Raw genomic sequence first — 57,671 nt, 5'->3', positions numbered from 1 at the left:
ATTCGTCGTTTTAATCCTGAAGTTGGTGTTAGATTGGTTTCTTTTGCTGTTCATTGGATTAAATCTGAAATACATGAATATGTATTACGTAATTGGCGTATTGTAAAAGTAGCAACAACGAAATCACAGAGAAAATTATTTTTTAATTTAAGAAAAACCAAACAACGTTTGGGATGGTTTAATGAGAACGAATTAAGAATAGTAGCTCAGGAATTAGGGGTGTGTAGTGAAGATGTACGCGAAATGGAATGTCGTATGTCAGCTCAAGATATATCATTTAATCCATTTCCGGATGATGAATCTAGCGATCGAAAATTAACCACTGTTATGACTCATTTAAGAGACAATACTTCTGATTTTGCTAATGGAGTAGAAGAAGACAATTGGGAAATGCACGCAACAAACAAATTGACTAATGCATTGCGTATATTAGATAAACGTAGTCGTCACATTATACGTGCAAGATGGTTAAATGAAAATAATAAAATAACTTTACAAGAAATTGCTAATGGATACGGAATTTCAGCAGAAAGAGTACGTCAATTAGAGAAAAATGCAATGAAAAAATTAAGAACAGCAATAGAAGCATGATTCCTTAAATTTAGTTTTTTAAATAAAAAAATATTTCTAACATGTTTAGTTTATATATTTTAATAAATCTTTGTTTTTTTTTGTAAATATTTTTTTAAATTTATTTAAAAGATAAAATTATGTATTTTTTATTATCGGTGAGTATTAAAAATTTTTGTATTTTATTAAATTTTACTATTAACTAGATTTTGGTTTATGTTCTAAAGTTAATTTTTATATAAATTTTAAATTCTTTAATTGTCAATTAAATTAAAAATTAAATTTTTATTGAATGTATATTATATATTTCCTTGATTTTTATTTTTTATTAATAAAAAATTTACATATAATTAAATTTATTTTCTGAGTAGTAATTCATATCTTTTTATGTGTGATGATCAATTATTTTAAATTTATTTCGAAATAAATAGGTATTTTTATAGCATTTTTTGTTCCAATATCATAGTTATTTTAAATAATTTTATTGAATGTTTTATTTTAATATGAAAATTTAAAAAAAAAATTTTTTTAGTAGATATTTTTTAATTTTCATTAAATTAGATTGTTTTTACTTGTTTTTATAAGTATATTGGCAATATCTGTTTAGAATAATTTTTATTATTTTTATATATTAAAAATTTAAACATTATTCATGTTAAACAAATTAACTTCATAAAAGTTATGAAATTAATATTTAAAAAAAAGAGATAATTTTTTATTTTGAATTGAATTGCATTACTTGTTTTTTAAATAAGTTTTTTATGGTTACATAAGTAATTATCTTTTATTGTCGTACATAGAATTATATTTTTATATTTATTTATTATTTTTTAAGAAAATATCATTGTGTATGATAATATTTTATTTAGATATTTTATATTTTTAATGTAAAAATTGAATTGACATTGATACTATTTTTTAATATGAGCGATTTTTACATATGTTATATATATCAATATGTTGGTAACGTTTTTTGATGAGTATATAAATTTAAAATTAATATGATTAATTCAATTTTTTAATTAATGTTCATATTAAAGATAAGGTTCTAATAAATTTAATTATTTTTATTTTTTTTAATATTTTAAATTTTATTAATTTTTTATTCAAATTATTTTTATAAATAAATTTATTTATTAAATATATAATTTTTATTAAAATATATTATATTTTTAATTTCATAAGTATTTATTATTTTGATTAATAATAAATACTAATATTAATTAAAATGTAAATATTGGTATAATTTTAAAAGTTTTTAAATAATTTAAAAATATTTATTTTATTTTTTTTAAAATTGATCATTTTTATTGATATTAGTATTTTACTTTTAAATATGATTATTTGTATATATTAGATTTTATGGAAATTATATGTATGTATAAATTTATTGTCTCTGATTTAGATGGTACTCTTTTGTCTTCTGAATATAAAATAACAAATTATACGAAAAGAATTATACAGGATTTGTATAACAAAGGATTTTGTTTTTTTTTTTGCTAGTGGTCGTCATTATTTCGAAATTTTAGAGATTTGTAATTATTGTAAAATTACTGCTTTCATGATTACTTCAAATGGAGCTAAAATTTATAATTTAGATAAAAAGTTAATATTTACCAGTAATATAGATAAAGATGTTATTGCGAATTTATTAAGGTATATCGATTTAGATACTGATATAATTATGCATATGTATTGCAATGAAAAATGGTATATTCATAAAAAAAATATAGAAAAGTATTATTATAATTATAGATCATCTTCTCAGTACCAAGTTTCGGATTTTTATTTTTTTAAAATGGATAATGTTAGTAAAATTTTTTTCACTTCTAATTATTTTAGTAAATTATTTTTATTGAAGGAAAAAATTATTGATTTATTTAAATCAGATTTAGATTGGGTTTTTTCTTCTAAAACATGTCTTGAAATAATGTCAAAAAAAGTATCTAAAGGAAATGCATTAACTTTTTTGATGAAATATTTAAATAGTTCTTTAACAGATTGTATAGCTTTTGGTAATGCTATGAATGATATGGATATGCTTAAGATAGTAGGTAAAGCATGTATAATGGTAAATTCTGATTTAGAACTAAAAAAACAGTTACCATATGCAGAAATAGTATTATCTAATGATAATGATGGTGTAGCTCGTTATTTAGAAGTTTTTTTAAAAAAATCAGTACTGTCTTAAATATAAATTAAATTATTTTATTTAATTTAAATGCACATTTGATTCAATTAATTATTAAAATAATTTTATTAATATTATTAATTTGATAATTATAGTATTTTACAATAAATTTTTATTTTTTGATATAAATATATTAATTGATTTAGAATATACTATTTATTTTAATTATGGAATTTAAAGAAGTTGCAGATTACAGAGTAAATTAAAATTTTTATAAAAATACAATTTTGTTGTAATATTTTTGATTAATTTTTTTATTAAAAAATGGATTACATATGTCTATAATAAATCACATACTTGGTTTTCCAAGAATTGGATCTAATCGTGAATTAAAAAAAGCACTAGAAGAGTATTGGTCTGAAAAAATTTCACAAGAAAATTTATTAATAGTAGGAAAAAAATTAAGGAAAATACATTGGGAAAAACAAAAAAAAGCAGGTATCGATTTACTTCCTGTAGGTGATTTTGCTTGGTATGATCATGTACTAAGTACTAGTATGTTGTTAGGAAATATTCCACAAAGACATAGAAATGAAGATAAATCAGTTGATTTGGATACTTTATTTCGTATTGCGAGAGGAACAGCTCCTACTGGACAATCTGCTTTTGCGTCAGACATGACTAAGTGGTTTAATACCAATTATCATTACATTGTTCCTGAATTTACTAAAAACAGTAAATTTTTTTATGGATGGTCTCAATTATTAGATGAAGTAGATGAGGCATTAAATTTAGGGTATAAAATTAAACCTATTATTCTAGGTCCTATCACATATTTATGGTTAGGAAAAGTAAAAGGCGATTTTTTTAATCGTTTAGATTTATTGCCAGATATACTTCCAATTTATCAACATATTTTTTCAGAATTAGAAAAAAGAGATATAAATTGGGTACAAATTGATGAACCTATTTTAGCATTAGATTTACCTTTTGATTGGTTAATATCATTTAAGCACGTGTATCAAAAGTTAAAATGTAATGTGAAGATTTTATTGACCACTTATTTTGATAGTGTAATGCATAATATTGATACTATTTGTCAGTTACCAGTTCAAGGTTTACATGTTGATTTGGTTTATGGAAAATATGATTTATGTAGTTTAAATAATCAATTACCAAAAGAGTGGGTTTTATCAGTAGGTATTGTCAATGGACGTAATATTTGGCGTGCCGATCTTATGGATTGGTTTGGCATTTTACATCCATATGTTAAAAAAAGAAAAAATTTATGGTTAGGTTCTTCTTGTTCTTTATTACATTCTCCTATTGATGTTGATTTAGAAAAAAACATAGATCAAGAGATAATAAACTGGTTTTCTTTTGCTATACAAAAATGTAAAGAATTAGCGTTATTAAAGGAAAGTCTTGTTTCTAATGATAATACTGTATTGGAAACATGGAGTGATTTTATTAAAAATAGAATAAGATCTAATATAGTTAATAATATAGAAGTACAAAAACGAGAAAAATTGATACAATCTAATCAATATCAAAGAAAAAATCCATATGTGATTCGTTCTAAAAAACAGAAAGAAAAATGTAATTTGCCTATTTTACCTACGACTACTATAGGTTCATTCCCTCAAACTGATGATATTAGAAAATTACGTCTTGATTTTAAAAAAGGTAAAATTAGTTCAGAAAATTATAACATTGCTTTATCTCAGTATATAAAAGATGTAATTTTTCGTCAGGATGATTTAGGATTGGATGTTTTGGTCCATGGGGAATTTGAAAGAAATGATATGGTTGAATATTTTGGTGAAAATTTAGATGGTTTTGTGTTCACTAATCATGGATGGATACAAAGCTATGGTTCTCGTTGTGTAAAACCACCTATTATTATAGGTGATGTTAGTCGTCCGAAATCCATTAGTGTAAAATGGTCGCAATATGCACAATCTTTAACTAATAAACCTGTGAAAGGTATGTTAACTGGTCCTGTGACTATTTTATGTTGGTCTTTTCCAAGAGAAGATATTTCTAGAGAAGTCATAGCGCGGCAGATAGCATTAGCGTTGCGTGATGAAGTTAAAGATTTAGAAAATATTGGTATAAGAATAATTCAAATAGATGAACCAGCTTTAAGAGAAGGATTGCCTTTACGAAAAAACGATTGGAAATCATATTTAAAATGGGCAGTAGATGCGTTCCATCTAAGTTCATCTGTGGTCAAAGATGAAACACAAATACATACGCATATGTGTTATTGTGAATTTAATGATATTATGGATGCTATTATTTCTTTAGATGCCGATGTAATTACAATAGAAACTGCTCGCTCTGATATGGAATTGTTAGATTTTTTTAAAAAATTTAAATATCCGAACGCAATTGGACCAGGAGTATATGATATTCATTCTCCAACAATACCTACAGTAAGAAATATTGAAATATTATTAAGAAAGATTATTCAATTTTTGCCAGTAGAACAAGTATGGGTTAATCCCGATTGTGGTTTAAAAACTAGAACGTGGACAGAAACCGAATTATCTTTAAGAAATATGATGCAAGCAACAAAAAATGTGAGAGAAGAAATTAATAAATTTTGATGTAATTTATAAAATGGCGCTTATTGGCGTCATTTTATATATGTAATTAATTTTATTCAATTAGTTATATTTTTATTTTTTATCAACATTGAATTCATTTTTAATATTAGATAATTGTATTTTTGAATATTAATATTAAAATTAATCTGTTAATTAATTATAAAATTTTATATATATAAAATATATTAAAAATAATTTTTATTGAATAAGGGTAATATATGTGTTTTTTTTTAATTTTTCGAATGATTGGTTTACTTATTATTTTTTTTTCTTTCACTATATCTATTCCTTATACGTTGTCTTTGTTTTATTCTGATCATATAGATAAAGTATTTAGTGTAACTTTTTTAATTACTTTTATTATGGGTTTATTGTTATGGTTACCTACTCGTAGAATAAAGGGTAATATACATAAAAAAGAAGTGTTTATGGTGGTAGTACTATTTTGGATAGTCTGTGGTAGTATTGGTTCATTACCTTTTATTTTGTATGATAGATTAAATATATCTGTTACTGATGCTTTTTTTGAATCTTTTTCTGGTTTGACGACGACTGGATCTACAACTTTGATTTTTTTAGATTTATTCCCTAAATCCATTTTATTTTATCGACAAATGTTACAATGGTTTGGTGGAATAGGAATTGTTATACTATTTTTAGTTATATCTCCTTATTTAGGAGTGAATGGTATGCACTTGTACAAAGCTGAAATAATAGGATCATTAAAAAATAGTAAAATAGTTCCTCGTGTTTATAATATGGCTAAGTCTTTGTTATATATATATTGTTGCTTAACGGTATTGTGTACGTTATTATTTTGGATTTTCGGTATGTCCTTATTTGATGCTGTAGCTCATAGTTTGTCTACTGTATCTATGGGAGGTTTTTCAACTCACGATAGTAGTATGGGATATTTTAATAATCAAAATATTAACATTATTGCATCTTTTTTTCTTGTGTTATCCAGTTGTAATTATACTTTACATTTTATTTTTTTAAAAAATAAGAATGTATCGTTATATTGGAAAGATATAGAATTAAGATTATTTATTTATGTAAATTTTATTTTATTTGTAATATTTTTTTTATTTTTATATTACATTCGATCAAATGATTTTTCGTCTATAATGACAGATCGCCTTCTATTTCAGGTTTTTTTTATTGAATCTACAGTAGGTTTTACCATAGACAATTTTTCTTTATGGCCTACTTATTTTTCTATTTTATTGTTTTCTTCTGCATGTATTGGAGGATGTTCAGGATCTATGACTGGAGGAATAAAAATAATACGTTTTATATTATTATTTAAGCAATTTGTCAGAGAAATAAAACGTTTAATTCATCCATATGCGTTATATAATATCAGCATTGGTAATGTAACATTTTCGACCAGATTGTTAGATTCTGTATGGATTTTTTTTTTACGTATTTTTTATTGTTTTTTTTAGGTATTTTGTCTCTCATAGCTACTGGAGTTGATTCTTTTTCTGCTTTTTCAGCTATTATTTCTAGTTTAAATAATTTGGGATTAGGTTTAGGTGTTTTGGTAGATAATTTTAAACATATTAATGATACTGCAAAATGGATTTTAATTGTAATGATGATTTTTGGTCGTCTTGAAATTTTTGCACTTTTAGTCTTTTTTTCTCCGATTTATTGGAAGGAATGTTTTATAAATAGGAAATAAATAATATTTTTTTAATTGATTAAATTTATTAAATACATAAATTAATTTTATTCATTCTATATTTTGAATTTGCTCTCTCATTTGTTCAATTAAAACTTTTATTTCGATTGTAGCTGCTGTAATGTAAGAATTAATAGATTTTGATGCCAAAGTGTTAGTTTCTCGATTGAGTTCTTGCATAATAAAATCAAGTCTACGGCCCATAGGTTCGGATTCTATGTTATTGATAATAGAGATAGTTTCAGCAATATGTATTGTGATTCTATCTAATTCTTCGCTGATATCTATTTTTTGTATTAGTAGCAATACTTCTTGTTCGAATCGTGTTTTATCTATGAATATTTGTGATTCTTTTAATTTCAAAAATAGTTTTTCTTTATATAATTTTAATACTTTTGGTAATTGTATTTTTATTTTTTTTATTTCGTATTTTATTAAATCTAAACGTTCTTCAATTATCTTTTTTAATAAAATGCCTTCGTGCACACGTACTTCTATTAATTTTTTTATGGTAAATTTTAATGAAGAGAATATTTCTGTTTTTATTTCATCTAAATTATCTCGTTTTATTTCAATTACTCCAGGCCATTTTAAAATATCGAGAAAATTAATGTTACCTTCATTGATGTGTAATTTAATCCATTGAATGGTATTTAGTATTTTTTTTATTAAATTTTTATTTAAAATAATTTTTTCTTCCTTTTTATAACCACCTTCAAATTTTAAATAGCACTCTATTTTCCCTCTATCGAGGTTACTTCTTATATATTGACGAACAGCAAATTCTAACTCTCGAAATTCTTCTGACATTCGAATGTGAATTTCCAGGTAACGTTGGTTAACACTACGTATTTCCCAAATAGCTTTTCCCCAATTTTTTTTTAGCTCTGTTCTTGCGTAACCAGTCATACTACGTATCATAAAAAATACCTATAAAATAATTTTTTCTTTTACATGTATTATTAAAAGTAACGAGAAGTGAATAAAATTTTTAGACTTTATTAATGTTTAAAATGACGAATATTAGTAAACAACATTGCAATGTTATGTTGATTAGCAGCTGCAATAATGTCTTTATCTCGTATTGAACCACCTGGTTGTATAATACATGTAATGCCCATAGAAGCTGCTAGATCAACGTTATCTCGGAAAGGTAAAAATGCATCAGATGCCATTACAGCTTCTTTTGTATTTAACTTTAAATCTTGTGCTTTAGTATTAGCAATTTTGGTAGAGTAAATTCTGCTCATTTGTCCAGCTCCAATACTGATTGTAACAAGATCTTTCACATAAACAATAGCATTGGATTTAATGTGTTTTATGGTTTTCCATGCAAATACACAATCACTTAGTTCTCTTTTACTTGGTTTTTTTTTAGTCACAATATTCCAGTTTTTACTATTTTCAATTATTGAATTTTTTTCTTGTACTAAAAGACCACCTTCCACTGATTTATATTCTAGTTGATTTTTATTTCTGTTATTGATATCAAATAATAATATTCTAATTTTGGGTTTTTTTTCCGTTATTTCTAAAATTTTTTTATCAATATCAGGAGTAAGAATTATTTCAACAAATTGTTTCTTGATAATAGTTTTTGTTGTTTCTTTATCTATTGGAAAATTAAATGCAATTATTCCTCCAAATGAAGAAATTGGGTCTTGATTATATGCTGCCAAATAAGATTCTAGTATATTTTTTTTAGTTGCTATACTACAAGGATTACCATGTTTAACTATAACACATGTGGGCTTATTAAACTCCTTAATACATTCTATAGCGATATTGGAATCTAATATATTATTATAAGATAATGGTATTCCTTGTATTTGTTTTATTGGTGTATTATTTTTTTTTGATGTATTTTTTTTAATATAAAATGCTGATTTTTGATGTTGATTTTCACCGTAACGAAGATCTTGATTTTTTACAAAATTTAAATTGATAGTATCGGGCATTGATTTTATTGGTAAATTATTTTTTTTATTATGATGACAAAAATAATCTGAGATAATAGTATCATATTTCGTTACATAGTTAAATGCAGACGCTGCTAATTTAAATTTTGTTTTTAAACTAATCTCATTATTATTTTTGTCCATTTCTGATATTATGTATTTATAATCGGATATATTAACTACAACAACTGTGTTTTTGTAATTTTTGGCAGCAGCTCGGATCATAGCTGGTCCACCGATATCAATATATTCGATAATGTTATCTATGTTGTAATTTTTATTATTAACTGCATGCCAAAATGGATAAAAGTTTACTACAATTATATCTATTTTAATAATTCCAAGATTTTGCATGATATGATCATCTGTTTTTTTTCTTCCTAAAATTCCTCCATATATTTTAGGGTGTAGTGTTTTTATCCTACCATCCATAATTTCTGGGAATTGAGTGTAATTTGATATTTCAGTAACATCAATACCTGACTTTTTTAAAACTTTTGATGTTTTTCCAGTAGATAAAATGTTTACATTTCTTTTTGTCAGATCATTTGCTAGTGTAACAATATTTAATTTGTTTGATACACTGATTAATGCATTTTTTTTTTGCATATAATACCTTGTATGTAATATAAAAGATGTTTTTTAATTTTGCATCGATAATTGATAAGATATATATTGATATTAATCAGGGGCAACGTGGCCCCGATTTTTTGAGACGAATATAAAAATAAACATTATTTTACAGCTTCTTTTAAAGATTTACCGGATATAAAAGTAGGTACTTTTGTAGCAGGAATTTGAATTTCTTTTCCTGTTTGTGGGTTACGTCCGATACGAGCAGCCCGATTATTTACTTTAAAAGTTCCAAATCCTACTAATTGAACAGAATTGCCATTTTTTAAAGATTTTACAATAGAAGATAAAGCTGTTTCTAAAGTTGTTTTAATTTGTTTTTTAGATAATTTAGTAATTTCGGAGACTACATTAATTAGTTGAGCTTTATTCATATTTCTTTCCTGAAAAATATTAATTATTTTTTAATAACAGTAATATGATTAACTCAGATATTAAAGTTATCGATAGCAATATATACTAAAGTTGATTTTATAATTAATAAATATAATGTAAAATAAATTTATTTTCATAATAAAAACTATTTTTATTATTATTAGATATATATTAATAAATAAATTATTAAAAATAAAAAATAAAAAAAAGATATAAAATAGATAATAAATCTATTTTATTTTTATTCTTATTGTATTTTAAAAACATCAATTATGTGATTGCAAGAAAAGGGAAAATATTGATATATAAATATTGATTAATATATTATATTTTTAATTAAAATATATGTTAATAATTATAAAAGATAATATTGTATTATATATTTATGAAATTTATTTTTATATATGAATAATACTAACGTTCTATTTTTTATTAAATACTTTTTGCAAAAATGTACACACCACATAAAATTTTTATTTTATTTTTAAAAATAAAATCGTTAAAAAAATAAATAAAATGTATTTATATATTTGTTGTTTTAATTTTCCATCTCATAATTATATAAAATCATATCATATATATGAATAAATGAAAGATAAATTAGTATATAATTTATGTTTCATAAAAATAAAATGTTTTTAAAATATGAATGTTTATACGAAAATAAAAATATAAAATTTTATGTGTTTGTTTATTTTTTAATATAAACTGCTATAAAAAAAAAGCAGTTTATATTAAAACGATAATTTTATTTATTTTTTATAAGTGTTGAATTTAATAATTCAGATAAATTTGCAGCAGCTTCTTCAGGACTAATACCTGATATAGTGGTGTCGGTAACTTTGCTGCTTGATAATAATGATCGATGATGACGGCGATTCAATCTATTTTTATGGTATGCATATCCCGTTCCAGCTGGTATTAATCGACCAACAATGACATTTTCTTTTAAGCCTCTTAACTCATCTTTTTTTCCAGCAACCGCTGATTCTGTTAAAACACGTGTTGTTTCTTGAAAGGATGCAGCGGATATAAAAGATTCTGTTGCAAGAGATGCTTTTGTAATGCCTAATAAATCTCGAGAAAATGTTGCTGGAATATGATTTTTTTTCTCCAGGTTACGATTTGATATTTTTATCCGATAAAATTCTACTTGCTCTCCATCCAAAAATTCTGATTGTCCTGCTTTAATAATAGTAGCTTTGCGTAACATTTGACGAATAATGACCTCAATATGTTTATCATTTATTTTTACTCCTTGAAGACGATATACTTCTTGTACTTCATTGACAATATATTTTGTTACAGCTTGTATTCCTCTTAATCTAAGAATATCATGTGGAGATTCTGGACCATCGGATATAACATCTCCTTTTTCTACTCTTTCTCCTTCAAAGACGTTTAGTTGTCTCCATTTAGGAATCATTTCTTCATATACTTCATTATCATCGATAGGAGTAATAATTAAACGTCGTTTCCCTTTAGTTTCTTTTCCAAAAGATATAAAACCACTAATTTCTGCTAGAATTGCTAATTCTTTAGGTCGTCTGGCTTCAAAAAGATCAGCAACTCTGGGTAATCCACCAGTAATATCTTTAGTTCCACCTGATTCTTGAGGGATTCTTGCTAAAGTATCTCCTGAACTAATTTTCATAGCATTATCTAATTGAACAATACTTCTACCAGGAAGAAAATATTGTGCAGGCATATCGGTACCTGGTAAGAGTACATCTTTTCCAGATGAATCGATAATTTTTAATGCTGGACGCAGATCTTTCGCTATTGAAGTGCGTTCGGCTGTATCTAATATTATTATAGAAGTCAATCCTGTCAATTCATCTGTTTGTCTAGTGATGCTTTGACCATCAATCATATCTATGAATTTAACATAGCCATTAACTTCAGTGATAACAGGCATAGTATGTGGATCCCATTTTGCTATTGTTTCACCTGCGTTAACAGTTTCTCCATGTCCTTTAATCATGATAGAACCGTATGGTACTTTATAACTTTCTTGTGTTCTACCTAATTCATCAATCATTTTTAGTTCAACATTACGTGAAGTAATAATAATTTTACCTTCTGAATTAATTACTGATTTAGCGTTATTAAGGTTAATTTTACCTTTATTTTTTACTTGAATATTGGATGTTGCAGCAGCTCTTGATGCAGCACCTCCAATATGAAATGTCCGCATTGTTAATTGTGTTCCTGGTTCTCCAATAGATTGAGCTGCAATAACACCAATAGCTTCGCCTTTGTTTACTAAATGACCACGTGCCAAATCACGTCCATAACAATGGGCACAAATTCCAAAATCAGTGTCACAATTAACAACTGATCTAACTTTAATACTATCTATAGAGTATTTTTCTAATATATCACACCATTTTTCGTTGAGTAATGTATTACGAGGTATTAAAATTTCTGTTGAACATGATTTGAAAACATTTTCAGCTGTAATTCTTCCTAATACTCTTTCTCGTAAAGGTTCTTTAACTTCACCACCTTCAATTACTGGTGTCATTATAATGCCTTCATATGTAAGACAATCATCTTCTGTAACTACTAAATCTTGTGCTACATCTACTAAACGACGTGTTAAATACCCAGAATTAGCTGTTTTTAGAGCGGTATCCGCTAATCCTTTCCTAGCTCCATGAGTAGAAATAAAATATTGTAATACATTTAATCCTTCACGAAAGTTAGCTGTAATAGGTGTTTCAATAATAGATCCATCTGGTTTTGCCATTAAGCCTCTCATACCTGCTAATTGTCTAATTTGTGCAGCAGAACCGCGTGCTCCTGAATCAGCCATCATAAAAATACTATTAAACGATACCTGTTTTTCAATTTTACCGTATTTGTTTATAACAGAATCCATAGAAAGATTGGCCATCATAGCTTTTGAAACACGTTCGTTAGCAGCTGCCCAAATATCAATAACTTTATTGTATCTTTCTCCAGCAGTGACTAGTCCGGATTGGAATTGTTCTTGAATTTCTGCAACTTCGTTTTCTGCTTCTGTAATAATTTCTATTTTTTCAGCAGGTATTACCATGTCATCTATACCTACAGATGCACCAGATCGAGCAGCATAAGCGAATCCTGTATACATAATTTGATCAGCAAAATTAACAGTAGATTTTAGGCCTAGAATACGATAACAAGTGTTAATCATTTTAGAAATACTTTTTTTCCCTAACGTTTGATTTACCATAGAAAAAGGTAATCCTTTTGGAACTATCATCCATAAAATAGCTCTACCTATTGTAGTAGGAATTATTTTACTTTCTTTTAGAATAATTTTTTCTTCTTTTTTTTCGTATTCTTGAATTCTAATTCTAACAATTGAGTGTAATTCCGCAAGTTCTGAACGATAAAGACGTTCCGCTTCTTTGGGACCGCTTAAAACCATTCCTTCTCCTTTACCATTGATTTTAGATCGAGTCATGTAATACAGTCCCAAAACAACATCTTGTGAAGGTACGATGATAGGTTCTCCATTAGCTGGAGATAGAATGTTATTGGTGGACATCATTAACGCTCGTGCTTCTAATTGTGCTTCGAGAGTTAGCGGAACATGAACCGCCATTTGATCCCCATCAAAATCGGCATTATAGGCTGCGCAGACCAATGGATGTAATTGTATAGCTTTTCCTTCAACTAAAATTGGTTCAAAAGCTTGTATACCTAATCTATGCAAGGTAGGTGCTCTGTTCAATAAAACAGGATGTTCACGAATTACTTCGTCTAATATATCCCAAACTACGGATTCTTCTTTTTCTACCATTTTTTTAGCAGCTTTAATTGTTGTTGCTAAACCGTGCAGTTCTAATTTTCCGTATATAAATGGTTTAAATAGTTCTAATGCCATTTTTTTAGGTAATCCGCATTGATGTAAATGTAGATAAGGACCGACAGTAATTACCGAACGTCCTGAATAATCGACGCGTTTACCGAGTAAATTTTGACGGAAGCGACCTTGTTTTCCTTTGATCATATCTGCTAAAGATTTAAGAGGTCGTTTATTAGATCCAATAATTGCCCGACCTCGGCGTCCATTATCTAAAAGTGCATCTATAGCTTCTTGTAACATACGTTTTTCGTTTCTTACTATAATATCTGGAGCTGATAAATCTAGTAATCTTTTTAACCGATTATTTCTATTAATAACTCGGCGATATAAATCGTTTAAATCAGATGTTGCAAATCTTCCGCCATCTAAGGGTACCAGTGGTCTTAAATCAGGTGGTAAAATAGGGAGTACATTAAGGATCATCCATTCTGGTTTATTATTTGATTGTATAAATGATTCGAGTAATTTAATACGTTTGGTTAATTTTCTTCTTTTAGTTTCAGAATGGCTGTTTTTTAATTCGTTTCTTAATGTTTCGCATTCTTCTTTTAAGTTCATGTTTTTTAAAAGTATTTGTATTGCTTCAGCTCCCATTTTAGCATCGAAATCATCTCCAAATTCCTCTAGTGCATCTAAATATTGTTCTTCAGTTAAAATTTGTTTTTTTTCTAAATTAGTCATACCTTCATCAACAATGACATATGATTCAAAATAGAGTACTCTTTCTATATCTCTGAGAGGCATATCTAATAACAAGCCGATACGTGATGGAAGAGATTTTAAAAACCAAATATGGGCTATAGGAGACGCTAATTCAATATGACCCATTCTTTCACGGCGCACTTTACTTTGAGTTACTTCTACTCCACATTTTTCACAAATAACACCACGGTGTTTTAAACGTTTATATTTTCCGCATAAACATTCATAATCTTTTACTGGGCCGAAAATTCGTGCACAAAATAAACCATCTCGTTCAGGTTTAAATGTACGATAATTAATTGTTTCTGGTTTTTTTACTTCTCCAAAAGACCATGAACGAATAGTATCTGGTGAAGATAATGAAATTTTGATAGAATCAAATTCTTCTGCTTTAGTTTGTGTTTTTAGAAATTTAAGTAAGTCTTTCACGGATTGGCTCCCGTCTGAGTAAACAGTTCAAGAGAATACGAATAAAAATTAAATTTATAGTAGTTGGTATGTATTGGAAAGCTTTATTCATTTTCAAGTTCAATATTAATGCCTAATGATCTAATTTCCTTTAATAAAACGTTAAATGATTCTGGCATTCCTGGTTCCATTTTGTGATTACCGTCTACAATATTTTTATACATTTTTGTTCGTCCATTTACATCATCAGATTTTACAGTTAGCATCTCTTGTAAAGTATAAGAAGCTCCATATGCCTCTAGTGCCCAAACTTCCATTTCTCCAAAACGTTGTCCACCAAATTGAGCTTTTCCACCTAAGGGTTGTTGTGTTACTAAACTATAGGATCCTGTTGATCTAGCATGCATTTTATCGTCTACTAAGTGATTTAGTTTCAACATATACATATATCCAACAGTCACAGGTCTTTCAAATTTTTCTCCGGTTCGTCCGTCAAAAAGTATGATTTGTCCAGATGAAGGAAGATCGGCTAATTCTAATAGTTTTTTAATTTCACTTTCTTTAGCACCGTCAAACACAGGTGTTGCAATAGGAATACCTTTTTTAAAATTTTTTGCCAAAACCAGTATTTCTTTATCAGAAAAATTAGAAAAATTAATTTTTTGACGAATGTTTTCTCCTATATTAAATGCCTTTTGAATAAATTTACGTAAATTTTCAACTTTTTCTTTTTTATTCAACATATAATTAATTTTATCGCCTAATCCTTTAGCAGCTAAGCCTAGATGTGTTTCTAAAATTTGACCAATGTTCATTCTAGAAGGTACCCCTAATGGGTTAAGAACAATATCTATCGGGATTCCATATTGGTCGTAAGGCATATCTTCAATAGGATTAATTTTAGAAATAACTCCTTTGTTGCCGTGTCTTCCTGCCATTTTATCACCGGGTTGAATATGTCTCTTTACAGCTAAATATACTTTAACTATTTTTAAAACTCCGGGAGATAAATCATCTCCTTGAACAATTTTTTTATGATTTTCTTCTAGTTTTTTTTCAAATTCTTTTTTTAATGAATTATATTGTTTACTTAATTTTTCTAATATTTTTCGATTTTTATCGTTATTTAATTTTATTTTTAGCCATTCTTCTTTGGATAATGTATGTAGTTCTTCTTTGGAAATTCCAGAATGTATCAAATGATTGTATATATGAATAAAAAGACTAGATTCAAATATTTTTAATTCTTCTGTAAGATCTTTTTTTACCTTTTTTAACTGCATATCTTCAATTTCTAAAGCTCTTTTATCTTTTTCTACGCCATCTCGTGTAAAAATTTGTAAATCAATTACTGTACCTGATACTCCATTTGGTACACGTAATGAAGAATCTTTAACATCTGAAGCTTTTTCTCCAAAAATAGCGCGTAGTAATTTTTCTTCTGGTGTTAATTGTGTTTCTCCTTTTGGCGTCACTTTTCCGACAAGTATGTCTCCTTCTGTAACTTCGGCTCCAATATATACAATTCCTGATTCGTCTAATTTAGATAATGCAGCTTCTCCTACATTTGGTATATCTGATGTAATTTCTTCAGATCCTAGTTTAGTATCCCGAGAAATACATGCTAGTTCTTGAATATGAATAGTTGTAAATTTATTTTTTTGTACTACTTTTTCTGAAATAAGTATGGAGTCTTCAAAGTTGTAACCATTCCAAGGCATAAAAGCTACTCGCATGTTTTGACCTAAAGCAAGTTCGCCTAAATCAGTAGATGGACCATCGGCTAATACATCTCCTGATTCAACTAGTTCTTTAAATTGAACACAAGGAATTTGATTTATGCAAGTATTTTGATTAGAACGCGTATATTTGTTTAAATTATATATATCGATTCCAGCTTCACCTGTAAGCATTTCTTTTTCTTTAACTTTAATAACAATACGAGATGCATCAATATATTGTACTATACCACCACGTTTAGCTACTACTGTTACTCCGGAATCTACAGCAACAGCTCTTTCCATTCCAGTTCCTACTAAAGGTTTTTCTGATCTTAGAGTCGGTACTGCTTGTCTTTGCATATTTGCACCCATTAAAGCACGATTTGCATCATCATGTTCTAGAAAAGGGATTAAAGAAGCACCAACCGACACAATTTGTTGGGTAGACACATCCATAAAGTTGACTTGATCAGGATGGAATAAACTGGACTCTCCTTTGTGACGACAAGTAACTAAATCATCAATAAATATATTTTGAGAATTAAGATTAGTATTTGCTTGTGCAATAATATAATTACCTTCTTCGATAGCAGATAAGTACTGTATTTCATTGGTTACTGTGTTGTTTTTTACTTTTCTGTATGGTGTTTCTAAAAAACCATATTTATTGGTACGAGCATAAACCGATAATGAATTAATTAATCCTATATTTGGTCCTTCTGGTGTTTCAATAGGGCACACTCGACCATAATGAGTAGGATGTACATCCCGTACTTCGAATCCAGCTCTTTCTCTTGTTAATCCACCAATTCCTAGAGCAGATATTCTACGTTTGTGCGTAATTTCAGATAAAGGATTATTTTGATCCATAAATTGAGATAATTGACTGGATCCAAAAAACTCTTTTACAGCAGAAGAAATCGGTTTAGCATTGATCATGTCTTGAGGCATTATAGTATCGAGATCACCCAATGATAATCTTTCTTTTACTGCTCTTTCTACCCGAACTAAACCTATTCGAAATTGATTTTCAGCCATTTCGCCGACAGATCTAATACGACGATTTCCTAAATGATCGATATCATCTATTTCTCCTTTCCCGTTGCGAATATCTATTAGTTTTTTTATAACATCTACGATATCTTCTTTACTAAGAGTACCTGATCCTATTATTTCTTTACGTGACAGAGATCGATTGAATTTCATTCTTCCTACCGGTGAAAGATCGTATCTTTCTTCAGAAAAAAATAGATTTATAAAAAGATTTTCTGCGGCTTCTCTTGTAGGAGGTTCACCTGGTCTCATCATGCGATAAATTTCTACTAAAGCACTCAATTTATCGTGAGTTTGATCTATTTTTAATGTTTCTGAAATATATGGACCGTGGTCTAAATCATTAGTGAAAATAGTTTCTATGGTGCTATATCCGTTTTGTATTATTTTTTCTAATATTTCAAGAGAAATTGCTGTATTTGAGAGAACAATAGGTTGATTGTTTTTATGATCGAAGTAATTTTTAGCAATAATTTTATTAATTATATATTCAATCGGTACTTCAATTTTTTTTATGTTGTCTTTTTTTAATTTTCTTATGTGGTGAGCGGTAATACGACTTCCTTTTTTTACGTAAATTTTCTCATATGATTTTATATCGAAAGAAGCTGTTTCACCACGAAGTCTTTCAGGGACTAATGTCATTTCTATTCTTTTTTCAAAGAATTGATAAACATTTATTTTAAAAAATAAATTAATTATATCTTCTGTAGAGTAATTAAGAGCTCTTAAAAGAATCGTAACAGGTAGTTTTCTTCTACGATCGATACGTACAAATAAATTATCTTTAGGATCGAATTCAAAATCTAACCAAGATCCTCGGTAAGGTATGATACGAGCGTTATATAAGACTTTTCCGGAAGAATGAGTTTTCCCTTTATCGCTATCAAAAAAAACACCTGGACTACGATGTAATTGTGACACAACAACCCTTTCTGTACCATTAATAATAAATGTACCATTTTCAGTCATAAGGGGAATTTCACCCATATATACTTCTTGTTCTTTAATATCTTTTACAGTGGCTTCTAAAGATTCTCTTTCATAAATTATTAAACGTAATTTAACGCGTAATGGAGCAGAAAAAGTAGCTCCTCGTATTTGACATTCTTTTACGTTAAAAATAGTCTGACCTAAACGATAACTGACATATTGTAGTTCAGCATTACCACTATAGCTTCTAATAGGAAAGATAGAACGAAAAGCAGCTTCTAATCCGTGTTGACCTTCCGGATCTTGTTTAATAAATTTTTGAAATGAATCTAATTGGATAGAAAGTAGATAAGGTATATCTAAAATTTGTGATCTTTTTCCAAAATCTTTACGAATTCTTTTTTTTTCGGTATAAGAGTAAACCATGAGGTTCCTTAGCTAGCTGATCAGTTAAACTACTTTGTTTATTTTTTATAAATAATAGTTAGTCGATCTAATTTTTAAATTAAGATTATTTGAAATAGAAACTTATAAATGAAATAATATTCATTTAATCTATAATCAGATTTTTAAGATAAAAATAATAAATAATAATAATTTGAAATTAAATAATTTAAATTATTTTGTATTTTAATTAAGACAGGCTGGTGGCTGATGATTATGGCCACCAGTATTTATAAATTGAATTTATTTAATAATAATTAATCATTTAATTTCTACTTCAGCACCAGCATTCTCTAATATTTTTTTCAAGGATTCAGATTCGTCTTTGTTAACATTTTCTTTGATAAGAGTGGGAGCGGATTCAACTAAATCTTTGGCTTCTTTTAATCCTAATCCAGTGGCACTACGTACTGCTTTAATTACTGATACTTTATTTCCACCTATAGCTTTTAAGAATACATTAAATTCTGTTTTTTCTTCTATAGATATATCAGTTTGTCCTGTTGTAGCATTAGTGTTTATAGCATTTGCTGAAACACCAAATTTTTCTTCCATAGCTGATATTAGCTCAATAACATTTTTTACAGACATTTCTGCTATGGCTTCTAGAATTTGTTCTTTATTAATTGACATAAAAGTATTCCTAACAAAAATCAGAAGTAGTGTATGTAGTATCTGGTATATCGAAAATTTATTAAGAGTTTAATTATTTGTTTTCTTATTAGATATAACAGATAAAGTACGAATTAGTTTTCCTGCAGCAAGTTCTTTTATCAAGGATATAAAAATAATTATAGCTTCTTTGTAAGTAGGCATGTCTGCAAGTTGGTTGACTTGTAATTGGGATAATATTTGTTTTTCAAAAACACCACTGGTAATTTTAAAATTTTTATTTTTTTTTGCAAAATTTTTAAATAACCTTGCTGCACTGCCTGCATGTTCAAAAGAATAGGCAATGAGAGAAGGGCCTTTTAATGTATTTTTAAGACATTCAAAAGATGTTCCTTGAATAGCTAAATTTAATAATGTGTTTCGTACAACGCTAATTTTTACTCCAATGTCGCGACTTAATTTTCTTAACTCCGTTATATTATTGGTAGTGATACCTCGAGAATCAGCTATTATAACTGATAATGCCATGTTGGCTGTTTTATTGATTTTAGCAACAATTTCTTTTTTATTCTGAAGGCTTAATGGCATTTACATTGTGCTCCTAGATTTTATTTATGTCATTGATAATATGAATATTTTATGTATCATATATAAAAAGAACTAAAAGCATTAATTAAAGTTAAAAATGTTTTTTTTATTTACAATATATACAATTTTTTTATATTTTAAGTGAAATTATATATAAAATTGTATTTTATAAATTAAATTAATTTTTAATATTCATAAATCAAAGGGGCAGTTATTATAAATAATTTTTTTTCTAGCGTAAAGTATAAATATTTTTTAGTTTAACGTAGATAGATCAATTTTTAATCCAGCTCCCATTGTTGTAGATAAAAAAATTTTTTTTATATATAATCCCTTAGTTTGTGAAGGTTTTATTTTATTTAAAGATAGTAAAAGTGAATTCAAATTTTCTTTTATATTTTTTTCTAAAAAATTAATTTTTCCGATAGTTGTGTGGACAATGCCATTTTTGTCGTTACGATAACGAATTTGTCCTATTTTAGTGTTTTTTACTGTTTCAAAAATCTTTTCAGTTACTGTTCCTAATTTTGGATTTGGCATTAAGCCTCGAGGTCCTAATATTGCTCCTAGTTGACCAACTACTTTCATGGAATCTGGAGAAGCAATAATTATATCAAAATTTATTTTTTTATTTTTTATTTTTTCTGCTAAATCTTCTAATCCAATAAAATCAGCATCGGCAGAAATAGCTTCTTTAATATATTTTTCATTATTAGTAAAAACAGCGACTTTAATTGTACGTCCGATTCCGTGAGGTAATAAAGTGTAACCACGAATGTTTTGTTCTGATTTTTTAGCATCAATACCTAAATGAATAGATACATCAACACTTTCATTAAATTTTTTAGTTGAAAATTTTTTTAATATAAAAATCCCTTCGTTGATGTGATAATGTTTTTTATAATCGATATTATTTCTTATTAGCATCATTTTTTTTGTTAGTTTTGACATATTTACTCCTCTACTGTTAAACCCATAGAATAAGCTGTTCCTGTTATTGATTTAGCCATTTTTTCGAGGGTAGAACCAGTCATATCTATTTTTTTCATTGAGGCTATTTCTAAAATTTGTTTTTTGGTAATTTTCCCAACTTTTTCTTGATTAGGTTTTCCTGAACCTGATTTGATTCCTGCTATTTTTTTTAGTAAAACAGAGGCTGGTGGAGTTTTTGTGATAAAAGAGAATGAACGGTCGGTATATACGGTAATAATAACTGGTATTGGTAGTCCTTTTTCTATTTTTTCTGTTTTTACATTGAAAGATTTACAAAATTCCATAATATTTACCCCTTTTTGTCCTAAGGCAGGGCCTACTGGAGGACTGGGATTAGCCATACCTGCTGAAACCTGTAATTTAATGTAAGCTTGTATTTTTTTAGCCATAAAATTTTTGCCGTGTGTGTGTAAATAGTATGTTGGTATTTTTATTTATTCAATTTTATTTGATAATGATCAATTAATTACATTTAAAAAACGTTTTTTATATTATTAATGCGAGTAAAATTTTAATTTTTTTCCACTTGTCCAAAGTCCAATTCAACAGGAGTTGCTCTGCCAAATATAGAAACAGACACTTTTAATCTATTTTTGTCGTAATCTACTTCTTCTACTACACCGTTAAAATCTGAAAATGGACCATTATTAACTCTAATTGTTTCGCCTGGTTCAAATAATGTTTTTGGTCTAGGTTTGTCACCAATCTTCCTTAATCTAGTAATGATGGTGTCTACTTCTTTATCACTAATTGGGGAAGGTCGATCTGATGTTCCTCCGACAAACCCCATTACTCGAGGGACACTACGTACCAAATGCCAACTTAGTTCATTCATAACCATTTGAACTAAAACGTATCCTGGAAAAAATTTATATTCGCTTTTTTTCCGTTGTCCACTTCGAATTTCTATTACTTCTTCACTTGGCACCATAATTTCTCCAAAAAATTTTTCCATATTATTTAATTTTACGTGTTCTCGTATGGATTGTGCTATTCTATTCTCAAAACCAGAAAACGCTTGTAGTACGTACCAGCGTTTTTTTTGATTATCATGCATCTCATAACCTCAGGTTAGTGATAAATGATACCAAATGGAATAGAATATTATCTATTCCCCATATTAGCAATGACATTATCACAGTGACTATGGAAACGATAAAAGTGGTATACAATGTTTCTTTTTTATTGGGCCAAATTATTTTTTTTATTTCGTGTTTTGATTCAGTGATGAGCAATAATACTTTTTTTCCTGTTTTTGTGTACAAAAAAACAAAAAATGCTGAACAAATTAGACATAAATTACATAACATCCGGAATATGAATGTTACATCAGAGAACAAAAAATTATAAATAATTGTTGTAAATAGTATAATAAATATGCTGAACCATTGTAATATTTTTATATTTTTGATGTTTTTTTTTAAATGACTATTAAAATGCATAAATAATCCTAAAATCTATAAAATTGAAGATTATATATTTATATAACTGGAAAATTTCAATATCAAATAAATTATGTTGATTTAATATTCTTTTTTAATATTTTTAAAATATAATGGTATTAGAATGTAAAACTTTATCTAAGAATTAAAATTTTTTTGTTTTTAAGTAATTATTTATTTTACAAAATAAATATGATCTTAACCATATTTATGCATAAATTTTTATTCTATTTTTAATTAAATATCGTAAGAGTGGGATTATATAATAAATTATATTGAGGGAATATTTTAGATTAGTAATAAATAGTTCCTGTAAAGAATATTAAAAAATTAATATATCATAATTTTTATTTTTTGTATTTGTTTTTATAAAAAATATTTATTAAAATAAAATTATGCTGATACCCAGATTTGAACTGGGGACCTCACCCTTACCATGGGTGCGCTCTACCTACTGAGCCATATCAGCTATTATTTTTATTGAGCGGACAGCGGGAATCGAACCCGCATCATCAGCTTGGAAGGCTGAGATAATAACCTTTATACGATGTCCGCTTTATTTATCATAAATGTTTAAAATATTATTTTTACTTAAAACATAATATTGGTGGGAGAAGGATTCGAACCTTCGAAGTCTATGACGGCAGATTTACAGTCTGCTCCCTTTAACCACTCGGGAATCCCACCTTAATTTTTTATAATGCCGGCTACCGGAATCGAACTGGTGACCTACTGATTACAAGTCAGTTGCTCTACCTGCTGAGCTAAGCCGGCTTGTTGAATATATATCTGAAATATATATATTACGTATGGATTTGTTTTTATGCAATAGAAATTTCAAAAATATTTTTAATTAAAAAATGGAATATATAATTTTTTATAATATTTGTTTATTTACATTTTCTATAAGGTAGCATATGAATAATTTTAAAAAAATATGATATTAGAAATAATTATCAATTTTATGTATATTTGTATTACGTTAATAGTTTTTTTAAAATATTTTTAAATTTTTGAAATAATAAGTTTATGTGTTAAAAAATGTATTTCATTTGTTTTTTATTGGTGAGATTACCATTAATTGACATACAGTAAATAGGTTAAAGATGTTTAAGCAATATTCTTATATTTTACATATTATTTTTAGATTAAATCTAATTATAAAACACTGATTTTTAAAGTAGTTTTGTGTCTGAATATTGTAAATTTAATGAAAATATTTTTGCAATTTTTTATTATTTTATTTTTATATATTTTAAAAAAATTTATTTTATTTGCATGTTGAAAATATTTTTCCAAATTATTAATTTTATTCTATTATTGATTAGAAACATTAGTGTTTTAAAATAATATCAATAATTTACGTTATAAAAATATTTTTAAGTTTTTTTGATATTTTATATGAAATATAATATATATTATTAAAGTCCTATTTTAAGTAGTATTATTGCTTAAATAGAAATGTAAATTAGACATTTTATATATAAATAATTAAATAATATCGATAAAAATTTAATTTTTAATTTGATTTTTCTGATTTAATCAAAAATTGAATCAAGAATATCTGGTAACGAAAATTATAAATTATTATTGTATATATTGAGTGATTATTAATTTTATATTTTGGGTATATTATTTTACTAAAAAATAATTGATGAGATTAAAAATTATGAAAAATATTGATCAAAGTAAAAGAGAAATGTTTAATCAAAATTTATTAGATTTAAAAGATAAAATAAATATTTCATTTGAGTTTTTCCCTCCTAAAAATGTTTCTTTAGAAAAAAATTTATGGTCTTCTGTTAATAAATTAAGTGTTTTAAAACCTGTTTTTTTTTCAGTAACATATGGTGCTAATAGTGGTGAACGTGATCGTACTTATACTATCGTAAAAGAGATTAAAGAACGTACAGGCGTTTCGGTAGCTCCGCATTTAACATGTATAGATGCTACTGATGAAGAATTAAAAATGATAGCTAAACATTATTGGAAGAATGGGATTAGACATGTAGTAGCGTTGCGGGGAGATCAGTTAAAACAAACGAAAAGAATGAAAAGACATGCTTTAAATTTAGTTAAATTATTGAAAGATGTTGCTGATTTTGATATTTCAGTTGCTGCTTATCCTGAAGTTCATCCGGAAGCAAAAGATGCGCTATCTGATTTAATGAATTTAAAAAGAAAAGTTGATGCTGGAGCTAACAGAGCTATTACTCAATTTTTTTTTGATGTAGAATGTTATTTGCGTTTTCGTGATCTTTGTTTTAAAAATGGTATTAATATTAAAATTATTCCCGGTATTTTCCCAATATTTGATTTTCAAAAATTAAAACAATTTTCTAAAATGACTAATGTAAATATTCCTATATTTATGCATAAAATGTTCGAAGGATTAGATAATGATTTGGAAACAAGTAAAATGATTGGATCATATATATCAATAAATATGATTAAAAAATTATATTTTGAAGGAGTAAAAGATTTTCATTTTTATACTTTGAACAGATCAGATGTTATTTATGCTGTTTGTCATATATTAAGACAAAAAATATTTTAAATTAAAAGTAATTTATTCTTAAAATATTAATGAGATATATTTTTTTAGGTTAGATATATATTAAAGATAAGTATCTTTATTTATTATATATAAATTTAATTTATAAATTTATATTTTGTATTTTTCGGTGAAGTTATTTCATTTTATGGTAAATATTACTTAAATACATTTTAAAAATTATAAAATATTTTTTATTATATGTTAGTAGATTTAACAAATAAATTTTCAAGAATTAATTAATTCTACGATAAAAATTAATCATTTTGAAATGAAAAATAAATATTTTAAAATTAACAGAGTTAATTAAATTTTGTATATTAATTGATAATGTTTATTTTTATTTTCAACGTATTTTAAATTAAAAGATTAATCTATTTTTTTATTATTTTAGATAATTTATTGGCATTAAAATATAATTTACAAAAGTTATAAAAAGGATTTTTTTTTTATTATTTAAATATTTCTGTTTATTATAAATATTAGTAGAAAATACGTATATTTTTTTATTTTTACAATAATATTAAGATATATAACAATTTCTTATTTATAAAATTATTAGATATGGAATTTACAATTTTTTTATTTAAATTTAATTTTTAAATTTAATGGATTATACTCATATCAATTTTTTTATATTAAATATGAAACATAAATTAAGCATTATTAATTATGATTATTTAAAATAATATATTTTAAGTTACGTTATAGTAAATTTACCATATATCAGGTTATAGTGCAGATGTATATATTTGTTAAATTTTTTGTAAATGTTTTTTTAGTATTTTTATACTATTATTTATAATAATTTTTTTGTATTTATACAGATTATTATCCAACGCGTAAAATATTTAGTGATTAACAATATTGATCAATTTGATTTAATAGGAATAAATTTTTTTAATAATTTTTTAAAGCAATTTAATAATATTGTGGATATTAAATATTTTTTATACATGTAAAAATTTGCTTTATTTTATAATTTTTTATTTATTTTTTTGGGTATAAATTTTTATTTATAATATTTTATCTATTAATTTAGTAGGTATATGATTATTTTTAATATTTTTAATGTAAGATGAATATTGTTATTTATAAGGATTATTTATCTGAAGGAATTGTGTTTGAAGGAAGACGATATTTTATTTTTTTAGTAATATTATTATTAATTTAATTAATAGATTTTTTTATTATGATAAATAATATTTTTAGTCATAAAATTAGGCAGTATTCTATTAGGAAACAAAAATGGTATAATACATTCATTTAAACTATGAATTGACTGTTTTATCATTTACAGTAATTCTTATTTTTTGTCATTGATGTAAAAGGTATTTTTACTAATCAATTTATGTTTAAATTATTTTTTTTTATTTAAATAGCATGGTTTTAAATTATCTATGTTGAAAAAATAGATAATATTATTGGAATTTTTAAGTGGGAAAGTAAACAAAATTTTATTTCTTTAAGTTAAAAATACGTAATAAATGTCATAGGGAGATATGTTTCTAATAGGAACAGTATTTAAATTAGTGGTTAAAATGGATTTAGATTATGTTGGTATTCATATATTTAGTTTCTTGTTTTATTGAAAAATTTTATCTAAAAACGTTTTACTAATTGCCATTTTGATAGAAAGTGAGCATTAGATAAAGTTCATGAATGTTAATTTAGATTTAGTTAATATAGTTTTGGGAATGATGTTATGTTATAAGATATCACTTAATTTTTTATCAAATTGTATTGTTATTTTATACGGTGACGGTAATTTGACAAAAAAAAATATGTTTTTTCGTGTATTTATTGATTAATAAACATATTTTTCTGGATAAAATGTTTGTAAAATTTGATATTTTTCCATAATTTTTTTTATTTATTAGGTCATGTGATACATGTTGCTGATATTTAAAATTTTGGAAAATTGATATCTATGTTTCATAAAAAATCAACAGGAAATTGTATTTTTAGTAAAATGAATTTTAAATATTGAGGAAATTATTTTGTTTATGAATAAAGATCAGGATAAAATTGTTGTACTTGCTTATTCTGGAGGTCTAGACACATCAGCTATTATACCATGGTTAAAGGAAAATTACAATGTTAAAGTGGTAGCTTTTGTTGCAGATTTAGGTCAGAATAAAAAAGAACTAGAAAAAATTGAAGAAAAAGCATTGAAATCAGGAGCTGATAAATGCTTTATTATGGATTTGCGAGAAGAGTTTGTTAGGGATTATGTGTATCCGGTATTAAAGACTGGTGCTTTATATGAAGGAAGTTACTTACTAGGTACCGCTATGGCGCGTCCTGTTATTGCTCAAGCACAAGTTAATCTTGCATTAAAATTAGGCGCTGAATTTTTATGTCATGGTGCTACAGGAAAAGGTAATGATCAAGTACGTTTTGAAACGACTTATGCAGCTTTAGCTCCTCATTTAAAAGTTATTGCACCATGGCGAGAATGGAAATTACGTTCTCGAGAGTCTTTATTAAAATATTTAAGTGAAAAAAATATTCCTACTACAGCTACGTTAGAAAAAATATATAGTAGAGATGAAAATATTTGGCATATTTCAACAGAAGGAGGAATGCTTGAAGATACATGGAATATTTCTAATCAAGATTGTTGGGCATGGACAACAGATCCTAAATTAGCTCCTGTAAAATCTGAATATGTATTGATTACAGTTAAACAAGGTTGTGTTATAGCAGTAAACAATCAGCGATTAAGTCCTGTAAAATGTTTAGAAGAGTTAAATAAAATTGGCGCTAAACATGGGGTGGGTCGTGTTGATATTGTAGAAAATAGGTTAATCGGTATGAAATCTAGAGGTTGCTATGAAACACCAGGAGGTACGATAATGTCGACGGCATTACGAGCAATAGAACAATTAGTTCTAGATCGTGAAAGTTTTAAATGGAGAGAAAATATAGGATTAGAAATGTCTTCAGTAGTTTATGATGGACGTTGGTTTGCTCCTTTACGTCAATCTCTTCAAGCTGCTGCCGATAGTTTATCTAACGATATTAGTGGTGAAGTAGGTTTAGAATTATATAAAGGTACAGTAGTTGCTGTACAGAAAAAATCTCCTAATTCTTTATATTCTAAAGATTTTGTAACATTTGGAGAAGATGAAGTTTACCATCAGTCAGATGCAAAAGGATTTATTAGACTTTTTTCTTTATCTGATCGTATTCGTGCGATAAAAAAACAAAAAAAATGATTTTTTATATTAATTTATAATAAGTTAATTTAATAATTTGTTGTTTATAAATAAGTAGGTTAAGATTATGGCACTATGGGGTGGTCGATTTACGCAATTACCTAACCAGTATTTTAAAAAATTTAATAATTCTTTGCATATTGATTGTCGCTTGGTAGAAGAAGATATATTAGGATCAATAGCGTGGTCTAAATCTCTTATGATGACCAATGTGTTAACGTTAATAGAACAAAAAAAAATAGAAGATGCTTTAATTGTATTATTAAAAGAAGTAAGAAACAATTCTAATAAAATATTGAGTAGTGACGTAGAAGATATTCATACTTGGGTAGAACTAGAATTAGTAAAAAAGATAGGCTCACTTGGCAAGAAGTTACATACCGGTCGTAGTAGAAATGATCAAGTTTCTACGGATTTAAAATTATGGTGTAAGTCTCAAATAAATATTTTATTGGATGGGATTTATAAACTTAAAAAGTCATTACTTTTTCTTGCAGAAGAAACACAAAATGTGATTATGCCAGGATATACCCATTTACAAAGAGCTCAACCTATCACGTTTGCTTATTGGTGTTTAGCTTATATAGAAATGTTTAAAAGAGATACGAGTAGATTAAAAGATGCATTCACAAGAATAGATATTAGTCCTTTAGGTAGCGGAGCTTTATCTGGTACAAGTTGGAATATTGATCGAGAAAAATTAGCGTATAATTTAGGTTTTTCTTCAGCGACAAATAATAGTTTAGATAGTGTTTCTGATAGAGATTATGTTGTTGAGTTAATATCGGTTGCTTCAATCAGTATGTTACATTTATCACGTTTTTCTGAAGATTTAATTTTTTTTAATTCCGGAGAAGCAAATTTTATTTCATTATCTGATGATGTAACATCCGGTTCTTCATTAATGCCTCAAAAAAAAAATCCAGATGCTCTAGAATTAATTCGAGGTAAAACTGGTCGTGTGTATGGCTCTTTGATAAGTATTTTAGTATTGTTGAAAGGTTTACCTCTAGCATATAATAAAGATATGCAAGAAGATAAAGAAGGATTGTTTGATGCATTAGATACTTGGAATAATTGTTTGCATATGTCTATTTTAGTTTTAAAGGGAATTAAAATAAATAAGTTTGTTTGTCGAGAAGCTGCAAAGAAAGGTTACTCCAATGCTACTGAATTGGCGGATTATCTAGTGCGAAAAAGTATACCTTTTCGTGATGCTCATCGTATTGTTGGAAAGATTGTATTAGAAGCAATAGAAAGAAACATATCACTGCAAGAAATAGATATTTTAACTTTTAAAAAACATTGCCCTGTTATTTCTTCTGATGTATATGACGTATTAGATTTATGTTCTATCATAAATAAAAAAAATTCTAAAGGCGGGGTTTCAAAGGAACAAGTATCTTGTGTTATTTCCGCATTGAAACATAAATAATCTTTATTTTATTTAATGTTTTTAAAATTGATTTCTAATTAAAATTGATAATTATTCATCGCGACATAAAAATATGTCGCGATATTTTTTATTACAAATAAAAAAAATTTAAATTTTTTAAAAGATGTGATTTAAAATATTTATTAACATTTTTTAGGTGTGATTTCAGGTTAGCTTAAATAAGAAAAATGTTTATTGAAAAATAATATAGTTTATGGTGAATGATTGAATCTAAAATTTTACTAAATCATTTTAATTTTTATTATTTTTTTTATTTTTTTTAGGAGGGAAAATTTTGCTTAAAGAAATTAATTTAGTATGGGAAAAAATACGGTCAGAAATAAAAATTATATCAGATAATGAACCTACATTGTCTAAATTTCATTATTTAATGGTATTACAGCATAAATCTTTTTTACAAGCATTAAGTTTTATTTTATCTAACAAATTGCAAAATAAAATGATTGTGGATTTTTTTTTACAAGATACTTTTGAAAAAGTGTATTTATCTGATTTGTCTTTACTAAAATCTGCTGTTAAAGACATATATGCTGTGTACAATCGAGATCCTGTAATAGATCACTATTCTACCATATTTTTATATTTAAAAGGTTTCCATGCTTTACAAATATATCGTATTAGTCATAAATTATGGAAAGTAGGACGTAAATCATTTGCATTATTTTTGCAAAATACAGTATCAGTATTATTTTCGGTCGATATTCATCCTGCTGCTGAAATTGGATATGGTATTATGTTAGATCATGCTACTGGTATTGTAATAGGAGAAACTGTTTTAGTAGAAAATAATGTTTCTATTTTACAATCTGTAACATTAGGTAGTACCGGGAAAATTACTGGGAAAAGACATCCTACTGTAAGGGAAGGAGTTATTATAGGAGCTGGAGCAAAGATTCTTGGAGATATAGAAATTGGCTCAAATTCTAAAATAGGTGCAGGTGCTGTTGTTTTAAATTCTATCCCTTCGCATAGTACAGCTGCTGGTGTTCCTGCTAGAATTATTTCTAAACCAATGTGTTAAATTAATGAGAATTTATTACTACTGATTTAATAGAATATAAGATTATTCATTATTTTATTTTAAAAATAATTAAATATTTATTTGTGATTTTATATGAGTAAAATTTATTATACAAATTTTCATATTTTGTTAAATTTAATATAGATGTAGATATAATTTTGAATATTACACAAAGATTCAATTTTAACATTATATTCATACTACTGTAGATCATAAAAATGCATTATAAATTTTTGTTTAAAACAACAACAAAGCTTTTTAAATAAAACAAGCTTTGTTGTTGTCTGTTAATCATCTAAAAAACTACGGAGTACTTCAGATCGGCTAGGATGTCTTAATTTTCTTAATGCTTTAGCTTCTATTTGTCTGATACGTTCACGTGTGACATCAAATTGTTTACCAACTTCTTCTAAAGTATGATCGGTATTCATATCAATACCAAAACGCATTCTTAAAACTTTGGCTTCTCTCGGAGTTAGGCCAGATAAAACATTATGAGTAGCAGAACGTAAACTTTCAGAAGTAGCAGAATCTAAAGGTAATTCTAATGTTGTATCTTCTATAAAATCACCTAAATGAGAATCATCATCGTCTCCAATAGGTGTTTCCATTGATATAGGTTCTTTTGCTATCTTTAACACTTTTCTTATCTTATCTTCTGGTATTAACATTCTTTCAGATAATTCTTCAGGTGTTGGCTCTCTTCCCATTTCTTGTAGCATTTGTCTGGAAACACGATTTAGTTTATTGATAGTTTCGATCATATGTACAGGAATACGAATAGTTCTAGCTTGATCAGCAATAGAACGAGTAATAGCTTGTCTAATCCACCAGGTGGCGTATGTTGAAAATTTATATCCTCTTCTATATTCAAATTTATCTACAGCTTTCATTAAACCTATATTTCCTTCTTGAATTAGATCTAAAAATTGTAATCCACGGTTAGTATATTTTTTTGCTATTGATATAACTAATCTTAAGTTTGCTTCTACCATTTCTTTTTTAGCTCTTCTGGCTTTAGCTTCTCCTATAGCCATTCTTTTATTGATATCTTTTACTTGTTCAATAGTTAATCCTGTTTCTTTTTCTATCTGAATTAATTTTTTTAAGATAAGATTAATATCTTCTTTTATTGAATACAATTTTTCAGACCATGGTTTTTTTTTATTTTTTATTAATTTTAACCAGTTAGTATCAGATTTTCTTTTTGCAAAAATATTAATAAAGTTTTTTTTTGGCATTTTACATTTTTCTACACATAGTTTCATAACTAAGCGTTCTTGTATTCTTACTCTTTCCATCATTTTTCGCATGTTATTTACCAAATAATCAAATTGTTTAGGAACTAATCTAAATTGTTTGAATATTTCTGATAAATTATTAATAGCGTTTAGTGAATCTTCATGATTTCTATTATTTTTTCTTATTGTAGTATTAGTAATGTTATATTGAGAATTTAATTCAACAAATTTTTCTTTAGCTAGTTCAGGATCAATATTGTTTTCATCTTCATTATCATCTTCTTCATCATTGTCATGATCTTCGTTGTTATGTTCTTCTTCTGGTAGTTCAGATCCAATATTTGTAGATATAGGAGAAAAAAATTCTTCTGCATTTGGATCTACAAATCCTGTAATTAGTTCAGATAATTTTATTTCACCAGATTCTACTCGATGATATTGTTCTAGAAGGTAACTAATAGCTTCTGGATATTCAGCCACTGAAGATTGAACTTGGTTAATTCCATCTTCTATTCTTTTTGCTATATCAATTTCACCTTCTCGTGTTAATAATTCTACAGTACCCATTTCACGCATGTACATGCGAACAGGATCAGTTGTTCGACCAAGTTCAGTTTCTACATTAGATAACACTTGTGCCGCTGCCTCAGCTGTATCTTCATCAGTATCTGTACTACTTTCGTTCAGTATAAGATCATCGGCATCGGGTGCTGCTTCTACTACTTGTATTCCCATATCATTAATCATTTGAATTATATCTTCGATTTGATCAGAATCAATTATGTCTTCTGGTAGATGATCGTTAACTTCAGCATAGGTCAAATAACCTTGCTCCTTTCCGTGAGTGACAAGTAGCTTAAGCTGTGATTGCGGGTTTTGCTCCATGAGACAGTATCCACATTTCTTTTGTTAATTTTTATTGGTAAAATCGATTGACTTATATTTTTGTCAATCATGAGCAGTTCTATGAACTGTTAAGATGTGTTTAATATTTTGACATGTTTTTTAAGATTTTTAAAATATAAAAACATATTTTTATCTAACTTATTGAAATTTCATGGAATTATATTCCTGCTAATTTTTTATTTATTGACCATAATTCTTTTTTTTCAGTATTATTTAATCCTTTTTTTCTTTCTTTATTTATTAAGAGTTCTTGTCTTATTTCTAATATTTTATTATACAGTCCACTTAATAAATCTAAAAATACGTTTTTTGTTTCTTTTTCGATTATCATGTGATCCCATTTAGCGAGTTTATATAAAACAGATATTATATCGGTATTTCTATATGCTTCTAATATTTGTCCTGTATTTGTTTTTGGATTATTTTTGCACATTTCAGTTAATTCTAAAAATAAAGTTAATCCTTTTATTTTTAAATTATTTAGTTGTTCAACAGAAGGTACGTTTTTTGCTAAATATGGGTTTTGAATTAATAAGGAAATTAGGATTCGCATTCTGTTTTGTTTTATTGGTTTAATACTATAATTTTCAATTTTTTTTTTGTTTTTAATGAACAATTGTTCTAATTGATTAAGATCTGGAATTCCTAATTTATGTGCTAATATTTGTTTCAAATAAATACGCATAGTTCCTCCTGGTATTAATTTAATTAATGGAACCGCTATTGCGCTTAAATAACTACGTCCTTCAATAGAGCTTAAATTAATGTTTTTTAACAATTTATGAAAAAGAAATTTTGATAAATTAGTTGCTTGATTAATTCTATTTTCAAAAGCTTTTTTACCTTCTTTTCTAACTATGGTATCTGGATCTTCGTCTTGAGGAAGAAATATAAATTTGATACTTTTTCCGTCTTGTATGTATGGTAAACTTTTTTTTAAAGTGCGCCATGCAGCTTCTTTTCCTGAGTTATCGCCATCGTAACAATAAATTATATTATTGGTAGTACGGAAAAGTAATTGTATGTGTTCGGAAGTTATTGAGGTTCCTAGTGAAGCTACTGCATAATTAATTTTAAATTGAGTAAGCATGATAACATCAATATATCCTTCAACGATCAATAATTTATCTGGTTTGGGGTATTTTTTTTTTATTTCATATAGACCATATAGTTGTCTGCTTTTATGAAAAATGTTTGTTTCTGGAGAATTAATATATTTTGGTTTTTTATTATCTAAATTTCTAGCACCAAATCCACTAATTCTCCCATAGTTATCTTTAATAGGGAATATGATTCTTCCTCTAAATCGATCATAAGGATATCCTTGCTTATTTAACATTAGTATCCCAGAATCAATAAGTGTGTTTCTATTTTTTTGATTTAATATAATTTTGTTTGACATGTTGTTCCATTCTTTTGGTGCAAAACCAATAGAAAAATCATTTATCATTTTCCCATTAATTCCTCTTTTTTTTAAGTAGAGATAAGCTTCATTGGTATTATCATTGACAATGTTTTTTTTATATATATCAGATATTGTTTTTAATAAGCAATATAATTCGTTTCTTTTATTATATTCATTTTTATTTTTTTTATAACCAATATTATAAGGTATAGTTAATCTATTTAAGATAGAAAGTGTTTCAATGCTTTCTATAAAAGTTAAATGTTCATAATTCATTAAAAAATCAATTACGTTTCCATGAGCATTGCAGCCAAAACAATAATAAAATTGCTTTTTATCATTTACTGTAAAAGATGGAGTTTTTTCATTATGGAAAGGACATTTAGCATGGTAATTTTGACCTTTTTTCTTTAATGGAATACGTGAATTAATAAGATCAATTATATTAGTTTTGATAAGTAATTCATCTATAAAAACTTTTGGTATTTTTCCTGTCATATATTTTATTTGTTCTTTTATAAAACACTGAAATGATAAAGTTTAACAGTGTTTTATTTTTATCATATTTAATGTTAGTACATGCGAATACGTTTTAAATTTTCTCTAGAAATTTTTTTTGCAAGACGTTTTATTGCGGATGCTTTTGCTCTTTTTCTTTCAGTAGTGGGTTTTTCATAAAATTCTCGACGTCTAATTTCAGCTAATATTCCGGCTTTTTCACAGGATCTTTTAAATCTGCGTAGAGCTATATCAAAAGGTTCATTTTCACGTACTTTAATAATAGGCATATTGTATTTACCTTATTTTAATACAAAATTAAAAAGAATGATTTTTACTTTACAATGTTAGAAACATAATATCAAAAAATGTGGTATTATAAATGTATTTTTTAAATATCTTATATATTATTTATTAATAATATACATTATATTTTTTTTAATATAAGATAATTAAATTAATTTATTTATTATATAAATATTTTTAGCATATATTAAATATTTTTACGTAAAATAGATGTGATTTTTTATATTGAAATTGCTTAAGGGGGAAAATGCGTGTATTAGGTATTGAAACGTCTTGTGATGATACTGGTATTGCAATTTACGATGATCGATTAGGTTTAATGGTTAATTTGTTACATAATCAATTTGATTTACATTCTAAATATGGAGGGATAGTTCCTGAGCTAGCAGCGCGTGCTCATATGGAAAAAACGGTACCTTTGATTAATAGAGCTTTAATGCAATCCGAATGTGATATAAAGTCTATTAGCGCTATTGCTTATGCTGCAGGTCCTGGACTAATGGGATCATTATTGATAGGTGCTTCTATTGGTCATGCTTTGTCATTTTCTTGGAATATACCTATTATCCCGGTAAATCATATGGAAGGACATTTATTATCACCAATGCTGGAAGAAAAAAAGGTAGAATTTCCGTTTATTGCTCTTCTTGTTTCTGGAGGACATACTCAATTAATTCAAGCATTTAAAATCGGTAGTTATAAGTTGTTAGGAGAATCACTGGATGATTCTGTTGGTGATGCTTTCGATAAAACTGCTAAATTATTAGGTTTAGGTTATCCTGGAGGACCTTCTTTATCTAAGATGGCAAAATATGGTACTCCTGGTCGTTTTAAATTACCAAGACCTATGATTAAATCTTCTGATTTAAATTTTAGTTTTTCAGGGTTGAAGACGTATACTTCTAATTTAATTAATAAGCAAAAAAAAGATTTTCAAACGCGTGCAGATATTGCTTATGAATTTGAATCAGCAGCAACTGATATATTGGTAATTAAATGTAAACGGGCATTGGAAAAAACCGGTTTGAATCGTATAGTTGTAGCTGGTGGAGTAAGCGCAAATGATTCTTTAAGAGAAAAAATTAAGTTGATGGCTATGTGTTGTGAAATTCAGGTTTTTTATGTAAGATCTGAATTGTGTACAGATAATGGAGCAATGATTGCTAATGTTGGTATGTTACGTTTTAAAGAAAGAAAACTTTCTAAATTAAATATTTTTGTTAGTCCTAATTGGTTGTTAAGTGATTTAAAATCCATAAAATAAAAATTTTATAATTTTTTAGAAATATTTTTTTTCATTTATATAAATTTTCCATTTTATGAATTGTAATTATGTTAATAAATATAATTTATTAAATCTTCGATAGTTAATACTGTCATATTTTTTAACTTTGCAAAATGGGTAATTTCGTGTATTTTTGACATAGATCCATCAGGATTAGTTAATTCACATAGTATTCCGTTTGGTTTTAATCCGGATATATTCATTAGTTCAATTGTAGCTTCTGTGTGTCCTTTTCTTTTTAATAATCCTTGTTGATGTGCCCGTAGTGGGAAAACGTGTCCAGGACGATTTAAATCGCTAGGTTTAGCTGTATCGGATGTAGCTGTAAGAATTGTAGTTAATCTATCTTTAGCTGATACGCCTGTAGATACTCCTTGGGCAGCTTCAATTGTAACTGTAAAGTTGGTGCTAAATTTGCTAGTATTATTTTTAACCATCATAGGTAATGCTAATTGTTTTCTTTTTGATTCAGTTATACATAAACAAACGATACCACTTCCGTATCTGATTGTGAGGGCTATTTGTTCTACAGTTAATGATTCGCATCCAAAAATTAAATCTCCTTCATTCTCTCTATCTACATCATCTAGTAATATAATGCCTTTACCTTGTTTTAATGAACGGATAGCATTTTTAACACGTTGTTTTTTATTTCCGAATTCATATAGTAAGGATTGATTCATGATTAAAAACCTGTATTAATATATTGATGGATGAAGAATATATATGTTATTTAAAATACGTACTATATCATTTTTGATTATAAATGTTATTAAAAAATAAATTATTATCATGTTTTTATTAGTATTTTAAAATAAATAATTTATTTTTTAATTTTAAATTAATAATATTTTTAAAATTTGTTATTAATAATAAATATTTTCCATTAATAATAAAAATATTATATATATGTAATTTATATATATCATATTTTATATTAATTATATATTAATATGTAATAAAATTACATTATTTTCTTTTTTATTATATTGATAAACATAATATTTATGTATGATGCGCATATATATAATAATTATATTATTATATATATGTTTATTTTATATAATAAAAATTTTTATATATTTTTAATATAGTTACATTAAAATATATATTTTATATAGTTTTTTATTAATATTATTTTGATAAAAATATTTTTATACTATTTTAATATATTTTTAATATTTAAAAATTTTAGTAATATATTCTTGGCATTATAGGTACGTAATGTATTTAATTAAAATTAATAGGATATATTTTATGAACATATATTTAGTAGGCGGTGCTGTTAGAGATAAATTATTACATTTATCGATTAAAGATAAAGATTGGGTGATTGTAGGTTCTAATGCTGAATTTTTACTTAGTAAAGGTTATAAACAAGTTGGTAAAGAATTTCCTGTTTTTATTCATCCGAAAACTCGTGAAGAGTATGCTTTAGCACGAACAGAAAGAAAATCAGGAATGGGTTATCATGGTTTTAAATTTAATTATTCTTCTAAAATAACGTTAGAAGAGGATTTAATTAGGAGAGATTTGACAATAAATGCTATTGCTCAAGATCAATATGGTAATTATATTGATCCGTGTAATGGGAAAAAAGATCTTAAATTGAGGATATTGCGTCATATTTCTAGTTCATTTAAAGAAGATCCGTTACGGGTATTGAGAGTTGCTCGATTTGCAGCTACTTTTAGTTATTTAGGATTTACAATTGCAAGAGAAACAATGTTATTTATGTCAGATATAGTTAAAAGTAGAGAATTATCTTATTTAAAAAATGAAAGGATTTGGAAAGAAACAGAAAAAGCTTTAATGACACCTCATCCACATGTTTATTTTCAGGTATTGCGTGATTGTCGAGCTTTGTCTATTTTGTTTCCTGAAATAGATAAATTATATTCTATTGGTTTTTCAGTACATATGAATAATTATATGGTGAATATAAATAATTTTTTTTTTATGGCTTTAGCGAAAGTGTCTAAGGTAAGTAAACAAATAGATATAAGATTTTCTTGTTTATGTCAATTTTTAAGCATCAGTTTTTCTTCTTTATGTAATAAAAAAAAATATGAATTTTATAACGATTTTTCTGCTTCCTTAATTAAAAGATTATGTAAGCGTTTACATGTTCCTTCTGATATTCAAGATTTAGCTATTTTGATTTCTGGTTTTGGTAATTTTTTATATAGTATTTTTTTTCAAACTACACAGTCTATTGTTATTTTTTTCGATCGTATTGATGCTTGGAGAAAACCTGAAAGAATAGATAAATTAGTAATTTTAATTGATTTTTATGCCGATTATTTAGGTTTAGTAAAATCAATTTCTTCTCCTGGTGCATATTTAAAAAGTATGTTTTTTATAGCGAAGAGTGTTTCTATTAAATCTATTGTACAATCAGGATTTACTGGAATTGGAATTAAGTCAGAATTAATGCGTTTAAGAATTATTTCAATTAATAAATGGCGTTTATTTTTTTAAGAGATACGTATATATATGTATCAGAAAATTGTTATTAAATAATAGTATCAATAATAATATATATATTGCTATGGACATAGATATATGATATTTGATCAGATAGTTTTATATATATTTAATATATTAAATAAGTATGATTAATTATCTTTTATGTTGAATTAGTAAATAATTAAAAAAAGAGAAAATTTAAAGATAAGAAATATTAATATAATAATATTATTATTAAATGTAATAATAATATAAGTTATATTACTTTTATGATAATTTATCACTTAGAGAGTGTTTTAGATTTTGATCTGAAGATATTTCTGAATAAAGAATAAATATCGGTAATTTTAATAATAAAAAATTTTTAATATCATTAGTATTTTTGTTTTTGTTTTTTAGAGTTATTTATATAAAATGAATAGTTATGATTTTTATTAATCTAAATCAAGTATATATCATAAATAGTAAAAATAGGTAAAAATTCGGTAATAAATATGTTAAATGATATTAAAGATAATTTTTATTAATAAAATTAACGCATATTATTGTTGATTCTTTATAAGGAATATGAGATAAATTTTTATTAAAAAATATAAATTTAAATGGAAAAATCATTAAATATAATTTAACAGTTAAAACGGTATTTTTCATACCGTTTTAACTAATATAAATTATATTGTTATACTCATAATTGTTGTTTTTCCTGCAATAGCATTACCGGAATATTTTTTTATTGATTTTATTCTTTCCATATTAGATATTACAACAGGTGTGATGATAGATTTAGAGTTTAATTTTAAAAATGGTAAATCTAAAAAAATGATTTTGTCTCCTACTTTAACAATGGTTGATTCTTGAATAAATTTTTTGAATCCTTTCCCTTGAAGATTAACAGTATCTATACCAAAATGAACAAATAATTCAATGCCTTCTTTAGATTGAATAGAAAAAGCATGCATGGTTTTAAATATTGTTCCTATAGTGCCATTTATTGGAGCAACAATTTCATTACCTGTAGGTTCGATTGCTATTCCATCTCCAACAATTTTTTGAGAAAAAACCGCATCAGGTACATTTTTAATATCGATAATTTTTCCTGATATTGGTGATTTTATTTCAATGACTTGATTAAAATCATCTTTTTTTTTCTCAAAAAAATTTGAAAATAGTCCCATTAATTTCTCCTAATACTTTTTTAGATAAAATAGTTTTTTAATAAAAATTTTTATTATTATTAAATTTGTTTATTACATCAATTAATTCCCGAGCTGTAGCTTGATTTAAAGCTTCTTTTGCTAATTTTTGTGCTTCTTTGAAATTTACTCTTCTTATTATTCTTTTTATATTAGGAATATTTGGAGAACTCATACTTAATTTATCAATTCCCATTCCTAATAGTAATGTTGTAGCACGTTGATCTCCTGCTAATTCACCACATATACTTGTCCATTTTCCTTCGATATGAGAAGCATTAATTACCATTTGAATCAAATTTAGTACAGATGGACTCATTGGATTGTAAAGCTTAGATACGCATTTATTGCCACGATCAACAGCTAAAGTGTATTGGGTTAAATCGTTGGTTCCTATGCTAAAGAAATCCACTTCTTTTATTAAGTGATGACATATAATTGCAGAAGCTGGTGTTTCTATCATAATTCCAATTTCTATTTTTTTATCAAATTTTATTTTTTTTTCAGATAATTGTGATTTTAATTTTTTTAATTCATGTTTGAGAATTCTTACTTCCTCTACTGAAATAATCATTGGAAACATAATTTTTAAATTACCAAAAACCGAAGCTCTGAGAATAGCTTTTAATTGATCATGTAAGATATCTTTTCTATCTATAGAAATACGGATAGCTCTCCAACCTAAAAAAGGATTTTCTTCTTTAGGGAAATTCATATACGGAAGATTTTTATCTCCTCCAATATCCATTGTTCTGATAATTACGGAACCACCATTCATTTTTTCGGCTATTTTTTTGTATGTTTGAAATTGTTCTTCTTCAGATGGTAAATTTGCACGTTTCATAAATAAAAATTCAGTACGATATAATCCTATAGATTTTGCTCCATTTTTTTTTGCATTAGGAATATCGTTAATATTCCCAATGTTAGCTCCGAGTTCTATTTGATGTCGATCCAAAGTAATGGCTGGTAACTTTTTTAATGAAATTAATTTTTCTTTTTTACTTATGTATTTTTCTTTTAATATTTTTATTTTATTTATTTGATCTTTGTCAGGATTAATAAAAATTATATTGTTGATGGCATCAATGATAAGAAAATCACCATTTTTAACTTTTTTTGTGATATTACCAGTTCCTACAATAGCGGGAATTTCTAATGATCTAGCGATAATTGATGTATGAGATATCTGACTTCCTAAATCAGTGATAAATCCTAATATTTTTTCACAATTAAGTTGAGCTGTTTCTGAAGGTGTCAAATCTTTGGATACAAGTATCACTTGATTTTTTATATTTTTTAAATCAATGACATTTAATTTAAGAATATTACGTAATAATCTATTCCCTATATCTTTAATGTCTATTGCCCGATTTTTTAAATATTCGTCTTCTAATTTTTCTAGTGAGTTTATGTGTTTTTGAATGACAATATCAGTTGCATAATCTGCAGAAATAAATTTTTCTTGAATTAGAGAAATAATTTCTTTTTCTAACTCTTCATCTTCTAGCAGCATAATATAACCTTCAAAAATTTCTTCTTTTTCTTTTTCGAAAGATAAAATTGCTTGTTTTTTAATTTCTTTTAATTGTAATAATGTTTTTTTTCTGCCTTCAAAAAATTTTTTTATTTCTTCATTGATTTTTTTATGAGAAATTTTCTTCTGATTGAGAATAATATTTTCTTCTTTTAATAATATAGCTTTCCCAAAAGCAATACCTGGTGATGCTAAAATACCTGAAATCATAATGTTACCTTTAGATGTAAAATAGCGAATTAAATTTAAGAATATTATTATCAGGAGACATTAACTGGAGTTTAAATATTCCGGAAGTATAGGAATATTACTTCCGGTAATTTTTTATGATAATATAAATGTAGTTTAATTTAATAATTATTTTAATTCTGATATAACATTTTCTAAATGTATAATTGCTTTTTTTTCATCTTCACCTTTTGCAGATAAAGTAATTATACTGCCTTGGATTAATCCTAAAGATTGTAGTTTAAATAAACTTTTAGCACTGGCATTTTTACCTTTACAAGTTACAGTAATATCAGATATAAATTTTTTTGCTTCTTTAACAAATTGAGCAGCTGGACGAGTATGTAATCCGTTTTTTGCTGTTATTGTAATGTTTTTTTGCAACATAAATTGCCCTTAATTTTATTTTATGATCAATTTACTTGTTAAATAATTTTATTAAATAAATTTATTTAAATGTTATTAACATTTTTTATTTAAAAGTTAAAATTAATATGATTTTAAGAATAAGAATGATTATAAAAAATGAAATTATTATAGTTTTTTATAAAATAGTATAATGTTTATATTTTATATTTCAGCAAATAAATCAGTGCTTAGATATCTTTCTCCAGAAGAAGGAAGAATGACAACAATATTTTTATTTTTAAATATATCTTCTTTTTGTATTTTTATAGCTGCAGAAAGAGCTGCTCCTGAAGAAATTCCGGCTAAGATACCTTCTTTTTGCATTAGCATACGTGATGCTAAAATTGATTCTTGATACGATACAGTGATAACTTTATCTATTAAATTTAAATCTAAATTTTTAGGAATGAATCCGGCTCCAATGCCTTGTATTTTGTGAGTTCCAGGTTTTATTTTTTTCCCGGAAAGAAATTGTGAGATTACTGGTGATTGATCTGGTTCAACTGCTACAGAAATAAAGTTTTTTCTTTTTTTGGTTTTTTTGATATACCGACTAATTCCTGTAATTGTTCCGCCAGTTCCAACTCCTGATATTAATACGTCTATTTCACCATCCGTATCATTCCAAATTTCAGGACCAGTCGTTTTTTCATGTATTTCTGGATTAGCTGGATTATTAAATTGTTGTAAAAGAACATATTTTCCTGGATGTAAAATGTCCATTTCTTTTGCTTTTAAAACAGCTCCTTTCATGCCTTTTTTCCCATCTGTTAAAATTAATTGGGCTCCTAATGCTTTAAGTAATTTTTTACGTTCTAAAGACATAGTTTCCGGCATTGTTAAAGTAATTTTATAATTGTGAGAAGCAGCAATATATGCTAAAGATATTCCGGTATTACCACTAGTTGCTTCCAATATTTCTTTTTTTTTATTTAATATACCTGTTTTTTCTGCATTCCATATCATATTGGCACTTATCCGGCATTTTACGCTAAAACCTGGATTTTGAGATTCAACTTTTACTATAATATAACCATGACCTATTTTTTTTAATCTGATCAATGGTGTATTACCAATTGTATAAGATTGATCTGAATATATTTTTTTCATAGATATTCCAATATTGTATTATATAATATTATTTTTTTTATGCTGAAATATGATTGTATTAGTCAATAGTTGACTTAAAATTTTATATAGACAATATGTTTTTAATGGTTAATGAATATTTTTTAAAATTTATAATAATTCAACTAAATTATCGTTATTAATAAATAAAATTTATATAATATTGGTTATGTAATAATTTATTGATTAAAACTATTTTTAAAGTTTTATAAGAATAAATTTAATTAAATAAAATTTTTCTTTAACGATTAAAAAGATATAAAAAATAATGAATATTTTATTTTATATTTTTAATTATTAAATAATAAAATTTTTAAAATTGCGTTTTTATTTTTTTAATTTAATTAAAAAAATAACATATAAAACTAACAATTATTTTTTAATATTTTAAATAAACAATAAAAATATAAACTATTTTATAATTTAAGTATAGTTTAATATCAAAACAAATATTTTTTGTTAGTTAATTATATTTAGTGAAGCAATAAAATGATCCATAATAAGTTATTATTATTTAATAATAGATATTATTAAATAATAAACGTGATATTATTAATAAATAATATAATTGATATTATCAATTTCTATTAATCAAAAATGTATTAAAAATAAAACGTAATTATTTTTCGTAAAAATCAAATTTTAATATTTTATTAAATATATTACATATTTAATTTTTTTGTTTTTTATAAGTTTTATTTGTAATATTTTTTTATAAAATGGTGTTTTATGAAATCTTATAAAAATAAAGTTTTTAAATTAAGACAAAAAATTTTTTATCATAATTATTTGTATCATACATTGTATGCTCCTATGATTTCTGATGAAAAATATGATTGTTTAATAAGGGAATTACAAGTATTGGAGGAAAAATATAATTTATCAGTGAATACTAATTCTCCTACGCAAAAAATAGGAGCTACTATTCAGAGGAGTTGTAAGTTATTTTCCCATTTAACGCCTATGTTATCTTTAGATAATACTTTTAATATAAATGATTATTTAAAATTTGAAAAAAAAATTAAAAATATTTTAAATATTAAAGATCCAATAGAAATATGTTGTGAACTTAAAATAGACGGTTTAGCGTTAAATTTAATATATAAAGAGGGAAAATTAATTAACGCAGTTACGCGTGGAGATGGTCAATTTGGAGAAGATGTTACTAACAATGCTATAAGAATGAATACAATTCCATTAGTTTTAAAAGGTAAAAATATTCCGTATTTAATGGAAATTAGAGGCGAAGTGTTTATTAAAAATAGTGATTTTTTATCATTCAATCAAGAATTTGGCGTTAAGAAAGAAAAGCTTTTTTCGAATCCGAGGAATGTTGCGGCTGGATCATTGCGTCATAATAGATCTAGTACGATTATTAAAAGGAAATTAATGTTTTATGCATATGGATACAATGTAATTAAGGGTAAAGATGAGGTTAATAATCATTATGGTAAATTACAAATTTTAAAAAAATGGGGATTATTTATTGATAACCATACCGTATTATGCACTAATGTAAAAGAAGTAAGCTTATTCTATTATAAGATAGAAAAAAAACGTTCATTGTTAGATTTTAATATAGATGGTATTGTTTTAAAAATAAATAGTGTTAAATTTCAGAAAATATTAGGTGATTCTAATAGATTTCCTATTTGGGCTATTGCTGTTAAGTTCAAATCTTTTGAAAAGATTACAAAGGTTTTACATGTAGATTTTCAGATAGGAAGAACGGGTATTGTTACTCCCGTTGCTCGTGTGAAACCTGTTGAAATATCTGGAGTTATAATATCTAACGTTTCATTGCATAGTAAAAATAAAATAGATAAAATAGGATTATCTGTGGGTGACGATGTGACAGTATGTCGATCCGGAGATGTTATACCAAAAATTATCAACGTAGTGAAATTAAATGCTGATACAAAAAGAAATAATATTACTTTTCCTAAAAATTGTCCAATATGTATGTATAAAATAATACAAAAAAAGAAAGATGGTCATTTTTATTGTAGTGGAGGTTTTAATTGTATAGGGCAACGTAAAAAAGCATTTTATCATTTTTTTTCAAAAAAAGCATTAAATGTGCAAGGATTAGGGTATAAATTAATTGATTTATTGGTAGATAATGATTATGTGAAGAATCCTGTCGATTTTTTTCAATTAAAAATTAATGAATTGATAAAGTTAGATCGAATAGGTGTGAAATCTGCTAAAAATATTTTACGATCATTAAATAAATCACGATCTGTAGTGTTAAGTAAAGTTATTTATGCTTTTGGCATTTATGGAATAGGTTTAACAACGGCTATGTTACTTTCTTATTATTTTAAATATTTAAAAAAATTAATTTATGTTAATCAATCAGATTTACTTAAAATAAAAGGATTAGGACCTACAGTTTCTAAAAATGTTTATGATTTTTTTCATGATAATAAAAAAATAAACTTTCTAAGTGCTTTAGAAAAAGAATTAGATATTTATCCTGATGGTGATCATAAATTTAATATAGTAAATAATGATATTTTTTTATCTAATAAAACAATTGTTATTACTGGATTTTTTAATGAACTTTCTAGAGAAAAATTAATTAAAAGAATAGAATATTTGGGGGGGCGAGTAGTAAATTCTATTTCTAAAAAAGTAAATTTAATAATTGTAGGTAAGAATCCTGGTTTAAAATTAAATCGGGCTAAAGATATGAGAATAGAAGAAATTTATAATATTGATTTTTTATTGCATTAATTGTGGTATAAAGTTCATAAATAAAATTTATTTTTAAATATTAATATTTTAATTTGGGTCGTGCAGGATTTGAACCTGCGACCAATTGATTAAAAGTCAACTGCTCTACCAACTGAGCTAACGACCCTTATACTGGTGGGTGATGACGGACTCGAACCGCCGACTGCCTCCGTGTAAAGGAGGAACTCTACCAACTGAGTTAATCACCCTAAAGAATTATTTTGATATTTATAGCTTCTATTTTAAAGATCAATCGGAAGCAGTCAACCTTTTTTTTTAATAAAATAGCTATTTGTTTTATTTTTAATCATAATGTTTTTTTTTTGATCTAAATTTTATTCTTATTGTAAGAATAAATCAAATTATTTTAATAATATTTAATAGATAAGTTTAAGATTGGCTCTTTGATATTAAAATAATTTTTAGAGGTAACAGATGATAATCAAGACTCGTTTTGCTCCAAGTCCTACAGGAAATTTACATATAGGGAGTGTACGTACGGCTTTATATTCATGGTTGTTTGCCAAACATAATAAAGGTGTTTTTGTTTTACGTTTTGAAGATACTGATTGTGAACGTTCTACGGAATTATCTGTAAAAAGAATTATAAAGGGATTAAAGTGGTTAGGATTAACATGGGATGAAGGACCGTATTTTCAGACTCAAAGATTAAAACGTTACATAAATATTATCGATTCTATGATTCTTTCAGGAGAGGCTTACAAATGTTATTGTTCTACGATTAGATTGGAAGAGTTAAGAAAAAATCAAATTTTAAAAGGAGAAAAACCGCGATATGATGGTAAATGTCGTGATATTAAAATAGATTTGTATGATAGTAAACCTTATGTAGTAAGATTTCGTAATCCTAAAACAGGGAAAGTAATTTTCCATGATGAAATAAGGGGGAAAATTGTTTTTGAAAATAAAGAGTTAGACGATTTAATTATTTTACGCAGTAATGGGATTCCTACATATAATTTTTGTGTTGTAATAGATGATAGAGACATGGGAATTACTCATGTTATCAGGGGAGAAGATCACATTAACAATACTCCTCGTCAGATCAACATTTTAAAATCATTGGGTGCAAATATTCCTATTTACGCGCATGTGTCAATGGTTACTGAAAATAGCGGGGAAAAAATTTCTAAAAGGAATAATGTTATTGATGTGATGGAATATCATCAGCAAGGATATTTACCTAATGCTATTTTAAATTACATACTAAGATTAGGTTGGTCTTATGGCAATCAAGAAGTTTTTAGTTTAGATGAAATGAAAAAATTATTTAATTTAAAAGGATTAAGTAAGTCATCAAGTTGTTTTAATATAAAAAAATTGATATGGCTTAACCATTATTATATTAATAATTTATCTGTAGATTATATAGGAAAATGTCTTGAATATTATTTTCAAGCAGAAAATATAGATATTTCAGAAGGTCCTATTTTAACTGAAATAATCAAAATAACAGCTCACAGATGTAATACTTTAAGAGAAATGGTACAATTATCTCGATTTTTTTATCAAGAATTTGAGTATTTGAGTAATGATGTAACAAAAAAATATTTAAATATCAATAATATAATTATTTTACAGGAAATTGGTAAAATGATTGCTGATCTTTCAATGTGGAGTGAACGTAATTTATTTCAATTAATAAAATTGTTATCTATAAAATTAAATATTACTTTATCCGAAGTTGCTATGCCTGTTCGTTTTGCAATTACTGGTTCAGAAATTTCTCCAAGTATTGATATTACAATGTATCTTATAGGTAAAAATCGTTTATTATCACGTATAGGTAAAGCTATCAATTATATTAATGAAAATTAAATGATAAAATTAGTTAAAAATTCGGTATTTAATTGATATCATTTTAATTATTTTAAAGTTATACTTTGTTTATTAATGAATATATGTATTTATTTGATAAATAAAGTATGTTTTTGGGGTCATAGCTCAATTGGGAGAGTATTTGCATGGCATGCAAAAGGATGGCGGTTCGATTCCGCTTGACTCCACCAGTAAATTTTTATTTTTTATATCGATATTTTTTATGGTTATTTTTTGAAATATAAAATATACGTGCTGGAATTTTTCCAGCACTATGTGGTAAATTTAGACTTGCATATTCATAATTTCTTGATAACTGGATACTATTTTATTTCTAATTTGAACAGCTAAATGCATAGAAATAGCAGATTTTTGTAAGTCTATTACTACATCACTTAAAGAAACTCCATTTTTTTCTAATATTAAATTTTTGGAGTTTTCTTTTGCATTTTTTTGGATTAAATCTATTTTATTTAATGTATTTTTAATTAAATAAGAAAAATTATTGGATAATAATTTGTTCTTTTTTTCTACAGAAGTTAATATATTAAAATTTATTTTTTTAATATTATTAATGTTGTGAATGGACATTATACCTCTACATATTAGAAATAATATTATTTCTAATATCATAGCATAATTTTACTTTGATAATAAAAATATATTAAAACTGTAGATTTTTTATTCATCAAATTTTATTATATAAAATAAAAATAATAACAAGAAATTATTTATAATGAAATTATTTTACATAATCATATTAAATATTTTTGATTTATTTTGATTACTGTTAGTTTAGCAGAACTATCAGACAGGAAATTTTTATGAATTTTGAAAAAAACGTTAATACAAATAATAAATCAAAAGAAAAAAGAATATTTGATTATTTTTTTTGTAAATTAGGTATAACTTCTAAAATATTAATAATTTTTATAATATTAATAGTGATTTTTTTTTGTATAACCCCTATATGGGTTAAATCTGAAGAATATAGTGTATTATATGATCGATTATCTAATAGAGATAGAGGAGCTGTTGTCTCTCAATTAGTGACTCTGAATGTTCCTTATAGATTTAATGAAAATTCAGGTCTATTATTAGTACCTCATGATAAAGTGCAAGAAATTCGTTTTTATTTATCTGAACGTGGTTTACCTAAAGGATCCGGAATCGGATTTGAATTATTGGATAAAGAAAAATTTGGAATGAGCCAGTTTAATGAACAAGTGAATTACCAAAGAGCTTTAGAAGGAGAATTAGCAAGAACAATTGAAAGATTAGATTTAATTAAATCCGCCAGAGTACACATTGCGTTGCCTAAATCTTCTTTATTTGTACATGATAAAAAAGAACCAACAGCATCCATTATTTTAGATTTACAATCTGGACGATATTTGGAAAGAAGACAAATAAATGCCATTTTGCATTTTATTTCTAGTAGTGTATCTGGATTAACACCTAATCATGTTACTATTGTCGATCAATCCGGTAATTTATTAAATAATCTGGATTTTGTTGAAAATGAAGTAAGTGATATGAAGGTAAAATATAGTGAAGAATTAGAAAAACGTTATAAAAAGAGAATCGAAGATATTTTAGCTCCTGTTGTAGGATCAGAAAATATTCATGCCCAAGTAACTGCACAAATAGATTTTAATAATCAGGAAAAAACAGAAGAAAAATATAAACCTAATTTTGATAGTTCTAGTCAAGCTATTCGATCCCATCAAAGTACCCAAAATATAGATTATACTAGAAAAGATTCTGATATATTAATGTCAAACTCTCCTGTTCATATATTTCCTGATGTATCTAAAAGTAAAATTAATCATATTAGATCAGAAAAATTGTTAAATTCTAGTAAAACAAAAGATACGTATTTAACAAATAATAGCAACGGAAACAAAAATTTTTATTATCCTGAAAATGCCAAAAATTATCGGGATGATATTATTAATTATGAGTTAGATCACACTATTCTTCGAACTAAAGTGAATGTTGGAGAAATAAAACGGTTATCAACAGCTGTGGTAGTGAATTTTATAAAAAATAAGCAAGGAAAGTATATTCCATTGCCAATGGATTTAATGAAAAAAATTGATCATTTAACTCGTCAAGCTATCGGATATTCTAAAAAACGAGGAGACACGGTCAATGTTGTTAATTCTTTGTTTGTGAATAAATTAGATATTTCTAAAATATCCGATAAAATTAAATTTAATACGAATAAATGTAATTTAGTCGATAGAATCGATAAAAAAAATATACATGATTTAAATAAGAAAGAAAATGAAATTAAATTTAATTTAATATGGAAAAAGTTAACAGAATCGAATGTATTAATAACTTTTTATCCTTTTATCATTTTGTTTTTATGCAGTATTATTTTGTTAGAATTTATTTTTTTTAAAAAAAAAATAAATCAACTTAAATATTTACATGTTAACTTCTTAGATAAAAGAAAGCAAAAAGTAGAATCTAAAATTAATAAAGAAGATGAAAATTCTTTTTCAGAAAGCAATGATGTTAAGATCGTAAATAATGTAAAAAAAACCACCAGTAATTTGTCTAGAAATGAAGCACATATTATAGAAATGATTGTAAAAAAATGGATAAGTGATAAAAAATTATGAGTTTAAACGGTATTGAGAGAAGTTCAATTTTGTTAATGTCAATAGATGTTGATTCAGCTGTGGAAGTATTAAAAAAATTAACAATTTTAGAATCACGAAAGATTTTGAAATGTATGGTAAATATCAATAATATATCTTCTATAGAAGTAAATAAAGTGTTACAAGAATGTATAGATTTTATTCATCCTAATAATTATTTCAGTTACGTTTATGGTGACTATTTATTTTCAATTTTAAAAAAAACGTTAGGTGAAAAAGAAGCAGCTGTTTTTTTAGAAGAAAATATTAGTATAAAAAATATGGATTATGTTTTTAAAAAATTAAATAATATAAATTCTAAACAGTTATTTAATTTAATTCAATATGAACATGTTCAAATTATTACTGCGATATTAGTATATATAAAAGATAAAAAAGCAGCTGAAATTCTTGATTTATTTAACGAAAAGCAACGTTCTCAAATTTTACTGCGTATTGCTACGTTTTCTAGTCTTAATAAATCCGGAGAAAAAGAATTAGTAAAAATAGTTACTGATATACTTAGCCGTTACGAAAGCATGATAAATAACCAGAGATCTTTGAAAAAAGTAGCGAATATTTTAACTTTAATGAAAAATCATGAAAAAAAAACAATTATTCATGATTTATCTAATTTTAATACAGATATAACAAAAAAAATTTTAAATGAGATTTTTTCATTTAAAAATTTAATTAATATGCAAGACAAATATATTTGTCATTTAGTAAACCATGTAGATTTAGATACTATATGTATTGGATTATCTCATACCGATGATTTATTAAAAGATAAATTCATAAGAAATATGTCAGAACAAGACGCAGATTATTTACGAGAGAAATTATCTAAGAAACATACTCTATTAACGTCTGATATTACTAATGCTCAAAAATTGTTACTTAAAACCATGCGATCTTTTTTAGAAAAAGAGGAAATAACCATTGAAGAAGATAAGGTAGAATAATGTCAGATATAATATCAAATAAAATATGGGAAAAATGGTATCCAGAAGAATTAGTTTCATTACAATTTTTAAAAAAAAGTTCCTGTATTATACATAAAGATAAATTATCGAAGATAAATTTAATTAAATGTGTTGATACCAATACAAAAAAGGAATTTTATGATAAAAAAGAGTCTAAAATATTTGAAAAAAGTGATCAAAAAAAAAATATTAAAGAAGAAGATTATAAAATTGGAATAGAAAAAAAATTGTTAGAACTTAAAAAACGAAGACAAATTGTCCAAAAAAAAATTGATATGTTTCTTTCAGAATTTCAATTAGAGTTAGAAAATTTAGATAAAATTATTCCTACTCATTTAGTTAATTTGGCTTTAAAGATAGTTGCAAAGATGGTGGGTGATACTCCTTTGATAAAAACTTCTTTTATTTTAAATAAAATTAAAGAAGTAATTCAGAAAGAATCTATTCTTTTTTATAAACCTAAATTGATTATTCATCCTGATGATTTAGACATGATAACAAAAAATTTTGGTAAAATTTTTAATATGCATGGTTGGAGCATATTATGTGATCATGGCATACGTTTAGGTGGTTGTAAAATAGAGTCAGATAATGGTAATTTGGATGTTACTATTTCTACTTTTTGGCGAGAATTATGTCGACTTTCTTTTTTTGACGAGCATTATTAATGAATTTACGATTAAAAAAATGGTTGAAAAGAATAACTATTTTTGAAAAAAAACTTGATAATCTTCCTGTTGGTTTTAATTATGGATATCTAACAGGAATTAATGGTATTGTCTTGGAAGTAACAGGTTTGAAGTTACCCATTGGATCTCTATGTTTTATAGAAAATTTTTTTGATGAAGATAGGAATGAAATAGAATGTGAAGTAATTGGTTTTAAAGAAAAGAAATTATTATTAATGCCTGTTGAAGAAGCAATAGGGATTCAATCGAATGCGCGCGTTTTTTCTAAATTAATAAATAATAAGATGGTTAATTTTACTCCTTTTTTACCAGTAGGTCTTGAATTATTAGGAAGAGTGATAGATAGTTTAGGACGTCCATTAGATGGATTTGATAGGTTAAAAGTCAAAGATTTTTTATCTTTAACTTTTGATAAAATAAATCCTTTAGATCGTTTCCCTATTACCGATGTATTAGATACAGGAGTACGGTCTATTAATTCTTTATTAACTATTGGTAGAGGACAAAGAATAGGTTTATTTTCTAGTTCAGGATTAGGGAAAAGTGTATTACTAGGAATGATAGCTAGATATACTAAAGTTGACATTATTGTCATAGCATTGATAGGAGAACGGAGTCGAGAAGTAAAAGATTTTATAAATAATGTTCTTGGATCGGAAGGTTTATCTCGTTCTATAGTTATTGCTGTTCCTGCAGATTGTTCTCCATTATTACAGATTAAAGGAGCTATCTATGCTACTCGTATTGCTGAATATTTTAGACATAATAAATATCATGTTTTATTAATTATGGATTCATTGACACGTTATGCAATGGCTCATCGAGAAATATCATTGTCAATGGGTGAGTTACCGGCCACTAGGGGTTATCCTCCTTCTGTTTTTTCTAAATTATCTACTTTAGTAGAAAGAGCAGGTAATGGTAAACATGGTTTTGGTTCTATTACGGCTTTTTATACAGTGTTAACTGAAATTAATTCAGATAATGATCCTGTAGCGGAGTCAGTACGATCATTTTTAGATGGACATATTGTTTTATCGAAAATTTATGCGGATTCTGGACATTATCCGGCTATCGATATCGAAAGCTCGATTAGTCGCTTGATGCCTAATCTAGTAAACAGTAATTACTATCTACAGGTTTGTTATTTTAAAAGATTGGTTTCTGTTTATCAACGTAACCAAGAATTAATTAATGTTGGTGCTTATGTCTCAGGGAACAATCTTATTCTTGATCAGGCTGTTAAAATTTGGTCTAAATTGGAAGTTTTTTTAAAACAAGATATTAAAGAATCTCATGATTATATTAGTTCTTGTGAATCTTTAAAAGAATTGTTGAGTAATATCAATTTTTAACATTTTATTTTTAGGAACATACATGATAAAAAAAAGATCTATGATTGCTATTTTAAAAATATTGGAAAAAAAAAAATTAAAAATACAGTCATTATGTTAAAGAAAATTATTCTAAAAAAAAAAAATCTATTGAACAATGTGATTTATTAAGAAAATATCGATATGATTATAATAATCAGTTAAATAATTATGTTAAAGTTGGTGTAACTGGAGTAAAATGGGAAAATTATATTAAATTTATTAAGATGTTAGAAATAGGTATAAAAGAGCAAAATAAAGAAATTACAGAGTACGATAATGATTTAAAAAATTGTTTTTCTAATTGGTGTTATGTAAATAGTAAATTGAAGGGATGGGAAATTTTAGATCTTAAAATAGTTTTGAAGGAATTAAAAAAAACAATAGAACTAGAAGAAATGAATATAGATGAACTTTATAAATTAAAATTTTTAAAAAATAGAGGTATAAAACTATAAATGTTACATATATTTAATTATTTTAAACATATTTCGGGTTGTGTTAATTTTAACTCATTGATATTAAATAGGATATTGAATCCTATTCAATATCGATATAAAAATAACTTTTTATTACGAAAAAATAGAAATGAAAATCAAATAAAAAAATATCAAGATTCCGATATATTTTTATTTGATTTTTCATTTTTTTTTCAATTAGATAAAAAAATTATTTTTCATACATCTCCATCTTTATTAAAAGATAATATTTTTTCTGATTTTAAAATAAAAGATAGAAATTTTTGTAATGATTATTACAAACAAAAAGTATTTACTAAATTGAATAATAAAAAGAATAAAAATAAATTAACAATTAATCAATCGATAAAAAGAAATAACATATTTTATTTTTTTAATCATAAAAAAAAAAATATTAAATAAAATTTTATTTTTTGATACGAACATTAATTTTTTAAAAGAAAAACCAGAAATTAAGAAAAAAACATTTTTATATTTAAATTCTAATTTAAGTAATTTTAAAAAAATTGTATCTTTAAGACATGTTATAGTTAAAAGATTTAAGAAATCTACAGATAATGTATTTTTATTAGAAAAAAAATATAAGGAAATTCCTTATTTTTTTGAAGAAAAAACCGCTTTTGTAAAGAAAAAGACGAATAAGAAATTTTTTTTTAAAATTTTTAATAAAAATAGTTATATAGATTTTACTAACAAATGTAATTTTTTTACTATTGATAAAAAGCCTGATTTAAGTTTCTTTTCCTATTTAAAATTAAATTTTTCTCATATGAATAAAATTTGGAAGAAGGTAATAAATTATGAAAAATTAAATAAAATTCATAATACAGAGTGCGTAGTAGATTTTAAGTTGAATCAAGAACATTTGGGTTTACTTTTTTTTAAATTAAAAATGAATTGTAGAGATAAAATTGCTAAATTTTTTATTTTTTCTAAAAATGATAAAATATGTACTTTTTTAAAATCATCTATTTCTCTTTTAAAAGAAATTTTTAAAAAAAATAGTATTAAATTATCAGAAGTTACTGTTAATAATAAACATTTTTCTCAATGTAAAAATTACAACAATAAAAAACAAAATTTTAATAATTTGGTTAAGATATCTGTTTTTCAAAAAGAAAATAAAAAATTAAATTCTATTTTATTATACAATAAAAATAATTTTCAAAATATTTTTTTGTCTTCTAACAAAATTGATATTTATGCTTAAAATTAATTTAAAAAATATTTTATTTTTTTTAAAATTAATAACATGAATATTTTAGTTTTTTAAAATAATTTATTTAATGAATAAAGGATGGAAATAAAAATTGACGCTATAAATAATACGAAAAATATAGTTAATAATTATCATAATATAAAAGATAATAAAAAAAATGTTTCAATAACAAAAAAAAAACAAATAAGAACATGTAATGTAAAAAATTATTATCATGTTATACAGAATGATATTAATTTACTGAAAAGAATAAATAATTTTTTTATAAATCAATTTTCTATAGATTTAGCTCACTATCTAAATATTAATAAAATTGATGTAAAATTATACGCGTGTAACATTGAAAATGATAAACCTAATATAAAACATGTAAAAAAAACGATGGTTTTAAATACAATTGATATTAAAGCATGTGAAGATTCTGCTTATATGATTTTTTATTTTGATTTTATATCCATGATAGTAGAAAATTTATTTGGAGGAAATACGTCGAGAGAAAACATAAATTATCATGATAAAACCATTACTGATACAGAATGTAAAATAATTAAAAATGTTACTAAAATAGCAATAAAAGCATATGAAGAATCTATTAAAAAATTTTTTCCAATTCAAATGAGTTTGTCTAAATATAAAGCGATTGTTAATGGAGAAAACACATTTCATTTTAAAAAAAATACATATTTTGTTACTACATTCCACATTTTAATTGGCAATTATAAGGGATCTTTTAATGTATTAATTCCTTTAATAAAAATAAAAAAATGTTTTTTATATACAAATATCACGAAGGAAAAAAAAGATTATAAAAATGTAGAAAAAGATAATATGATAAATAACATACATAATTTAAAATTAACGTTAACAGTGCAATTAAAAGATAGTGTCATTTCTTTATCAAACATTTTAAATTTACAATTAGGAGATATAATACCGATTCAGAAACCTGAGTTTGGTATTGTTTATGTCGATAATTTTCCTATTTTATCAGGCAAATACAAGATTGTAAATGGAAGGCATGCCTTATGCGTTGAAGATTTGGCAGGATTTGATATTAAATCAAAATTATAATAAGGTGCAGTATAATGGATACTATCAATAAATCATCAGAAGACAAATTATTTAAGAATCATGATGAAGATAATTCGAATTTTAAAGACGTTGAAAATGGTTTTACAAGTAATGGAAAAGAAAAAAAAGATGAAAATTTGATATTAAATCCTAAAGATAATACGGTATTATTAAAAGATATACAGCATATTGTTGATGTATCAGTTAATCTTTCTGTAAAATTAGGACAAGCTAAAATAAAAATAAAAGATTTACTTAATATATCAATAGGATCAGTACTTATATTAGATAAGTTAATAGGTGAATCTTTGGATATTTTTGTAAATGAATCTTTAATGGCTCAAGGGGAAATAGTAGTAGTAGAAAATAAGTATGGAATACGTATTATCAGTATTGTAAATTCTTCAAAAATATAAAATTTTAGAGTTCATAATTGATGGAAAATAATATTGTAAAACAAGTATCTCCGATACTTTCTAATGTTTTAATAGAACAGACATTATCTCAAGTTAGTTTGACGTTATTGCAGGTAATAGTGTTAATAGTTTTACTCAGTTGGATAATTAAAAAATTATTTTTAATAAGATCGTATAGAGTAAATTCATTTATTAAGATTATATCTAAGATGCCTATTGGATCAAATGAAAGTATTATAGTAATAGATGTTCAAGATAAAAGGTTAGTGTTAGGTGTAACTAAAAACAAAATTACTTATTTACATACTTTAACATATTTTAAACCAGTAATTTCAGAAAAAAAAAATCAGAAGCCATGTTAATTACATTACACTCAGAAAATTTTTTAAAATTAATTTTTAAAAACGTAATTTTTTATCACATAATTTTTATTTTATTTTTATTTTTTTTCTCTCCTATAGCATATGCAAATATATCGGATGGTATAAATGATAATTTATCTGACGGAGGGAAAAATTGGGTTTTTTCTGTACAAGTATTAGTATTGTTAACTTTTTTAACATTTATTCCTGCTATACTTTTAATGATGACTAGTTTTACTAGAATTATTATTGTTTTTGGTTTATTAAGAA

Annotated in this window: 42 protein-coding genes, 7 tRNA genes and 3 pseudogenes (1 of these 52 running past the window's edge); 26 read left to right on the top strand and 26 right to left on the bottom strand. The window is 25.4% G+C overall.

Annotated elements, in window-relative coordinates:
* The 5 genes and pseudogenes from rpoH to LDP10_RS01145 all read left to right on the top strand — a co-directional run.
* On the top strand, window positions 1-591 hold the 3' portion of the coding sequence (gene rpoH, locus LDP10_RS01160) for an RNA polymerase sigma factor RpoH (protein WP_265196910.1). It extends 267 nt beyond the left edge of the window; 591 of the gene's 858 nt are visible here — the last part of the coding sequence; its start codon lies beyond the left edge, outside the window; the stop codon is at window positions 589-591.
* A gap of 1,341 nt (window positions 592-1,932) precedes the next feature.
* The gene (locus tag LDP10_RS03560) at window positions 1,933-2,073 is read left to right on the top strand and encodes an HAD family hydrolase (protein ID WP_414734434.1); all 141 of its coding nucleotides are present in this window, start codon (window positions 1,933-1,935) and stop codon (window positions 2,071-2,073) included.
* On the top strand, window positions 2,012-2,761 hold the full coding sequence (locus tag LDP10_RS01155) for an HAD-IIB family hydrolase (RefSeq protein ID WP_321160487.1): 750 nt from the start codon (window positions 2,012-2,014) through the stop codon (window positions 2,759-2,761). The genes LDP10_RS03560 and LDP10_RS01155 overlap by 62 nt, the downstream gene beginning before the upstream one ends.
* Window positions 2,762-3,036: 275 nt before the next feature.
* Window positions 3,037-5,313 (top strand): 5-methyltetrahydropteroyltriglutamate--homocysteine S-methyltransferase, encoded by a 2,277-nt coding sequence (gene metE / locus LDP10_RS01150; RefSeq protein ID WP_265196909.1) that lies wholly within the window; start codon window positions 3,037-3,039, stop codon window positions 5,311-5,313.
* Between the two features lie 218 nt (window positions 5,314-5,531).
* Window positions 5,532-7,000 (top strand): annotated as a pseudogene (locus LDP10_RS01145) (potassium transporter TrkG).
* Between the two features lie 51 nt (window positions 7,001-7,051).
* Here LDP10_RS01145 and LDP10_RS01140 read toward each other — a convergent pair.
* From LDP10_RS01140 to LDP10_RS01070, 15 genes are all read right to left on the bottom strand, one after another.
* Window positions 7,052-7,921 carry a YicC/YloC family endoribonuclease gene (locus LDP10_RS01140; protein ID WP_265196908.1) on the bottom strand — a complete coding sequence of 290 codons (870 nt, stop codon included), beginning with the start codon at window positions 7,919-7,921 and terminating at the stop codon, window positions 7,052-7,054.
* 80 nt (window positions 7,922-8,001) lie between these two features.
* Window positions 8,002-9,567 (bottom strand): bifunctional phosphoribosylaminoimidazolecarboxamide formyltransferase/IMP cyclohydrolase, encoded by a 1,566-nt coding sequence (purH, locus tag LDP10_RS01135; protein WP_265196907.1) that lies wholly within the window; start codon window positions 9,565-9,567, stop codon window positions 8,002-8,004.
* 125 nt (window positions 9,568-9,692) lie between these two features.
* Entirely contained in the window at window positions 9,693-9,983 is a 291-nt protein-coding gene (locus tag LDP10_RS01130) for an HU family DNA-binding protein (protein ID WP_265196912.1), read from the bottom strand.
* A 731-nt stretch (window positions 9,984-10,714) separates the two neighbouring features.
* A complete protein-coding gene (gene rpoC, locus LDP10_RS01125; protein ID WP_265196906.1) occupies window positions 10,715-14,956 on the bottom strand; it encodes a DNA-directed RNA polymerase subunit beta' in 4,242 nt (1,413 codons plus the stop codon).
* An 83-nt stretch (window positions 14,957-15,039) separates the two neighbouring features.
* On the bottom strand, window positions 15,040-19,068 hold the full coding sequence (gene rpoB / locus LDP10_RS01120; protein WP_265196905.1) for a DNA-directed RNA polymerase subunit beta: 4,029 nt from the start codon (window positions 19,066-19,068) through the stop codon (window positions 15,040-15,042).
* Window positions 19,069-19,347: 279 nt separating this feature from the next.
* Window positions 19,348-19,719: a 50S ribosomal protein L7/L12 gene (gene rplL, locus LDP10_RS01115; protein WP_265196904.1), complete on the bottom strand. Its 372-nt coding sequence runs from the start codon at window positions 19,717-19,719 to the stop codon at window positions 19,348-19,350.
* A 69-nt stretch (window positions 19,720-19,788) separates the two neighbouring features.
* A complete protein-coding gene (gene rplJ, locus LDP10_RS01110) occupies window positions 19,789-20,286 on the bottom strand; it encodes a 50S ribosomal protein L10 (protein ID WP_265196903.1) in 498 nt (165 codons plus the stop codon).
* A 255-nt stretch (window positions 20,287-20,541) separates the two neighbouring features.
* Window positions 20,542-21,237 (bottom strand): 50S ribosomal protein L1, encoded by a 696-nt coding sequence (gene rplA, locus LDP10_RS01105; protein WP_265196902.1) that lies wholly within the window; start codon window positions 21,235-21,237, stop codon window positions 20,542-20,544.
* A 2-nt stretch (window positions 21,238-21,239) separates the two neighbouring features.
* Window positions 21,240-21,668, bottom strand: coding sequence for a 50S ribosomal protein L11 (rplK, locus tag LDP10_RS01100; protein ID WP_265196901.1), 429 nt, complete (start codon window positions 21,666-21,668; stop codon window positions 21,240-21,242).
* A gap of 122 nt (window positions 21,669-21,790) precedes the next feature.
* Complete coding sequence (gene nusG, locus LDP10_RS01095) at window positions 21,791-22,336, bottom strand: transcription termination/antitermination protein NusG (protein ID WP_265196900.1); 546 nt, start codon at window positions 22,334-22,336, stop codon at window positions 21,791-21,793.
* Window position 22,337: 1 nt separating this feature from the next.
* Window positions 22,338-22,589, bottom strand: a complete 252-nt coding sequence (gene secE / locus LDP10_RS03555) for a preprotein translocase subunit SecE (RefSeq protein WP_414734435.1) — start codon at window positions 22,587-22,589, stop codon at window positions 22,338-22,340.
* A 528-nt stretch (window positions 22,590-23,117) separates the two neighbouring features.
* Window positions 23,118-23,190, bottom strand: a tRNA-Thr gene (locus tag LDP10_RS01085).
* Between the two features lie 14 nt (window positions 23,191-23,204).
* Window positions 23,205-23,276: transfer RNA gene (locus LDP10_RS01080), tRNA-Gly, on the bottom strand.
* Between the two features lie 50 nt (window positions 23,277-23,326).
* A tRNA-Tyr gene (locus LDP10_RS01075) sits at window positions 23,327-23,408 on the bottom strand.
* A 14-nt stretch (window positions 23,409-23,422) separates the two neighbouring features.
* Window positions 23,423-23,495, bottom strand: a tRNA-Thr gene (locus tag LDP10_RS01070).
* 895 nt (window positions 23,496-24,390) lie between these two features.
* Between LDP10_RS01070 and metF the strand changes: the two genes are divergently transcribed.
* The 5 genes from metF to cysE all read left to right on the top strand — a co-directional run bounded on the left by metF (window position 24,391) and on the right by cysE (window position 30,973).
* The gene (gene metF, locus LDP10_RS01065; protein ID WP_265196898.1) at window positions 24,391-25,278 is read left to right on the top strand and encodes a methylenetetrahydrofolate reductase; all 888 of its coding nucleotides are present in this window, start codon (window positions 24,391-24,393) and stop codon (window positions 25,276-25,278) included.
* Between the two features lie 1,655 nt (window positions 25,279-26,933).
* Window positions 26,934-27,086: a hypothetical protein gene (locus LDP10_RS01060; RefSeq protein WP_265196897.1), complete on the top strand. Its 153-nt coding sequence runs from the start codon at window positions 26,934-26,936 to the stop codon at window positions 27,084-27,086.
* Window positions 27,087-27,281: 195 nt separating this feature from the next.
* Entirely contained in the window at window positions 27,282-28,496 is a 1,215-nt protein-coding gene (locus tag LDP10_RS01055) for an argininosuccinate synthase (protein ID WP_265196896.1), read from the top strand.
* A gap of 67 nt (window positions 28,497-28,563) precedes the next feature.
* On the top strand, window positions 28,564-29,931 hold the full coding sequence (gene argH / locus LDP10_RS01050; RefSeq protein ID WP_265196895.1) for an argininosuccinate lyase: 1,368 nt from the start codon (window positions 28,564-28,566) through the stop codon (window positions 29,929-29,931).
* Between the two features lie 295 nt (window positions 29,932-30,226).
* Window positions 30,227-30,973, top strand: coding sequence for a serine O-acetyltransferase (gene cysE / locus LDP10_RS01045; RefSeq protein ID WP_265196894.1), 747 nt, complete (start codon window positions 30,227-30,229; stop codon window positions 30,971-30,973).
* Between the two features lie 287 nt (window positions 30,974-31,260).
* Here cysE and rpoD read toward each other — a convergent pair whose 3' ends face one another.
* The 3 genes from rpoD to rpsU form a co-directional block, all read right to left on the bottom strand.
* The gene (gene rpoD, locus LDP10_RS01040) at window positions 31,261-33,099 is read right to left on the bottom strand and encodes an RNA polymerase sigma factor RpoD (protein ID WP_265196893.1); all 1,839 of its coding nucleotides are present in this window, start codon (window positions 33,097-33,099) and stop codon (window positions 31,261-31,263) included.
* Between the two features lie 178 nt (window positions 33,100-33,277).
* Complete coding sequence (gene dnaG, locus LDP10_RS01035) at window positions 33,278-35,023, bottom strand: DNA primase (RefSeq protein WP_265196892.1); 1,746 nt, start codon at window positions 35,021-35,023, stop codon at window positions 33,278-33,280.
* Window positions 35,024-35,097: 74 nt separating this feature from the next.
* Window positions 35,098-35,313, bottom strand: coding sequence for a 30S ribosomal protein S21 (gene rpsU / locus LDP10_RS01030; RefSeq protein ID WP_265196891.1), 216 nt, complete (start codon window positions 35,311-35,313; stop codon window positions 35,098-35,100).
* Between the two features lie 263 nt (window positions 35,314-35,576).
* Here rpsU and tsaD point away from each other — a divergent pair, with 263 nt between their 5' ends.
* Complete coding sequence (tsaD, locus tag LDP10_RS01025; RefSeq protein WP_265196890.1) at window positions 35,577-36,593, top strand: tRNA (adenosine(37)-N6)-threonylcarbamoyltransferase complex transferase subunit TsaD; 1,017 nt, start codon at window positions 35,577-35,579, stop codon at window positions 36,591-36,593.
* A gap of 71 nt (window positions 36,594-36,664) precedes the next feature.
* Here the strand turns inward: tsaD and ribB are convergent, their stop codons facing one another.
* Window positions 36,665-37,297 carry a 3,4-dihydroxy-2-butanone-4-phosphate synthase gene (gene ribB, locus LDP10_RS01020; protein ID WP_265196889.1) on the bottom strand — a complete coding sequence of 211 codons (633 nt, stop codon included), beginning with the start codon at window positions 37,295-37,297 and terminating at the stop codon, window positions 36,665-36,667.
* 574 nt (window positions 37,298-37,871) lie between these two features.
* Between ribB and LDP10_RS01015 the strand changes: the two genes are divergently transcribed.
* Window positions 37,872-39,095: a multifunctional CCA addition/repair protein gene (locus LDP10_RS01015; RefSeq protein WP_265196888.1), complete on the top strand. Its 1,224-nt coding sequence runs from the start codon at window positions 37,872-37,874 to the stop codon at window positions 39,093-39,095.
* A 659-nt stretch (window positions 39,096-39,754) separates the two neighbouring features.
* On the opposite strand, the gene crr is transcribed toward LDP10_RS01015, so the two are convergent.
* From crr to cysK, 4 genes are all read right to left on the bottom strand, one after another.
* A complete protein-coding gene (crr, locus tag LDP10_RS01010) occupies window positions 39,755-40,258 on the bottom strand; it encodes a PTS glucose transporter subunit IIA (RefSeq protein ID WP_265196887.1) in 504 nt (167 codons plus the stop codon).
* Window positions 40,259-40,295: 37 nt separating this feature from the next.
* A complete protein-coding gene (gene ptsI / locus LDP10_RS01005) occupies window positions 40,296-42,023 on the bottom strand; it encodes a phosphoenolpyruvate-protein phosphotransferase PtsI (protein WP_265196886.1) in 1,728 nt (575 codons plus the stop codon).
* A 147-nt stretch (window positions 42,024-42,170) separates the two neighbouring features.
* Complete coding sequence (locus LDP10_RS01000) at window positions 42,171-42,428, bottom strand: HPr family phosphocarrier protein (protein WP_265196885.1); 258 nt, start codon at window positions 42,426-42,428, stop codon at window positions 42,171-42,173.
* A 183-nt stretch (window positions 42,429-42,611) separates the two neighbouring features.
* Complete coding sequence (gene cysK / locus LDP10_RS00995) at window positions 42,612-43,559, bottom strand: cysteine synthase A (RefSeq protein ID WP_265196884.1); 948 nt, start codon at window positions 43,557-43,559, stop codon at window positions 42,612-42,614.
* Window positions 43,560-44,306: 747 nt separating this feature from the next.
* Between cysK and ligA the strand changes: the two genes are divergently transcribed.
* Window positions 44,307-46,316, top strand: coding sequence for an NAD-dependent DNA ligase LigA (gene ligA / locus LDP10_RS00990; protein WP_265196883.1), 2,010 nt, complete (start codon window positions 44,307-44,309; stop codon window positions 46,314-46,316).
* Between the two features lie 54 nt (window positions 46,317-46,370).
* Here the strand turns inward: ligA and LDP10_RS00985 are convergent.
* Both LDP10_RS00985 and LDP10_RS00980 read right to left on the bottom strand, forming a co-directional pair.
* Window positions 46,371-46,443: transfer RNA gene (locus tag LDP10_RS00985), tRNA-Lys, on the bottom strand.
* Between the two features lie 6 nt (window positions 46,444-46,449).
* Window positions 46,450-46,525: transfer RNA gene (locus tag LDP10_RS00980), tRNA-Val, on the bottom strand.
* 226 nt (window positions 46,526-46,751) lie between these two features.
* Here LDP10_RS00980 and gltX point away from each other — a divergent pair.
* On the top strand, window positions 46,752-48,155 hold the full coding sequence (gene gltX, locus LDP10_RS00975) for a glutamate--tRNA ligase (protein ID WP_265196882.1): 1,404 nt from the start codon (window positions 46,752-46,754) through the stop codon (window positions 48,153-48,155).
* A 115-nt stretch (window positions 48,156-48,270) separates the two neighbouring features.
* Window positions 48,271-48,346 (top strand) — tRNA-Ala (locus tag LDP10_RS00970).
* Between the two features lie 94 nt (window positions 48,347-48,440).
* Here the strand turns inward: LDP10_RS00970 and fliE are convergent.
* The gene (gene fliE / locus LDP10_RS00965; protein WP_265196881.1) at window positions 48,441-48,746 is read right to left on the bottom strand and encodes a flagellar hook-basal body complex protein FliE; all 306 of its coding nucleotides are present in this window, start codon (window positions 48,744-48,746) and stop codon (window positions 48,441-48,443) included.
* A 233-nt stretch (window positions 48,747-48,979) separates the two neighbouring features.
* Between fliE and fliF the strand changes: the two genes are divergently transcribed.
* From fliF to LDP10_RS00910, 11 genes and pseudogenes are all read left to right on the top strand, one after another.
* Window positions 48,980-50,788, top strand: a complete 1,809-nt coding sequence (fliF, locus tag LDP10_RS00960) for a flagellar basal-body MS-ring/collar protein FliF (protein WP_265196880.1) — start codon at window positions 48,980-48,982, stop codon at window positions 50,786-50,788.
* Window positions 50,785-51,771: a FliG C-terminal domain-containing protein gene (locus tag LDP10_RS00955; protein WP_265196879.1), complete on the top strand. Its 987-nt coding sequence runs from the start codon at window positions 50,785-50,787 to the stop codon at window positions 51,769-51,771. The genes fliF and LDP10_RS00955 overlap by 4 nt, the downstream gene beginning before the upstream one ends.
* On the top strand, window positions 51,771-52,460 hold the full coding sequence (locus tag LDP10_RS00950) for a flagellar assembly protein FliH (RefSeq protein WP_265196878.1): 690 nt from the start codon (window positions 51,771-51,773) through the stop codon (window positions 52,458-52,460). The genes LDP10_RS00955 and LDP10_RS00950 overlap by 1 nt, the downstream gene beginning before the upstream one ends.
* Window positions 52,460-53,836 carry a FliI/YscN family ATPase gene (locus LDP10_RS00945; protein ID WP_265196877.1) on the top strand — a complete coding sequence of 459 codons (1,377 nt, stop codon included), beginning with the start codon at window positions 52,460-52,462 and terminating at the stop codon, window positions 53,834-53,836. The genes LDP10_RS00950 and LDP10_RS00945 overlap by 1 nt, the downstream gene beginning before the upstream one ends.
* A 125-nt stretch (window positions 53,837-53,961) precedes the next feature.
* Window positions 53,962-54,312, top strand: a pseudogene (locus LDP10_RS00940) (flagellar FliJ family protein); the annotation flags it as partial.
* Between the two features lie 75 nt (window positions 54,313-54,387).
* A complete protein-coding gene (locus LDP10_RS00935) occupies window positions 54,388-54,735 on the top strand; it encodes a hypothetical protein (RefSeq protein WP_265196876.1) in 348 nt (115 codons plus the stop codon).
* Between the two features lie 367 nt (window positions 54,736-55,102).
* Window positions 55,103-55,543 carry a hypothetical protein gene (locus tag LDP10_RS00930; RefSeq protein WP_265196875.1) on the top strand — a complete coding sequence of 147 codons (441 nt, stop codon included), beginning with the start codon at window positions 55,103-55,105 and terminating at the stop codon, window positions 55,541-55,543.
* 87 nt (window positions 55,544-55,630) lie between these two features.
* Entirely contained in the window at window positions 55,631-56,623 is a 993-nt protein-coding gene (locus LDP10_RS00925; RefSeq protein ID WP_265196874.1) for a FliM/FliN family flagellar motor switch protein, read from the top strand.
* Window positions 56,624-56,637: 14 nt separating this feature from the next.
* On the top strand, window positions 56,638-57,039 hold the full coding sequence (fliN, locus tag LDP10_RS00920; RefSeq protein ID WP_265196873.1) for a flagellar motor switch protein FliN: 402 nt from the start codon (window positions 56,638-56,640) through the stop codon (window positions 57,037-57,039).
* Between the two features lie 20 nt (window positions 57,040-57,059).
* A complete protein-coding gene (fliO, locus tag LDP10_RS00915) occupies window positions 57,060-57,401 on the top strand; it encodes a flagellar biosynthetic protein FliO (protein WP_265196872.1) in 342 nt (113 codons plus the stop codon).
* Window positions 57,395-57,671 (top strand): annotated as a pseudogene (locus LDP10_RS00910) (flagellar biosynthetic protein flip); the annotation flags it as partial. The gene fliO and the pseudogene LDP10_RS00910, both read left to right, overlap by 7 nt.

Origin of the sequence: Buchnera aphidicola (Pemphigus obesinymphae) (assembly GCF_026122815.1) — a bacterium.
GTDB lineage: Bacteria > Pseudomonadota > Gammaproteobacteria > Enterobacterales > Enterobacteriaceae > Buchnera_C > Buchnera_C aphidicola_BJ.
The sequence above is the reverse complement of the archived record's forward strand: the minus strand, read 5'-3'. Positions and strand labels throughout refer to the sequence as shown.

What these genes read in the sequence shown, in the direction of transcription:
- LDP10_RS03560 (WP_414734434.1), top strand. Translation starts at nt 1,933, where the DNA reads ATGGAAATTATATGTATGTATAAATTTATTGTCTCTGATTTAGATGGT.
- metE (WP_265196909.1), top strand. Translation starts at nt 3,037, where the DNA reads ATGTCTATAATAAATCACATACTTGGTTTTCCAAGAATTGGATCTAAT.
- LDP10_RS01140 (WP_265196908.1), bottom strand. Translation starts at nt 7,921, where the DNA reads ATGATACGTAGTATGACTGGTTACGCAAGAACAGAGCTAAAAAAAAAT.
- purH (WP_265196907.1), bottom strand. Translation starts at nt 9,567, where the DNA reads ATGCAAAAAAAAAATGCATTAATCAGTGTATCAAACAAATTAAATATT.
- rpoB (WP_265196905.1), bottom strand. Translation starts at nt 19,068, where the DNA reads ATGGTTTACTCTTATACCGAAAAAAAAAGAATTCGTAAAGATTTTGGA.
- rplL (WP_265196904.1), bottom strand. Translation starts at nt 19,719, where the DNA reads ATGTCAATTAATAAAGAACAAATTCTAGAAGCCATAGCAGAAATGTCT.
- rplJ (WP_265196903.1), bottom strand. Translation starts at nt 20,286, where the DNA reads ATGCCATTAAGCCTTCAGAATAAAAAAGAAATTGTTGCTAAAATCAAT.
- rplA (WP_265196902.1), bottom strand. Translation starts at nt 21,237, where the DNA reads ATGTCAAAACTAACAAAAAAAATGATGCTAATAAGAAATAATATCGAT.
- rplK (WP_265196901.1), bottom strand. Translation starts at nt 21,668, where the DNA reads ATGGCTAAAAAAATACAAGCTTACATTAAATTACAGGTTTCAGCAGGT.
- nusG (WP_265196900.1), bottom strand. Translation starts at nt 22,336, where the DNA reads ATGCATGATAATCAAAAAAAACGCTGGTACGTACTACAAGCGTTTTCT.
- secE (WP_414734435.1), bottom strand. Translation starts at nt 22,589, where the DNA reads ATGTTATGTAATTTATGTCTAATTTGTTCAGCATTTTTTGTTTTTTTG.
- metF (WP_265196898.1), top strand. Translation starts at nt 24,391, where the DNA reads ATGAAAAATATTGATCAAAGTAAAAGAGAAATGTTTAATCAAAATTTA.
- LDP10_RS01060 (WP_265196897.1), top strand. Translation starts at nt 26,934, where the DNA reads ATGAATGTTAATTTAGATTTAGTTAATATAGTTTTGGGAATGATGTTA.
- LDP10_RS01055 (WP_265196896.1), top strand. Translation starts at nt 27,282, where the DNA reads ATGAATAAAGATCAGGATAAAATTGTTGTACTTGCTTATTCTGGAGGT.
- argH (WP_265196895.1), top strand. Translation starts at nt 28,564, where the DNA reads ATGGCACTATGGGGTGGTCGATTTACGCAATTACCTAACCAGTATTTT.
- rpoD (WP_265196893.1), bottom strand. Translation starts at nt 33,099, where the DNA reads ATGGAGCAAAACCCGCAATCACAGCTTAAGCTACTTGTCACTCACGGA.
- dnaG (WP_265196892.1), bottom strand. Translation starts at nt 35,023, where the DNA reads ATGACAGGAAAAATACCAAAAGTTTTTATAGATGAATTACTTATCAAA.
- rpsU (WP_265196891.1), bottom strand. Translation starts at nt 35,313, where the DNA reads ATGCCTATTATTAAAGTACGTGAAAATGAACCTTTTGATATAGCTCTA.
- tsaD (WP_265196890.1), top strand. Translation starts at nt 35,577, where the DNA reads ATGCGTGTATTAGGTATTGAAACGTCTTGTGATGATACTGGTATTGCA.
- ribB (WP_265196889.1), bottom strand. Translation starts at nt 37,297, where the DNA reads ATGAATCAATCCTTACTATATGAATTCGGAAATAAAAAACAACGTGTT.
- LDP10_RS01015 (WP_265196888.1), top strand. Translation starts at nt 37,872, where the DNA reads ATGAACATATATTTAGTAGGCGGTGCTGTTAGAGATAAATTATTACAT.
- crr (WP_265196887.1), bottom strand. Translation starts at nt 40,258, where the DNA reads ATGGGACTATTTTCAAATTTTTTTGAGAAAAAAAAAGATGATTTTAAT.
- ptsI (WP_265196886.1), bottom strand. Translation starts at nt 42,023, where the DNA reads ATGATTTCAGGTATTTTAGCATCACCAGGTATTGCTTTTGGGAAAGCT.
- LDP10_RS01000 (WP_265196885.1), bottom strand. Translation starts at nt 42,428, where the DNA reads ATGTTGCAAAAAAACATTACAATAACAGCAAAAAACGGATTACATACT.
- cysK (WP_265196884.1), bottom strand. Translation starts at nt 43,559, where the DNA reads ATGAAAAAAATATATTCAGATCAATCTTATACAATTGGTAATACACCA.
- ligA (WP_265196883.1), top strand. Translation starts at nt 44,307, where the DNA reads ATGAAATCTTATAAAAATAAAGTTTTTAAATTAAGACAAAAAATTTTT.
- gltX (WP_265196882.1), top strand. Translation starts at nt 46,752, where the DNA reads ATGATAATCAAGACTCGTTTTGCTCCAAGTCCTACAGGAAATTTACAT.
- fliE (WP_265196881.1), bottom strand. Translation starts at nt 48,746, where the DNA reads ATGTCCATTCACAACATTAATAATATTAAAAAAATAAATTTTAATATA.
- fliF (WP_265196880.1), top strand. Translation starts at nt 48,980, where the DNA reads ATGAATTTTGAAAAAAACGTTAATACAAATAATAAATCAAAAGAAAAA.
- LDP10_RS00955 (WP_265196879.1), top strand. Translation starts at nt 50,785, where the DNA reads ATGAGTTTAAACGGTATTGAGAGAAGTTCAATTTTGTTAATGTCAATA.
- LDP10_RS00950 (WP_265196878.1), top strand. Translation starts at nt 51,771, where the DNA reads ATGTCAGATATAATATCAAATAAAATATGGGAAAAATGGTATCCAGAA.
- LDP10_RS00945 (WP_265196877.1), top strand. Translation starts at nt 52,460, where the DNA reads ATGAATTTACGATTAAAAAAATGGTTGAAAAGAATAACTATTTTTGAA.
- LDP10_RS00930 (WP_265196875.1), top strand. Translation starts at nt 55,103, where the DNA reads ATGAATAAAATTTGGAAGAAGGTAATAAATTATGAAAAATTAAATAAA.
- LDP10_RS00925 (WP_265196874.1), top strand. Translation starts at nt 55,631, where the DNA reads ATGGAAATAAAAATTGACGCTATAAATAATACGAAAAATATAGTTAAT.
- fliN (WP_265196873.1), top strand. Translation starts at nt 56,638, where the DNA reads ATGGATACTATCAATAAATCATCAGAAGACAAATTATTTAAGAATCAT.
- fliO (WP_265196872.1), top strand. Translation starts at nt 57,060, where the DNA reads ATGGAAAATAATATTGTAAAACAAGTATCTCCGATACTTTCTAATGTT.